The sequence below is a fragment of the Williamsia sp. MIQD14 genome (genome assembly GCF_051025635.1).
Taxonomy (GTDB): Bacteria; Actinomycetota; Actinomycetes; order Mycobacteriales; family Mycobacteriaceae; genus Williamsia_A.
The window spans coordinates 337,463-395,133 of the sequence record NZ_JBPFDG010000004.1 but is presented as its reverse complement, the minus strand read 5'-3'; the positions used below and the strand labels follow the sequence as shown (position 1 = coordinate 395,133).

The window sequence follows — 57,671 nt, the reverse complement described above, 5'->3', positions numbered from 1 at the left end:
TCGCCCGTCGATCCCGACGGGACCCCGAACCTCGGCTACAAGGTGCGCCCCAAGGGCGGGTACTTCCCCGTCGCGCCCTACGACCACTACGTCGACCTGCGTGACGAGATCTCAACCAACCTGACCAACTCGGGGTTCACCCTCGAGCGCGGCCACCACGAGGTCGGCACCGGCGGTCAGACCGAGATCAACTACAAGTTCAACACCCTGCTGCACGCAGCCGACGACGTGATGTTGTTCAAGTACATCTGCAAGAACACCGCGTGGGCCAACGGCAAGTCCGTCACCTTCATGCCCAAGCCCCTCTTCGGTGACAACGGCTCGGGCATGCACGCCCACCAGTCGCTGTGGAAGGACGGCAAGCCGCTGTTCCACGACGAGGCCGGCTACGCGGGCCTGTCGGACCTCGCGCGTCACTACATCGGCGGCATCCTGCACCACGCGCCGTCGCTGCTGGCGTTCACCAACCCGACGGTGAACTCCTACAAGCGTCTGGTCCCCGGCTACGAGGCCCCGATCAACCTGGTCTACAGCCAGCGCAACCGTTCAGCCTGCGTGCGTATCCCGATCACGGGCAACAACCCCAAGGCCAAGCGCCTGGAGTTCCGCTGCCCCGACAGCTCGGGCAACCCGTACCTGGCGTTCGCGGCCATGATGATGGCCGGGCTCGACGGCATCAAGAACAAGATCGAGCCGCACGAGCCGGTCGACAAGGACCTCTACGAGCTCCCGCCGGAGGAGGCCAAGGGCATCCCGCAGGCCCCGACGTCGCTCGCCGCGGTCATCGACCGCCTCGAGGAGGATCACGACTACCTCACCGCCGGTGGCGTGTTCACCGAGGACCTGATCGAGACCTGGATCAACCTCAAGCGTGAGAACGAGATCATGCCCGTGCAGATCCGTCCCCACCCGTACGAGTTCTCCCTGTACTACGACTGCTGAGTCGTCTCCGACGACGGACTGCTGAGCCACTCAGCGCGTTCGACCCCCCACCCGTCCTGCTCCCCAGCAGGGCGGGTGGAGTCGTCTGTGGGCCGCGAAGCGTCGATACTGTCCCCATGGCCGTCATCAATCCGCGCTTCCGCCGCAAGGAGCGTCCCGGACCGCAGTTGCCGCCCGGGCAGTACCTCACCACCGACTTCCCGGTGATGTCGCTGGCCGCGACCCCGGTGGTCCGCACCGAGCGCTGGGCGCTGTCCCTCACCGGGCCGAGCGGGGTCGGCCACCGGTGGACCTGGCCGGAGTTCACCGCCCTGCCACAGCAGGAGATCACCGTCGACATCCACTGCGTCACACGGTGGTCCAAGCTTCAGACCACCTGGAAGGGCGTGTCGATCGACACCCTGCTCGACGCGGCGGGGCTGCGTGACGGAGGGGTGGGCGAGGCGGGGACGCACGTCATGGCGAGCTGCTACGGCGGCTACACCACCAACATGCCGCTGGCCGACCTCGTCGAGGGCAGGGCGATGATCGCCCACACCTTCGACGGGAAGCCCCTGGCCCCCGAACACGGGGGGCCGGCCCGACTCGTGGTGCCGCATCTGTACTTCTGGAAGAGCGCGAAGTGGGTCCACGAGCTGCACCTGATGACGGCCGACGCGCCGGGCTTCTGGGAGGCCAACGGCTACAACATGTACGGCGACCCCTGGCGTGAGCAGCGCTATGCGTGACGAGCCGGTCCGATGACCACCTGGCAGGTGGCGACCGTCGTCGCGGCGGTGCGCGAGACCGACACCGCACGGTCGATCTGGCTGCACATCCCCGGTTTCCCGGGCGCCCGCGCCGGACAGCACATCGACATCAAACTGACCGCACCGGACGGCTATTCGACGTCGCGGTCGTACTCGCTGTCCGATGTCCGGGAGGGTGACACCGTCGCGGTCGGGGTCGAGGAGCTCGACGACGGCGAGGTGTCGCCGTTCCTCGTCCACGAGCTCGAGATCGGCGAGCAGGTCGAGATCGCCGGCCCCATCGGCCTGCAGTTCGTCTGGCCCCCGCTCGACACCGGCGCGGGCGCCGACAGAGGCACCGGCGCGGGCGCCGACACAGGTACCGGAGCCGGCGTCGACACCGACCCCTCCCGACCGGTGCAACTCGTGGCAGGAGGGTCGGGCATCACCCCGCTGATGGCGATGATCCGGCTGCGCGAGACCACCCGCCCGGAGGCGACGATGCGACTTCTGTACTCCGCGCGATCACCCGAGCAGGTGTTCTTCCGCGACGAGTTCGCCGCGCTGGCCGCCGCCGATCGACTGCACGTCGACTGGTTCTTCACCCGCGCCGCCGGTTCGGGCGCCACCCGCCCGGCCGGACGCGTCACCCGTGAGGAGTTCCTCGCGGCGATCCTGCCCGTCGCGGCACGACCGCTGATGTACCTGTGTGGTTCGAGCGAGTACGTCGACACCCTCGGCGAGTGGCTGCTCGACGCCGGATACCCGATCGACGACATCCGCATCGAACGGTTCCTCGCCGCCTGACACCGACCGGGCCCGCGAACCGGGGCCGGGTCAGTAGGGTCGGTCGCAGAGGGGTCGCGTCGACGACCCACCCGCTCGACGACAGGGAACAGGTGAGCCACCGTGAGCTTTGAGCAGGCAGCAGAACGCGCCGACACCGCGGCGGGGATCGCCGCGATCGCGAAGTCCCACCTCGACGGCGACCGCGGGCACGCGTTGCTCGCCGAGTCGGTCGAGACACTCGCCCAGGCGGTCGCCGCCCTGGCGCGCGCTCAGACCACCGACTGACGCCTCCGCGTCAGTTCACCGCCAGCCGCACCACCAGGGCCCGGTGGTCCGATCCCGACACCGAGACGGTGTGCAGTGATCGCGCGGTGAAACCGTGCGACACAACGTGATCGATGGCGATCAGCGGCGGGAACCAACGGTCGGCGGGATAGGTCATCGCCCACCGCGCCCCGGCCTGATCGGTGGCGTCGTGGAAACCGTTGTCGGCCAGGGCCCGGAGCTGCTGGTGATCCCAGGTCGAGTTGAGGTCGCCGCTGACGATCACGTGGTCGCCTCGGGTCGCGTGGACGGTCTCACGCAGGGTTCGCATCTCCCGCACCCATCGGTCGGGGGCGTACGGGAACGGCGGGATCGGGTGCACCGCGAACACCGTCGTCGCCGGTGCGCCGGGGAGATCGACGACCGCGCGGAGATTGTTCAGCGAGTAGCCGTCGAGGGCAACGGTGTCGCGCAACGGGTACCGACTCGCGATCGCCGTGCCCACCCCGCCGGTACCGGGCTGCGCGTACAGATACGGCAACGTCTCCCGTAGCCCGGTGGCCTGCAGTCGCGTGAGCGCCTGCGGTGTCAGTTCCTCGACGGTGAGCAGATCGGCACGTTCGCGCGCCACGATGTCGACGAGTTGTCCGACGTCGCCGGCTCCGAGCTTGATGTTGGACTGCACCACGACCACCTCACGGCCCGCCGGTGCGGTCGACGCGACCAGCAGCGGCACCTGCGTGGTGAGACCGGCGACCGCGAGCATCACCGTCAGTGCCACCGAGATCCATCGGCGCGCCAGACCCAGCAGCAGCACGGCCGGGACCGCTGCCAGCAGCAGCCACGGCACCGCCGACGCGAGAGCGGTGGACACGCGACCCCGTCCCGGATACCAGTGCAACCACAGCGCCGTCACCACGACCGCGGCGAGCGCCCAGCCCACGAGCACCGCGGCGATCGTCGCCACCCGCGCCAGTGGGCTGCGTGTGCGCGCCGCCGACCTCACCACCGGCGCGACCGCACAGGGTCAGGCACCGAACACCTTGAGGACCACGGCTTTCGCGCGGCGGGTGACGCGGAGGTAGTTGTCGAGGAACTCCGAGGCCTGGTCCTCCGGCCATCCCGCGGCGAACGCCACCGCGCGCAGCTGCTGCCCCGGCCCGGGCAGCTGGTCGACCGCCTTGCCCCGCACCAGGACCAGGGCGTTGCGGGCCTTGGTCGCCGTGAGCCAGGCTTCCTTGAGCAGCCCGACGTCTGTCTCGGAGAGGATCTCCGCCGACCCGATCGCGTCGAGGCACTGCAGGGTGGAGGTGTTGTGCAGTGACGACAGGCGGTGGCCGTGGCGGAGCTGGAGCAGCTGCACCGTCCACTCGACGTCGGCGAGGCCGCCGCGACCGAGCTTGGTGTGCGTCGCCGGATCGGCTCCGCGCGGCAACCGCTCGGCGTCGACCCGCGCCTTGATGCGACGGATCTCGCGCACCGCGTCGGCCGAGACACCCCCGTCGGGATAGCGGATGGCGTCGGCCATGTGCAGGAAGGCGACGCCGAGATCCTCGTCGCCGGCGACCTGATGGGCGCGCAGCAGCGCCTGGATCTCCCACGGCTGCGCCCACTGGGAGTAGTAGGCGCGGTAGGCCGCCAGCGTCCGCACCACGGGGCCGTTGCGGCCCTCCGGCCGTAGCCCGGTGTCGATCTCCAGCGGCGGATCGGCGCTGGGGGTGTTGAGCAGGGTGCGCACCCGGTCGGCGATGGTGTTGGCCCACCGCACCGCCGCCGCCTCGTCGACCTCCCCGTCCCCGTCGGGCCGGATCGGATCGCACACGAACAGCACGTCGGCGTCGGAGCCGTAGCCGAGTTCCTGACCGCCGAGTCGTCCCATCCCGATCACCGCGATCCGCGCCGGGGCGGCGACCCCGCGGGCGGTGGCGGATTCGGCGATCACGACCTTGAGTGCGGCGTTGAGCACCGCCGCCCACACACCCGACAGCGCCGCACACACCGCCGGGGTGTCGAGCATGCCGAGGATGTCGGCCGACGCCACCCGCACGAGCTCGGCCCGCCGATGTGATCGGGCGACGGCGATGGCACGTTTCGCGTCGGGCGCGCGGACCGCCGACGCGATCAGACCGTTGGCGACGTCGGCGATCGGCACCTCGCACAGCTTCGGACCCGACGCGGAGTCGGTGTAGAGCCGGATGACCTCGGGTGACCGCATGAGGAGCTCGGAGACGTACGCCGACGCCCCCAGGACGTGCATCAGTCTCTCGGCGACCAGACCGTCGTCACGCAGCAACCGCAGGAACCAGTCCTGGTCGGCGAGGCTCTCGCACAGTCGGCGGTAGTTCAGCAGCCCGGCGTCGGGATCGGGTGTGTTGCTGAGCCATTCGAGCAGGGTGGGGAGCAGCAGCTCCTGGATCTGCCCGCGGCGCCCGGCCGACGACAGCAGTGCACGCAGGTGACTGAGTGCGTGGTCGGGTTTGGCGTAGCCGAGCGCGGCGAGGCGCTTGGTCGCCGCGGCGTCGGACAGGCGCAGTTCGTCGGCGTCGATGCGGGTGACGGCGTCGAGCAGCGGCCGGTAGAACAGCTTCTCGTGCAGGCGACGCACTCGCAGCGACTGCCTGCGGATCTCGGCGCGCAACGACGCCGCCGCGTCGAGGTCGCCCTCGGGGCGGATGTGCGCGGCGCGCGCGAGGAACCGCATCGCCTCGCGGTCGTCGAACTCGGGCAGCAGGTGCGTGCGTTTGAGCTTCTGCAGCTGCAGTCGGTGCTCGAGCAGCCGCAGGAACTCATACGACGCGGTCAGGTTGGCACCGTCGTCACGGCCGACGTATCCCCCGGCGGTCAGTGCGGTGAGCGCGTCGACGGTCGACAGGACGCGCAGCGAGTCGTCGACGCGACCGTGGACGAGTTGCAGGAGCTGCACGGCGAACTCGACGTCGCGCAGGCTGCCGCTGCCCAGTTTCAGTTCGCGCGACCGCAGGTCGGCGGGGACCATCTTCTCCACCCGTCGGCGCATGGCCTGCACCTCGGGCACGAAGTCCTCGCGTTCGGAGGCCTCCCACACCATCGGCGACACCGCGTCGAGGTACTCCGCGCCCAAGGCCATGTCGCCGGTCATGGGCCGCGCCTTGAGCAGCGCCTGGAACTCCCAGGTCTTGGCCCACCGCTGGTAGTAGGCGACGTGTGAAGCGAGTGTCCGGGTGAGGGCGCCCGCCTTGCCCTCGGGCCGTAGGGCGGCGTCGACCTCGAAGAAGGCGAGTGTGCCGATCCGCATGACCTCGCCGGCGATACGCGCCGACATGCCGTCGGCGGGGTCGCTCACAAAGATGACGTCGACGTCGCTCACGTAATTCAGTTCGCGCGCACCGCATTTGCCCATCGCGATGATCGCCAGACGCACCGGCAGCGGTGCGTCACCGCACACCTCGCGGACCGCGACGGCAAGCGCTGCGGTCAGGGCGGCGTCGGCCAGGTCGGCGAGGAACCGACCGACCTGCGGGAACCACAGCACGGGTTCGTCCTCGACGGCGGGCGCGAGGTCACGGGCCGCCAACTGCAACAGGATGTTCCGGTAGGCGGTCCGCAACGAGACCACCGCGGCGGGACCGCTGACGCCTGCCCGGTACACGCGATCACCGTTGTCGAGGGCTCCGGGTTCGGGCAAAGCGTCGACGGCGCCGAGCATGGTGGCGAGCACCTCGTCGAACCCGGGCAGTCCGTCCTCGGTCGTCCCGTCGGGGTCGAGGAGGTGCCAGGTGTCGGGCTCGGCGACGAGATGATCGCCGAGGGCCTCCGACGCCCCCAGCACCGCGAACAGCCGTCCGCGGAAGGTGCGACGGGAGCGGATACGGTCGTCGACCTCGGTCCAGGCGTCACCCACCGCGGCACGCAATCGGATGAGGGCGCGGAGCGCGAGGTCGGGGTCGGGGGCGCGCGACAACGCCCACAACACATCGAGATCGGCGGGGGTGGTCCACCCGATGGTCGCGAGATCGCCGGGGGCGGAGTCGTCGATCAGTCCGAGACGCGCCGGCCCGGGCACCGCGGCACGGGAGGGGAGAGAACTCACGGAGACGACCGTAGTCGTCGCCACCTCCGTGCGGTGCACACGAGGCGCCCGCGGGTCGGTCCTACAGGGCCAGGTAGCTCTTCAGCTCGAACGGCGTGACCTGGCTGCGGTAGTTGTTCCACTCGGTCCACTTGTTGCGCAGGAAGTAGTCGAAGACGTGCTCGCCGAGTGCCTCGGCCAGCAGTTCCGAGGACTCCATCGCCTTCAGTGCGTCACCGAGGCTGCCCGGGAGCTCTTTGTAGCCCATGGTGCGACGCTCGGCGGAGGTCAACGCCCACACGTCGTCCTCGGCCTCGTCGGGCAGTTCGTACTGCTCGGCGATGCCCTTGAGACCGGCGGCCAGCAGCACCGCGAAGGTGAGGTACGGGTTGCACGCGGAGTCCGGGCTGCGGACCTCGATGCGTCGCGACGACGCCTTGTTCGGGGTGTACAGCGGCAGCCGGATGAGTGCCGAGCGGTTGGCGCCGCCCCAGCTCGCCGCCGTCGGCGCCTCGCCGCCGTGGATGAGTCGTTTGTAGCTGTTCACCCACTGGTTGGTGACCGCGCTGAGCTCGGAGGCGTGGTGCAGGATGCCGGCGATGAAGTGCTTGCCGGTCTGCGACAGCTGCATCGGGTCGTCGGGGTTGTGGAAGGCGTTGGTGTCGCCCTCGAACAGGCTCATGTGGGTGTGCATCGCCGAACCGGGATGCTCGCTGAACGGCTTGGGCATGAACGTCGCCCAGACGCCCTCGCCGATCGCCACCTCCTTGACGAGGTAGCGGAAGGTCATGACGTTGTCGGCCATCGACAGCGCGTCGGCGTAGCGCAGATCGATCTCCTGCTGGCCGGGCGCGCCCTCGTGGTGGGAGAACTCCACCGAGATGCCCATCGACTCCAGCGCGTCGATGGCGTGGCGCCGGAAGTTGGGGGCGCTGCCGTGCACGACCTGGTCGAAGTAGCCACCGGTGTCCGACGGGGTGGGGGGCGATCCGTCGGTCGGTGCGTCCTTCATGAGGAAGAACTCGATCTCGGGGTGCACGTAGCAGGTGAATCCCTGGTCGGCCGCCTTGTTGAGCTGCCGCCGCAGCACGTGGCGCGAATCGGCCCACGACGGCGTGCCGTCGGGCATGGCGATGTCGCAGAACATGCGCGCCGAGTGGTGTTTGCCGCCGCTGGTGGTCCACGGCAGGACCTGGAAGGTCGACGGGTCCGGCTTGGCGATGGTGTCGGCCTCCGACACCCGCGAGAACCCCTCGATCGACGATCCGTCGAAGCCGATGCCCTCGGCGAACGCGCCCTCGAGTTCGGCCGGCGCGATGGCCACCGACTTGAGATAGCCGAGGACGTCGGTGAACCACAGACGAACGAATCGGATGTCCCGTTCTTCGAGGGTACGAAGGACGAATTCCTTTTGGCGGTCCATGGTTCAGAGGCTAGAAGCGCGCTGTTAAATCTGTGTTACGGACGCGGATCGGGGCCGCTCAACTGGGGCTGAACTGCCGGTGTCTCAGCATGTGGCACCCACCGGCGGCAGCGTGAGATCGACGAGGTACTTCGTCAGCGGGTCGTCGAGGCACGCGTTGCCCTCGAACGACGCGGTGTGCTGGGTCCCCCGGAAGGTCATCAGACGTGCACCGAGCTGACCGGCCAGCGAGACACCCGCGGCGTACGGCGTGGCGGGGTCGTCGGTGGTCGACACCACGACCGTCGTCGGCAGGCCCGCCGCGGCGATCCGGTGCGGCTGTGAGGTGGGGGGTACGGGCCAGAACGCGCACTCGTCGGCCGAGCCACGGCCGGTCCCCCGACCGTCGTCGCGGAACGGCGCCGCCCTGCGCAGGTCGGTGTCGAGTCGGTCGAGCGTCGCGCGGTCGGTGATGGGTGGGCCGTCGACGCATCGGATCGCGGTGAAGGCGTCGGCGCTGTTGTCGTAGCGACCCGACCGGTCGCGGCCCTCGTACAGATCGGCCAGTCGCAGCAGGGTGTCGCCGCGCCCGCCGGCTAGTTCGGCGAGGCCGTCACGCAGGTACCGCCAGAGGTTCTTGCTATAGAGCGCCTGACCGGTACCGGTGAGGGCGTCGCCGTAGGTGAGGCCCCGCGGGTCGGTCGTGGGTGCCGGCCGGCCGATCAGGGGGCGGGTGAGTTCCTGGTATCGGGCGGTGGCCCGCGCCGGGTCGGTGCCCAGGGCGCAACCGCGTCGGGTGACGCAGTCGGCGGCGAAGCCGTCGAACGCGCGTTGGAACCCCGCGGTCTGTGCGACGACGTCGGCGACGGGGTCGGCCGACGGGTCCACGGCGCCGTCGTTGACCATCGCCCGCACGCGGGTCGGGAACCGCTCGGCGTAGTCGGCGCCGATGAGGGTGCCGTAGGAGTAGCCGAGGTAGTTGAGCTGCTCGTACCCCAGGGCACCGCGCAGCACGTCCATGTCGGCGATCACGTCCGCCGTGCCGACGTGGGCGAGGAAGTCCCCACCCATCTGCCGTGCACACGCCGAACCCACCGCGGCGTTGCGTTTCTCGACCGCGGCGATGCCTGCGGGGCTGGTGTCGACCCAGTCGCGGGCACGGACCGCATCGCGTTCGGCATCGGTGCGGCAACGGATCTGCGGCGTGGAACGCCCCACGCCGCGGGGGTCGAACCCGACGATGTCGAGCGTGCGGGAGACGTCGCGGTCGGCGAAATCGGACGCGGCCGACGCCATGAAGTCGACACCCGATCCCCCGGGGCCACCGGGGTTGGTGAGCAGGATCCCGGTCGCGCGGTCGGCGGCCTTGAGCCGGAACACCGCCAGCGACGCCGTGGCACCGGTCGGATCGGCGTAGTCGACGGGAACGGTGAGCCGACCGCACTGACTGCGCTGCTGCGGATATCCCCCGTCGGGCGCGAACTCCGCGCACGACCCCCACGCGATGCGCTGACCGTAGAACCGGCCCAGCGGTCCCCCGACCGGAGCCGCCGATGGGTCGGGGGCCACCGACGTCCCGGCACCGGCGGAGGTCGAACCCGTGACGGGCGCACCGAGATCGAATCGCTGGGTGTTCGTGCTCGCGCACCCGGCGAGCAGGAGCACCGCGGCGAGCACCGACCAGCGCAGGCCTCGACGGCGCCGACGGGACGATGCGACGGTCGAGGTCGGGAGGGGCATCGGCCCATCGTGGCACGGCGCCCGACCGAGCGACCTCCGCGTGGACGCCGCGGCACCGGTGTGAGACACGGCACACCGCTCAGACCTGGGACGTCGCGGTGCCGGGGTGCCACACTGGTGGCGTCCACATCCACCCGGGTACTCGCGCATCGCGAGACTCGAGGCACGAAAGAGACGATGATGTCCGACAGCTCTGTCTACGGCGCCCCCTCCACCGCGCCGACCTCTCCCCGCCGCGCGACCCGCGTCCACCACCTGGCCCAGATGAAGGCCGAGGGTGAGAAGTGGTCGATGCTCACCGCGTACGACTACTCCAGCGCCCGCATCTTCGATGCCGCGCAGATCCCCGTGCTGCTGGTCGGCGACTCCGCCGCCAACGTGGTCTACGGCTACGACACCACCATCCCGGTGTCGGTCGACGAGCTGCTGCCGCTGGTCCGCGGTGTGGTGCGCGGCGCCCCGCACGCCCTGGTCGTCGCCGACCTGCCGTTCGGCAGTTACGAGGGCGGCTCGGCGCAGGCGCTCACCTCGGCCATCCGCTTCTTCAAGGAGGGCGGTGCGCACGCGGTGAAGCTCGAGGGCGGTGAGCGCGTCGCCGATCAGATCGCCACGCTCAGCGCCGCGGGCATCCCGGTGATGGCCCACATCGGGTTCACGCCGCAGAGCGTCAACGGACTGGGCGGCTTCCGCGTCCAGGGCCGTGGCGACGCCGGTGATCAGCTCGTCGCCGACGCGATCGCCGTCGCCGAGGCCGGTGCGTTCGCCGTCGTGATGGAGATGGTCCCGGCCGACCTCGCCGGCCAGATCACCCGCAAGCTCACCATCCCCACCGTCGGCATCGGTGCCGGCAACGAGACCGATGCGCAGGTCCTCGTGTGGCAGGACATGGCCGGCTTCACCCACGGCAAGACCGCCAAGTTCGTGAAGCGCTACGCCGACATCGGCACCGATCTGCGCGTCGCGGCCGAGCAGTACGCCGACGAGGTGCGTCGCGGACAGTTCCCCGGTCCCGAGCACAGCTACTGATCCCCACCGCGCCCCGAACCTGATCGGGCGCGCGATCGCGACCCGATCGTCACCGTCGGTCGTGCCGCCACATCGGGCACACCCGGCATGATGGACCGATGCGCGACTTGTACCCGGCGATCGAGCCGTATCAGCAGGAGATGCTCGACGTCGGTGACGGGCAGCGGATCCACGTCGAGTGCAGTGGTGACCCCGAGGGCAAGCCGGTGGTGTTCGTCCACGGTGGTCCCGGCGGCGGGACGTCGCCCGACCAACGGCGGTTCTTCGATCCGCAGGCGTACCGCATCATCCTTTTCGACCAACGCGGATGCGGGCGGTCGACCCCGCACATCGCCGACGGCGCCGACCTGTCGGTCAACACCACGCCGCACCTGATCGCCGACATGGAGCGCATCCGCACCCATCTCGGCGTCGAACGCTGGCAGGTGTTCGGCGGGTCGTGGGGGTCCACATTGGGTCTCGCGTACGCCCAGTCGCATCCCGAGCGCGTGACGGAGTTGGTCCTGCGTGGCATCTTCCTGCTGCGCCGCAGCGAGATCGACTGGTACTACAACGGTGGTGCCGCGCACCTGTTCCCTGATCTGTGGGAGGGCTACCTCGCGCCGATCCCCGAGTCCGACCGCGACGGTGATCTCGTCGCGGCCTATCGACGGCTCCTCTCCTCCGACGACCCCGACGTGCGGTCGGCGGCCGCCACTGCGTGGACGAACTGGGAACAGAGCACCAGCCATCTGCTGCCGACCCCGGACGGCGACGACGTCGACACCCGTTTCGACCTCGCGTTCGCCTCGATCGAGAACCACTACTTCACCCACGGGGGCTTTCTCGACGACGGCCAGCTGCTCCGCGACATCGACCGCATCGCCCACATTCCCGGCGTGATCGTCCAGGGCCGATACGATGTCGTGTGTCCGATGCGCAGCGCGTGGGATCTGCACCGCGCGTGGCCGTCTGCCGATCTGCGCATCGTCGACGATGCCGGCCACGCCTCCTTCGAGGCCGGGATCAAACACCACCTCGTCGAGGCGACCGACCGCTTCGCACACACGCCCGACGCCACCGACACGACCGAGGACAAGGACGCCCGCACGCCATGACCGCGCACGAGCAGATCGAGATCGAGTTGAAGTTCGACGTCGCAGCCGGACGACCGATCCCAGACCTGACCGAGCTGCCCGGGGTCGCGTCGACGTCGGGACCGATCGAGGAGAACCTCGACGCCACCTACTTCGACACCGAGAACCTCGACCTCGCCGACAACCGGATCACGTTGCGCCGCCGCACCGGTGGCCACGACGAGGGGTGGCACCTCAAGCGGCCCGCGGGCGCGGGCGGGCGACGCGAGCGGCAGGTCCCGCTCGATCCCGACGACGCCGACCCGGCGACCGGGATCGCGCACGCCACGGTTCCCGGTGAGCTGCTCGAACCGGTGCGCGTGCACGTGCGCGGCCGAACGCTGTCGCCGGTGGCGGTGATCGGCACCCGACGTCAGATCACCGAGGCGCGCGACGACGACGACCGCCTGCTGGCGGTGTTGTGCGCCGATCTGGTGACCGCACGGTCGCTGCTTCCCGGCGGCACCGGCCAGACGTGGTCGGAGTGGGAGTTCGAACTCGTGGACGGCGACACCGACCTGCTCGGACCCGCCGAGGAGTTGCTGCGCGGGGCCGGCGCCACCACCGCCTCGAGCGCGTCGAAGCTCGCCCGCACCATTGGCGCGATGCCAGGTCACCGTTCGACGAAGCCGCTGCCGAAGAACCCGACCGCCCTCGAACTCGTGATCACGGAGTTGTCCCGTCACCGCGACCAACTCGTCGAGTGGGACCCGGCGGTGCGCGCCGACGTCGACGACGCCGTCCACCAGATGCGGGTGGCGACCCGCAGACTCCGCAGCGTGCTGCGCGCGTTCGACGCGGTCCTGAGCGGCGACGCACGTGACACCGTCGGCGACGAGCTCAAGGAGTTGGCCGCCGTGCTCGGTGTCGCCCGCGACGCCGAGGTGACCGCGCAGCGTTACGACGAACTCCTCGCCGACGAGAACGCCTCGGAGGGCCTGCGCGCCGCGCTGGTCGACGAGCAGAACCGCCGGTACCGGCGTGGCCTGCGGGTCGCCGTGACCGGCATGAACTCCGCCCGGTACTTCGCGTTGCTCGACGCCATCGACACCTACCTCGTCGATCCGGTCGCCGGCCCCGACGCCGATCGGCCCGCGAAGAAGGCCCTGCGCGACGCCGTCGATGCGAGCCGCCGGTCGGTGCGCAAGGCGCAACGCACGCTCGCGAAGCTCGACCGGGGTACCGAGGAGTGGACCGAGCAGATGCACACGGTCCGCAAGAAGGCGAAACGGCTGCGCTACATCGCCGAGGCGGGCGCGACGCTCGGCGTCTCGCGACACAAGCGGGTGGGTGCGACGGCCAAGAAGATCCAGTCGCTGCTGGGTGACGCCAACGACGCGACGTTGAGCCGTGAGCTGCTCGCGGAGGTCGCCGCGACGGTCGGATCGCCGACCGATGCCTTCGTCCTGGGGCGACTCGACGCCCGCGAGGAGGAACGCCACGCCGAGGCGCTGCGTCGCTACGACGCCATCGCCGACGACCTGTAGCGGGCGGCGCCCCGACGAGGGGGTGCGAACGAGTCGACCTGTAAGCCGGATCCTGTCCCGACCACGAGGGTCGGGGGCGATCATCCATCTGGACACACCGTCGCCGGGTGCCTCGAGCGGTCCACCCGCAGGCTCGGGCGAGCAGCCCTCGAACGCCTGCGCAGCCGCACCTCGCGGTGCGACCTTCGACCTTGCTCCGGGTGGGGTTTACCGAGCCGCCGTGGTCACCCACGGCGCTGGTGCGCTCTTACCGCACCGTTTCACCCTCACCGACCCCACGCCCGAGGGCGTGGGTGTCGGCGGTCTGTTCTCTGTGGCACTTTCCCGCGGGTCACCCCGGGTTGTCGTTAGCAACCACCCTGCTCTGTGGAGTCCGGACTTTCCTCGACCGCGGGCATGTCACCCTCGCGGATGACCGTTCCCGCAGACCGCGATCGCCCGGTCGGCTCGTTCGCCGGTTTATGATAGCCGCCGTTCGTCCCATGCCCGATCGTCGTCACGCCCACGGCGGGATCGGATCGGCGACGCGTCAGCAACTGGGGGGTTGGACCATGAACACAATCAGCACAGCCACAGCCGGGGCGACATCGGCGACGACGAGAGTCGTCTCGGTTCTCCTCGCCATGGTCGCGGTGGTCACCGTGGCCGCCCTCGCGCCGCCGGCCCAGGCGGCGCCCCCGACACCCGGCGTCACCACGACACCGCCGGACACCGCGGCTCCCGCCGCGCGGGTCGTCTCGGTGGTGATGACGGCTCCGCAGAGGGCCCGCCTGCGCGTGTTCTCTCCGTCGATGCGCAAGATCATCTCGGTGGACGTGCTCCTCCCCCGCGATCGGAGCACACCCCGCCCCTCGCTGTACCTGCTCGACGGCATCGACGCCGGCGTCCTCACCGGTTATCGCCAGAGCGGATGGACCGATCAGACCGACATCGTGCGGTTCATGGCCGACAAGTCGGTCAACGTCGTCCTGCCGATCGGCGGCACCGCGAGCTACTACACCGATTGGGATCGGACCGATCCCGTTCTGGGCGTGAACAAGTGGGACACGTTCCTCGCATCGGAACTGCCCCCGGTGATCGACCGGACCTTCCGGGGCAACGGGACCAACGCCATCGGCGGCGTCTCGATGGGCGCCACGGGCGCGATGATGCTCGCCGTCCGGCACCCGGGTCTCTACCGCGGTGTGGCCGCGTTCAGCGGGTGCCTCGATCTTCTCGACCCGACCGCTGCGGCCGCCACGCAGGGCAGCATCCTCACCCGCGGCGGGAACCCCGACAACATGTGGGGCACACCGGGCGACGCGCAGTGGCGGGCGCACGACCCGGCGTCACAGGTCGACGTCCTGCGTGACACCTCCCTCTATCTCGCCGTCGGCAACGGCCTGCCCGATTTCTCCCTCGGACTGGCCGGGCTGGCGTCGCCGGTGGGTGGGGCGCTCGAGAGCGGCGCACTGACGTGCACCAGGTTGTTCGCGAGCGCTGCCCGCCGAGCCGGGGTGGCGACCACGATCGACTATCGGACCGGACTGCACTCGTGGGGGTACTGGAATCAGGACCTGCACCGCGCCTGGCCGACGGTGGCCCGCGCCCTCGGGGTCCCGGTCGGCCGACGGTAGCGTCCGCGCCGACGACACCACCGGGGCGCTACCCTGACGCGGTGGCCCGCTACGTCGCTCTGCTCCGAGGCATCAACGTCGGTGGCGTGCGGGTCGGAATGTCCGATCTGCGTGACGAATTCGCGCAACTCGGGTTCACCGATGTCCGCACGGTGCTCGCGACGGGCAACGTCGTGTTCGACTCGGGAACCGACAGCGAACCGTCGCAGTTGCGTGCGCTGATCGAGCCGGCACTGGGCACCCGTTTCGGCTACGAGGCGTTCGTGTTCGTCCACACCGTCGATCGGGTCGCGGCGGCCACCGCGGCGTACCCGTTCGACGAGCGTGACGGTGTCCACGCGTACGTGGTGTTCGTCGCCGACGACGCGGTGCTCACCGAACTGCTCGGCGTGGATATCGACGGCGACGTCGAGTCCGTCGCCCGTGGGGACGGCGTCGTCTACTGGTCGGTACCGCAGAAGCAGACGCTCACGAGCCCCTTCGGAAAGGTTCTGGGCAACCCGAAGTACAAGGCGACGACCACGAACCGCAACCTGCGCACCCTCCGCAAGATCCTCGGCTGAGGGCCCGGGGACGGCAGAGATGATGGCAGCGGGCGCAGTGGCGCTCATGGTGCTGGCGCTCGCGTTCGCCGTCTGGCGTCCGCGGGGGCTTCCCGAGGCGACGGTCGCGGTGCCCGCGGCGGCGATCGCGATCGCCGTCGGCGCGGTGACCCTCGGTGAGGCGTTCGACGAGATCGAGCGACTCGCGACGACCGTCGCCACACTCGCTGCGCTGCTGGCCTTGTCGCATGCGTGCGAGGTGCTCGGGGTGTTCGGCTGGGTCTCGCGGCAGATCGGACGCGCCGGCGCGGGCAACGGCCGACGATTGTTCGCACTCGGGTTCGTCGGGGCCGCGGTCACGACGGCCGCACTCAATCTCGACGCGACCGTCGTCCTGCTCACGCCGGTGCTCATCGCGGTGACGCGAGGACTCGGCGTCCGGCCTCGACCGCTGTCGGTCGCGACGATCAGCCTGGCCAATGCGGCATCGTCGTTGATGCCCGTGTCGAATCTGACGAACCTGCTGGCGTTCTCGGCCACCGGCCTGAGTTTCGGACGCTTCACCGTCCTGATGGCGCTCCCCTGGCTCGCGGCCCTCGTGGTGCAGTACACGGTGCACCGCTGGTGGTTCCGGGCCGAGATCGCCGATGAACCCGACAACGATCCGGAGGATCCCGGCCCGGCACCGGTCGCCGCGCTGTGTGTCCTCGGGGCGACCCTCGTCGGGTTCGTCCTGTCGTCTCAGGTCGGTGTGGAGCCGGTGTGGTTCGCGACCGCGGGTGCGGTGGTGCTGACCGTGATCGCGATGGCGCGGAAGGCGTCCGGCGTGGTCGATGTGATCACGGCGATCAATCCGTTGTTCCTGCTGTTCGTGTTCGCCCTGGGCGTCCTGGTCGCCGCGATCGCCGACGGCGCCATCGGACGGTGGCTGGCGGGGATCGTGCCGAACGGGTCGAGCCTGCTCGCGTTGTTGGGCATCGCCGCGATCGGCGCGGTGGTCGCCAACGTCATCAACAACATCCCCGCCACGCTGCTGCTGCTCGCCGCGATGTCGGGCGCCCCGACCGTCGCGCTGTTGGCGATGCTCCTCGGTGTCAACATCGGCTCGAACCTGACCTACGTCGGCTCGCTCGCGAACCTGTTGTGGCGCCGCATCGTCAGCCGCGACGGTGTCGCCGTGTCGGCGGCGGGTTTCTCCGCCCTCGGCCTCGTCGCGGGCCCACCGTCGATCGTCGCCGCTGTCACGGCACTGTGGCTGGTCGCCTGAGGACTGAGTCTGTGGAACGCGGCAACCACAGATCACGCGGCGGGATACAACTCGACACCAGGCCAGGTGATGTCGAACCGCCGACTCACCGCAGGGACGGCGTCAGGTGGGTTCCGGTATCGCTGGAGGAGTTCATCGATCCGGTGGAGTTGATTGGCGCGGAGTGTCTCGGGTGGGTCGGTGTTGCGTCGCCAGCCGTAGCGGCCTTTGTCGGGGCCGTCGGTGATCTTCTGGGTGGTCCACTGGTGCGGTTCAGTGCCGACGGCCCGGTTGTGGGGGCCGCATGCGGGTGCCATGTGCGGCGAGTCGGTGAGGCCGCCGTCGGCCCAGTCGTTTTCGGCATGGTGCATTTCGGTGTGCGCGAACGGTGTTGGGCAGTCGTCTTTGCTGCAACCCTTGTACTTCGCGAAGGCCATCAACCGTTGCGACTGCGATGCCAGCCGACGAGACCGGCCGAAGAACAGCGGCTCGTCGGTGACGTCGCTGAACACGGCGAGGTGTGTCTGGGCGTTTGCGGCGAGCTTCACCACCTCCGAGATCGGGAGGTCGGCGCCGGTGACGGTACGGGCAATGCCGGCGTGCTCACGTAATTGAGCGTCGGTGATGGAGACGATGATCTGCGGCGGCAGTCCGCGATGCGACTGACCGAGCAGACCGCCGTTGACCGCGGCGTCGAGAAGAGCTTTCAGGGCATCGTGGTTGCGCTGGGACTGCGAGCGGCAATCACGATCGGCCGCCTCCCGCAACGCATCGCTGCTGATCTCTGCGCCGTCACCGCGCGGTGACTGGTCGTCGTCGGGGTTGTTCATCCCCGGCGCGGCCCACTTCGCCAGCACGACGTCGAAGAGTGCACGCGTGATCGGGTCGAGCGTCGCGGTGAGTGTCGACATCAACTGCGAGTCCTGGCAGCCGAGATTCAGTTTCCGGTTCCGGGCACGATCTCGATCGTCGGTGAGGGTGCCATCCGGATCGAGGTGAGCGAGGATCCGCACGCCCGCGGCGGCGATCTCTTTCGGCGTCAGTGTCGTGGCGAACTCGGCCAGGGTCTGCTCGGCGAAGGCGCGGTGCTCGGGCTCGACCGCGGTGGGGATCTTGGCCATGACGTCGAGTACGGCGTGCACGTGGTCGGGACCGATCGCGCCTGCGGCGAGTTCTCGGGCGGTGTTTGGGCAGACCGGCGGCAGTTTCTCGCCGGTCATCGCGTGCATCGGTTCGAGTGCCTGTACTTCTTTGAGACGTTTCTTCGGTTGCGTCACGCGCAGTTTCGTCTGCAGGAACTCGGTGGCGGTCACGCACCCGACGGCGCGGTGCGCGTCGCGGTCGGAGACCTCGAGAATCCTGCGGTTACCGATCGCCTCCATCCGCCGCGCGATCCGTTCGTGCCGGATCGCCAAGTCCGCGACCGTCTTCTCCTCGTAGCTGTCGGATGAGGCCTGGGCTAGCTCATCCAGGAGTTGCTCCAAGGCAGCGTATTTCGCCAAAAGATCGCTCACCGCTAGCCCCTCCCCAGGTGGTTCTGTACATCCAGTTTAGCACGGATGTTCGAGGTGCGGGAGGTTGATTTTGATGAATAGTGTTGAACGTGAGTGTATTTCGCTCGTCTGAATGCGTTCTACTGCCGCTGACGGTGCGGAAGCCGGTCGTCGAGTGTGCGTTGTCTCGTCGTCGGCTCACGCCAGCCGGTGAGCACACTCGACGAACGTTTCCACACAGTCAGCACAACCAGCACCACCCGACCGAACGTTTCCACACAGTCAGCACAACCACTCGCCCGACCGTTTCCACATACTCAGGACGGCTGGCACCTGGGTGCCGGCGTCAGGTGAGGTGATTCGTGTCGTTGACGAGGCGGACGGAACTGCCTCCGTCGGAGTAGAACTCGCTCACCGACAGTGACGCGAGATCGAGGTGAAGCTTGAACAGGATGGATGGGCCGACGTCGAGGGCGTGGCGCAGAACGGTCTTGATCGGCGTGACGTGACTGACCACGACGACGTTGCCGGGTCCGTGGTCGGCCACCACCTGATCGGTCGCGACCCGCACGCGCTCGGTCACGGCGTCGAAGCTCTCGCCACCGGGAGGGGCGACCGAGGTGTCGGACATCCACGCGCGGTGCAGTTCCGGATCACGCTGCATCGCCTCGAGAAACGTCAGACCTTCCCACTCGCCGAAGTCGGTCTCGGTGAAGCCGTCCACCTCGTGCACCGGCAGTCCGACGCGGCGGGCGACGGCGTCGGCCGTGGCGCGCGCACGCGACAACGGGCTTGACACGACGGCCGTGATCCCACCGCTCGCAGCGATCCGATGCGCGACCCGATCGGCCTGCTGCACACCGAGTGCCGTCAGTTCCGGGTTGCCACGACCGCTGTAGCGGCGGTCCACCGACAGCGCCGTCTGGCCGTGACGCACCAGCAGCAGACGGGTGGGCTCCCCCATCGCGCCGGTCCAGCCGGGGCCGGTCGCCGCCGCCGCGCTCTTCTCCTCCGGCGACGCCGACCCGGGGCCCATGGCGACCTGGCCGTCGGTCCGGCTGTCCATCGCCTCGTTCGCGAGCCGGTCGGCGTGGGAGTTCTCCGCACGGGGGATCCAGACGAAGTCGACGCTCGAGAACTCCGCGACCAGATCCCGCGCCTGCGCGGCGAGCGGGATCATGTCCGGGTGCTTCACCTTCCACCGCCCCGACATCTGTTCGACGACGAGCTTGGAATCCATCCGGACCCGCACCTCGCCGGCCCCGCAGTCCCGCGCGGCGCCGAGTCCCGCGATGAGCCCGCGGTATTCGGCGACGTTGTTGGTGGCGCGGCCGATGTACTCCTTGCGCTCGGCGAGCACGGTCTCGTGATCGGTGTCCCACACGACGGCCCCGTATCCGGCGACGCCGGGATTGCCGCGTGATCCGCCGTCGGCCTCGACGATCACCCGCACTGTCTCAGACCCCGGATTCGTGGGTGCGGACGATGATCGCCCCACACTCGTCACATCGGAGCACCTCGTCGGCGGGGGCCTGTCCGTAGCGGCTGAGGGTGCCGCGGTCGATCTCCATGCGGCAGGCCCCACACCGCGCCTGCCGGAGCAGTCCCGCGCCGATACGCCCCTGGGCCACCTGCTTGTCGTAGACGGCGAGCAGGGCGTCGTCGATCTGCCCACGCAGTTCGTCGCGACGGGTGCGCGCCGCATCGGCGGTCACGTCGATCTCCGACATCGCCGTCGCGGCGTCGCCCTCGGCCTTCGCGATCTCCTCCTCGGTGTGGGTCACCAGTGCCCCGCAGCGCAATTCCTCTGCGGCGGTGGCCTCCTGACGTTCCATCACCTCCAGCAACTCATCCTCGGCGACACCGCGGCGACGGTGCAGACCGGCGATCTCGTGCTCGATCTCCGTGAGCGCCTTACCGGTGAGGGTGCCGCCGTTGAGCAGTGCGGAATCCTTCGACAGGCGGGTGGCGAGCACGGCGATGTCGTTCTCGAGTCGCCGCACCTCGCGAGCCAGGTCCTCGGCCGCGATCTGGGCGGCGATGGTCTGATCGCGGTACTCACGCAGGGCCTCGGTCAGTTCGGCGACCCGCGCGGCCTCCGGCGAATGGGACCGCCGGTGGGTCGCCCTCGAGACCCCGGCGTCGACCTCGGCCAGGTCGAGGAGGGCTCTCTGATCGGCCGGATCTGCCTTCATGTCGCGAGGGTGTCCTGTTCTGTAGGGGTTCTGGCGACACTACCGGTCGGCGTCGGTCCGGCCCGTGACACCGCTGGTGGAGGCCGCGGCGTGCAGGGTGAACGGGTCGGTCGGACGGTCGAACCGCGAGATGACCAGTCCCGGGTCGTGGGAGCCGAGCACACCGGCGACCTGCGCACACCACGGGAACTCCGTCGCCCAGTGACCGGCGTCGACGAGGGCCGGGCCGCCGCCGCGCAGGTGCTCGTCGGCAGGATGGTGTCGCAGATCGGCAGTGACGTAGACGTCGGCGCCGGCCGCCGCCGCGGCGTCGATCAGCGAGTCACCGGCGCCGCCGCACACCGCGACCGTCGAGATCATCGCGTCGGGGTCGCCCGCCGTCCGCACGCCCCACGGTGCGGTCGTGAGCGAGGCCGCGACGTGATCGGTGAACGCGCGCAACGACATCGGCTCGGCCAGGGTGCCCACCCGCCCGAGTCCGACGTCGGACGGGGTGTCGGCGAGCTCGACGAGGTCGAAGGCGGGCTCCTCGTAGGGGTGCGCGGAGCGCAGTGCCGCGGCCACCGCATCGCGTAGGCCACGCGGCGCGACCATCTGCATGCGGTCCTCGGCGACGGCGGTGATCTCTTCGACGGCACCGATCGCCGGGGTCGCCGCGGCACCGGGAAGGAACTCGCCGGTCCCGGCGACGGTGAACCGGCAGCGGCTGTAGTCGCCGATGGCCCCGGCCCCCGCGGCGAACATCGCCTCGGCCACGGCATCGGTAGCGGCCTGCGGCACCATCACCACCCAGGAGTCCAGCGGCGGGCTCGGCAACGGCGACAGGGGGCGGGTGTCGGTGACGCCGAGCGCCTCGGCCAGGGCGTCGGACACCCCGGGACGAGCGATGTCGGCGTTGGTGTGCGCGGTGTAGAGGCCGCACCCCGACCGGATCAGGCGGTGGATCAACCGCCCCTTGGGGGTGTGCGCGCCGACGGTGTCGACGCCGCGGAGCAGCAGCGGATGGTGGGCCACGATCAGTTCGACGCCGGTCGCGATGGCCTCGTCGACGACCGCGTCGGTCACGTCGACACAGATCAGCACCGCGGTCACGGTGTCGCCGGGGTCACCGCACACGAGACCGACGCTGTCCCAGGACTCCGCGTGTCGGGGCGGGTATGTCTCGTCGAGCAGTGCGATCAGATCGCGCAGAGCAGCCACGTCAGTTCCCGTCGGTCATGTCGGTGCGGTGGGTGTCGTGCCGGTGGTGTCCGGCGTCGTCGGCTCGATACCAGGCCGCGATGAGTCCGGCGACGGCGTCGCGATCGCGGACCGCGAGCCGCAGGTGGTCGGGTCCGAGTCCGGCGAAATTGGCGCAGCTGCGGACCGCGAAACCGGCGCGCGCGAGGTGGTTCTTGCGGGCCGTGCCGTCGGCGACGCGCACGAGCAGGAACGACGCCGCCGGGGTGCCGCACACCGTGATGCCCGCCTCGGTCAGGGCTGCGCACATGTCCTCGCGGTCGGCCCGCACGACGCGGGCCTGCTCGCGCGCATGGGCCCTCCCCCGCTCCGACAGCGCGGCCTGTATCGCGGCGAGCTGCAGGGTGCCGACCGGCCAATGGGGGCGACCCGCGGTCAGTCGGGCGATCACATCGGCTGCGGCGCAGAGGTATCCGGCACGAAGGCCTGCGAGGGCGAACGTCTTGGTGATGCTGCGGATCACGATCACGTCGGGATGGGCCGCCTCGACGAGGGATTCCGGTTCGTCGATCTCCACCCCGTCGCGCACGGCGAGGGTCACGTCGGCGAAGGCCTCGTCGACCACCACGATCCGTCCCGGCCGCCGCAGCGACTCGATCGCCTGCCTCGTGTGCAGAACCGAGGTCGGGTTCGTCGGGTTGCCCACGATCACCAGGTCGGCATCGGCGGGCACATCGGCGGCGGCCACGTCCCACGGCTCCGGGCACACGACCCGGGTCACGTGCACGCCGGCCGAGCTCAGGACCCGTTCGGGTTCGGTGAAGGTGGGGGCGATGACCGCGGCGGTGCGGGGACGCAGTTGCGCGAGCAGCGCGAATCCCTCGGCGGCACCGGCGAGCGGCAGCACCTCCCGTCGATCGCGGTGGTGGGTCCGCGCGATCGCGTCGACGGCGGCGTCGTGGTCGTCGCGGAGGGGGTACGCGGCCAGATCGGGCAGCCGCGCGGCGAGCGCGTCGACCATCCAGCCCGGCGTCCGGCCGCGGACGTTGACGGCGAAATCGACCATGCCCGGCGCGACATCGTCGTCGCCGTGGCGGTCGAGTGCGGTGAGGTCCGTGCCCGGGGCGTTCGGGTGGTGCGTCGCCGACGGGATCACAGCTCACGACTCTACTTCGCGCCCCTGCGTGGCCCCGGCTGCGCTCGTCGGGTGAGAATGGGGGCGTGCCGGTTTCCACCGATCCCGCCGCGGCGACGACGACCCTGTTGTTCGACCTCGACGGCACCATCACCGATTCCTTCGATGGCATCGCCAACAGCTTTCGACACGCGCTGGCGACCATCGGCCATCCCGAACCCGATCCGACCCTCGTCGAGGGCATCGCGGGTCCGCCGATGCTCGACACACTGCGCACGCTGGGTCTCGACGACGACCGCGCCACCGCGGCAATGGACGCCTACCGGGCGCGCTACACCGACATCGGGTGGCTGGAGAACGCGGTGTTCCCCGAGATGGAGGCGATGCTCGGCGACCTGGCCACGTCCGGGCGTCGGATGGCCGTCGCCACCTCGAAGAACGAGACGACGGCCACACGCATCCTCGAGCACTTCGGTCTCGCCGGGCATTTCGCGGTCATCGCCGGCGCCAGCGACGACGGGACCCGCCGCACGAAGGGCGATGTGGTGGCGCACGCGCTGTCCGGGCTGGGTGTCACACCGACGACGACCGCCGACGGCGGGACACCCGATGTGGTGATCATCGGCGACCGTTCGCACGACATCCACGGCGCGGGCGCGTTCGGTATCCCCGCGGTCCTCGTCGGCTGGGGCTACGCGCTCGACGGCGAGGGCGCCGACGCACGCTGGCAGGTGTCCACGGTGGGCGAGCTGCGGGAGGTGCTCGGTGTCTGACCGCCTGCACGTCACCTTCGTCTGCACCGGCAACATCTGCCGGTCACCGATGGCCCAGAGCATCGTCACCCACGCCGTGGAGTCCGCGGGGTTGTCCGATCGGGTGCGCATCGACAGCTGTGGCACCGGTTCGTGGCATGTCGGTGAGCCCGCCGACGACCGCGCCCGCGCCGAACTGCGGCGCAACGGCTACTCCGATGATCACGCCGCGGCCGTCCTCGGCGCCCAGCACAGCACCGCCGACCTCCTCGTCGCGTTGGACCGCGGGCACCTCGATGCCCTGCGGCGCAAGCGGTTGGGTGACCGCGCCCGTCTGCTGCGCAGCTTCGATCCGCACGTCGACCCCGATCGCGCCGGAGGCGCGGACCTCGACGTGGCCGACCCGTACTACGGCGACCAGAGCGACTTCACACGCGTCCGTGAACAGATCGAGGCCGCCGTACCGGGCCTGCTCGACTGGATGCGCGAGCAGTTGGCCCGGTAGGGCGGTCGATCACTCCCCCGATCCGCCGGAGGAGAGCGCTCAGATGGTGACGGGCTCGATCAGCGAGTGCGCGAAGCGCATCTTCTCGAGCACCTTGGCCGGCAGCACGAACGGGTAGAGGTCCTGGTGGCCCATCGACCGGTTGATCTGGTTGAGCGACCACGACAGCGGCAGCCACCACTCGATGATGCGGTCGAAACCGACGTCGCCGGTGAGCGAACTGGCCAGCGTCGCGCCGGCCGGCGCCATCGCGAACGCCGCTGCGGTGTCGAGGGTGTCGCGGATGTGCAGATAGTGGGCGAAGGTCTCGGCCCAGTCCTCGGCCGGGTGCATGGTGGCGTAGGAGGAGACGTAGTCGGACTTCCAGTCCGAGGGCGGGCCGTCGTTGTAGTGGCGGTCCAGAGCGGCCTGGTAGTCGTCGTCGGGGTTGCCGAACAGCTCCTCAAAGCGCTGACGATGCTCGCCGTCGCCGACGAGGGCCATCTGGTAGTAGTGGCCGATCTCGTGGCGGAAGTGACCGATCAGCGTGCGGTAGGGCTCGTCCATCGAGACGCGGAGCTGCTCGCGGTGCACGTCGTCGCCCTCGGCGAGGTCGAGGGTGATGACCCCGTTCGCGTGGCCGGTGATCACGTTCTCCTGCGCGCTCGACAGCAGGTCGAAGGCAAGACCGGTGCTCGGGTCGTCGTCGCGGCCGACGATGGGCAGGTTCAGCTCGGTGAGCTCGAGAACGACCCGTCGCTTGGCCGCCTCGGCGTCGCCGAACTCGGCGATCGCCTCGGTGTCGCCGTCTCCGGGACGGGTGCGCGTGAGAACACACGACTCGCAGAGGCCGTCGTCGCCGGCGCCCTTCACCACGAGCCAGTTGCACTTGGCGACGACGTTGTTCGCGCAGCGGATCAGGGTGCTGCCGTCGATCTCGGTCTGACCGTTGTCGTCGAGGGTGACGATGGTGCGCGAGGGCAGATGGAAGCCCAGCGCGCTGGCGCACTTGAGGCAGAGGGTGTTCTCGAAGGAGAGTTGCTGTCCGCAGTTGCGGCAGGCGAAATCGCGCATGATGGGGGTGGGTCCGTTCGGTGAGGCACCTGCGCCCCTCGGGGCGCGATGATGCGGTTCGCCGGACCACGAGGCGACGCTCACGGCGGCGGCTTCGCGTGAGGGCCTGTCGGGCTCCGGCCGCCTCAGCGTAGTCGACTCATGCAGGTCCGCTCACCGATCGCGCCGCCCGCCGACCCCCGGGCCGAGGTTGTACCGTCGAGGTATGCGAGTGCTCCGCGCCTTCCTGCGTCCCGGCTGGGTGGTTCTCGCGCTCGTCGTCGTCGCGTTCGCGCTGGCCTGCTTCTGGGTCCTGGCGCCGTGGCAGCTCGGCAAGAACGGTCGCACCGAGCACCAGAACGATCTGATCAAGAGCGCCGTGTCGAAGGCCGCGGTCCCCATCGACACCGTCTACCCCGGTTCGGGTCCCGTGCCGACCGACACCGAGTGGCGCGAGGTGTCCGTGTCGGGCACCTACCTCCCCGAGGCGCAGGCGGTGGTGCGGCTGCGGTCGGTCGACGACAGCCCGGCGTTCGAGGTGCTCACCCCGTTCCGTACCTCCGACGGCCGGGTGTTCGTGGTCAACCGCGGTTACGTGCGGCCACAGCAGGGCACCGCGCTGCCCCCGGTGACCGCGGCGCCGTCCGGTACGACCACCATCGACGCCCGCATCCGCCAGCCCGAGGGCACCAGCCCGGGCAAGGGACCGCGCACCGAGTCCGGGGTGCTGCAGGTCTACACGATCGACCCGGCCGTGCTCGGCCGGACCGTCGGGTTGACCACGATGCCCGCGTACCTGCAGTTGTCGTCGGGGCAACCCGGCAGCCTCGCCGAGATCCCCATCCCCCAGCTCGATTCGGGCCCCTACCTGTCCTACGGCCTGCAGTGGATCGCGTTCGGCGTGATGGCACCGCTGGGTCTGCTGTATTTCGTGCGATCGGAGATCCGGCACCGACGCGCGGCCAACGCCGCCCGGGCCGAGACCGCCGAGCGTATCCGTACCGGCGCCGCCCCACCCGACGCCCTCGAGTCCGCCGCACTGGCCGAGTCGGCACTGTCCGAGCGCGCGGCACGGGCCCGGCAGCGACGTCGGGAACTCACGTCGGCCTCGTCGACGGGGATGGGACAGACCCGGGTGCGCGGCACCATCGGCGCCGGCCCCGACCAGGCCGAGGCGGGCGAGGACCGCGTCCGCGGCAAACTCGCCGACCGGTACGGCGACTAGGTCGTCGTCCTCCGGGGGCGTCGGGCCCCGCGCGCGGCTGCCGCCGTCGCCGCGAGGACCACCGCCAGTGTCTGCACCCGCCGCGAGAGCGTGATCGCGCGGCGCAGGTCGGCCACGTCCGGCGCCGGTCCGGTGCCCAGGCGTGGGCGTTCCTCGACCCGGTGGCGATACACCGTCGTGCCGCCCAGTCCGATGCCGAGGGCGCCGGCGAACGACGACTCCACGACACCGGCATTCGGGCTCGGGTGCGCCCGCGCGTCACGGCGCCACGCGGCCACCGCATCGCCGGGGCGGCCGCCGACCACGACCACGATCGCCCCGGCCAGGCGCGCGGGGATCAGGTTCGCGACGTCGTCGAGACGTGCTGCGGCCCAGCCGAACCGCTCGTACCGCGGCGTGCGGTGGCCGACCATGGCGTCGAGGGTGTTGATCATCCGATAGACCACGAGGCCACGCACCCCCGCGACGGCACCCCACACGAGAGGGGCGACGGTCGCGTCGGAGGTGTTCTCGGCCACCGATTCCACGGTGGCCCGGATGATCCCGGCGCGGTCGAGACTCTCGGGGTCACGCCCGCACAGGCTGGGGATCAGTTCGCGGGCCGCGGCGACGTCGTCGCGGTCGAGGGCGTCGGCGACCGCCGTCGCGACCCGGGTGAGTCCGGTGCCCCCCAGCACCGTCCACGTCGCGGCGGCCGTGGACGCCACCGCGCCCGGACCTGCGACACGGGACAGCGGTTCGGCAATAGTCAGGACCGACGCGAGGCAGCCACCGACGAACACGACTCCGGCCCAGCGGTTGTCGCGGTACACGACACCTTCGATGCGCCCGGCCACGGTGCCCATGCCGGCCACCGGATGACCACGCCGGGGATCGGCGAACACCGCATCGGCCCCGAACCCGAGCATCAGCCCCAGTGCACGGGCCGCGCGGCGGGCGGGCGGGGCGGTGGTCACCGGCACCACCCTGCCACGCGGCACCTGCTCCGGTGTCCGCCCGTAGGGTCGTGGGCGTGGCCGGACGACGACACCCGCGCAGGGCACCCGCCCGGACGGCGACGGGCGCCCCGGGCGCCGACGACGCGGCGGCCACCCCCGACGGCGTCGTCGACATCGACACCGGCACCGCGCGGATCACCGCCGACGACGACGGGACCGGCTGGCTGATCGAGGTCAACGGCGTGCAGAGTTCGCACATCGCCGACGATCCGCTGCGTCTGGAGTTCGAGTACATGCGCTGGATCGCGGCGCTCGTCGATGACCGCCACCACTCCGACGACCCCCTGCGGGTGCTGCATCTCGGGGCCGGCGCCTGCACGATGGCCCGCCGGATCGCCGCGGCGTACCCGCGGTCGCGGCACGTGGCCGTCGACATCGACGCCGCGCTGGCGACACTGGTGCGTGACCGATTCGATCTGCCCCGGGCACCGATACTGCGCCTGCGTGTCGGCGACGCGCGCGAGGTGACGACCGCTCTGCACACCGACAGTCGCGACATCGTCATCCGCGACGTGTTCGCCGGCGCGACGACTCCGGTCGACCTCACGACCGCCGAGTTCACCGAACAGGTGCACCGTGTGTTGCGCCCCGGCGGGCTCTACATCGCGAACTGCGCCGACACGCGAGATCTGGCCGGGGCCCGCGCCGAGATCGCCACGATCGCCGCACGATTCGCCCACGTCGCGCTCGTCGCCGATCCGGCGATGCTCAAGGGCAGGCGCTACGGGAACATCATCATCGCCGCGAGCGACGACGCGATCGACGTCTCGGCCGCGGTGGTCAAGGCACTGCTCGCAGGGGCCGTCCCGGCGTCGATGCGCGACGACGCCGACACCCGCCGATTCGCCGCCGGCGCAGGCGTCCTGCACGACGCGAACCGGGCCGAGGAGACGGGCGACGGATTCAGTCCGACGTCCCCAGCAACGCCTTCTTGACGACCTTGCCCATGGCGTTGCGGGGCAACGCGTCGACGAACCGCACCTCGCGGGGTCGTTTGTGCACCGACAACGCGGCGGCGACGTGGTCGATCAGCGTCGCGGCCGCCGCGGCATCGGTCGCGACGTCGGGGTGGGCCACGACGTAGGCGACGATCCGCTGGCCCAGGTCGTCGTCGAGCGGACCGACCACCGCCACCTCTGCCACCGACGGGTGCGTGAGCAACGACGCCTCGACCTCGCCCGCACCGACCCTGTACCCGCCGGACTTGATGAGATCGGTGGACAACCGGCCGACGATCCGATGCGTCCCGTCGGGCTCGATCGACGCCGCGTCACCGGTGGCGAACCAGCCGTCGGGGAGCCACGAGGCGGCGGTCGCCTCGGGTCGGTCGAGGTATCCCACCCCCAGCATCGGACCCTGCACGAGGAGCTCGCCGACCGCGTCGCCGTCCTGGGGCAACTCGTCGCCGGCCTCGTCTCGCAGACGGGTGCGGACCCCGGCCACCGGGGATCCGACCCACCCCGCCCTGCGCGGGCCGTCGGCCCGGGCGCTGAGCGTGATGAGCGTCTCGGTCATGCCGTAGCGCTCCACGGGTTCGTGCCCGGTGAGCTCGGCCACCGCGTCGAACACCGTCGGCGGGAGTGGCGCGCTGCCCGAGACCAGCAGTCGGGCGCCGGACAGGGCACGCGCGTGGTCGGGCTCGGCGACGATCCGCGACCACACGGTCGGGACACCGAAGTACATCGTGCCCGGGTGGGGGCCCTGCGCAGCGGCGGCGTAGGCGTCGGGCCGCGGTCGCACGGTGTGATGGAGTCGACTGCCCACCCGGAGCGGTCCGACCAGCCCGAGGATCAGTCCGTGCACGTGGAACAGCGGCAGCCCGTGCACGAGGGTGTCGTCGCGGGTCCAGGCCCAGGCGTCGGCGAGGGCGTCGATGCCCGCCGCGAGCGACCCGTGGGTGCTCACCACGCCCTTCGGCGCCCCGGTGGTGCCGGAGGTGTACATGATCATCGCCACGGTGCCGGCGGGCGGCTGCGGGTGCCGGTGCCACGACCGGGCGTAGAGCCGCACCGGCAGGTGGGGGCGGTCGCACGGATCGGTCGGTGCCGCACCCAGCCATGCCTGCGCGCCGGAGTCGTCGAGGACGTGGCGGCGTTCGGCGTCGCCGCTGTCGGGCGCGACCGGCACAACGGTCACACCGGCCAGCAGCGCGGCGACCACCGCGACCACGGTCTGCATCGACGGCACCGCCTCGACCGCGACGCGGCTCAACCCACCGAGGCGTTCGGAGGCCGACGTCGCCGCCCCGACGATGTCGGCGTGGGAGAACGTCTCGTCGCCCACGGTCACGAAGGCCGGGACGTCCGGTCGGTCGGCGACGAAACCCGGTGTCAGGAGAGGGAACAGCACCCCGCCACTGTCGCACACCGAGTTCTGTCGGTACCCCCACCTAGTCTCGGGCCACGAGCAACCACCGCGTCCCACCGTCGCCGGTGGCGTCGCACCAGCCCCGAGGAGCCGCCATGTCGTCGCCCACCACCGATGTCGACTTCGACGACGTGATCGACCGCGCCTGGGCGGGATTCGCGGCGGCGCTCACCGAGCGGTTGAGCGCCCCTCGTGACGATCAGGCGATCGACCTCAGCCGCGAGCACGTCACGTCCGGTTCGGCGAGCGATCTGCGCTTCCGCCGTCTGCCCACCGGGATGGTGTGCGCGATCGTGGCCGTCCCGGCCGGCGGACGTGCGGCGATCACGGTGCCGCCGGGCTGGTCGGACGCCGACGGCGGACACCTCGTCCGGATCGTCGACCACGACGCGATCGCCTCCCTCGTCGGTGAGGCCGTGGAACTGGCCCGTACGTTGCTCGCGCTGCCGCACCCGAGCTTCCTGCGTGACGATGCGTCGCTGCGGGCACGGGCGCAGTCCATGGCCGACCACCCCTCGGCAGGATTGTCGCGTGTGGTCGGTCGCGTGGTGCGCGACCGGCTCGCCGGTGTCGTCGGTATCGACGTGCACGACGCCGTCGAACTGACCTACCCCGAGGCGACCGCCCACCTGCAGGTGTGGGGCCCGCAACGCAGCGCGATGTTGTGGACCACCATCCGGGGCGCGGTCGATCCCGACGCCGTCGATCACGCCCGTGCGGTGGTCGGCACGTGGCCGGGTTTCGACCTCGTCGTCGACGGCTCCGTGGTCGATGTGGAGTTCGCCGTCGAGCTCGGCTCCGACCCGCGGACCGCGATCGGTGCGGCCATCGACCGGTGGCATGCCTTCATGACCGACGAACTGCCCTCCCTCACAGCCGCTCTCACCACACCGTCGGCCACCGACGACATCGCGATGCCGGCGGCGCTGCGTGTGGCGGTCGACCGGGGCCGCACCGGGACGCTTCCGGACGCCGCCGACGCCGCGGGGCTCTGCGGCACCGATCGTGGTGCCGCCGTCGACTCGATGGAGGTCTGCCGGACGCAGTCGCTGCAGTGGCTCCACCGTGCCGACACCGCCACCGCCTCGGGGGACACCGAGGGAGCCGGCGCGGCACTGCGCGCCTCGGAGGGGTGGGACGCGCTCTACGCCGTCTTCGCCGCCGCGGTGCGGATCATGGTGCGCGACGCCGCCTGAGCGGGCCCATCGCTACGGTGGGTTGATGCGAACGGTCGGGGTGGACCTCGCCGCCGAACCCGCGAAGACGGCGTGCGCGGTCGTCGAGTGGGCGGCGGGCCGCGCCGAGGTGACCGCGTTGCGCCTCGGGGCCGATGATGCCGTTCTCGTCGCGGCGGCCGACGGCGCCGACCGTGTCGGTGTCGACGCGCCCTTCGGCTGGCCCGACGCCTTCGTGGAGTTCGTGGTGGCCCATCATCACGGCGGGGCGCCCACCACCGGTCCGCTGAACACGCGCGCCGCGCGGGGGCCGCTCGTGCGCCGACACACCGACGAGGTGGTGCGGGTCGAGACCGGACTGATCCCGTTGAGCGTGTCCGCCGATCTGATCGCCCATGTGGCCCTGCGGTGTTCGAGTGTCCTGCGTGCACTCGATGTGTCCGACCGGGTGCACGGCACGGCCGCCGAGGTGTACCCGGCGGCCGCGTTGCGGACGTGGGGTCTGCGTTCGCGCGGCTACAAGGGATCGGCGAACACCGGTGTCCGCGCCACACTGCTCGCTGACCTCGCGGTCGCGGCGCCGTGGCTCGAGCTCGGCGACTTCGCGCCGCTCTGTCACGCCAGCGACGACGCCGTCGACGCGGTCGTCGCCGCGCTGCTGGCCCGCGCGGTGGCGCTTGGCGCCACGCTGCTCCCGTCGGCGGAGATGGCCGATGTCGCCGCGCGGGAGGGCTGGATCCACCTGCCGCGGATCGATCTGTCCGAGCTCGTCACGGGCTGACAGCGGCTCGCTCGGGTCAGCGGGTGGCGGGCAACCCGAACGTGCGGGTGGCGTCGACGTAGATCGACAACTGGGCATCGCGCAACGGCGGGACGACCGCCTCCAGCCAGCCGTCGACCTGCGACGAGACGCCGACGACCGGGAGGCCCGCGATGACGAAGTCGGTGACCGCGCGGCGGACGTGATTCGCGCTGCTGACCACGACGGCGTTGACGATCCCTCGCGGCTTGACCATCGCTGCGGTGAACAGCGCGTTCTGCACCGTCGACCCGGCCCGCGACTCGGTGATGATGCGCGAGGCCGGTATCCCCCGGGCCACGAGCCAGCTCCGCATGGCGGCGGCCTCGGTGATGCCGTTGTGCGGCGCTCCGCCGGTCACCACGATGGGCGAGAACGGCGCGATGATCGCCTGGCGCCAGACCGCGCCCATGCGCTGCTCGAGCTCGGGTCGCATCGCCCCGTTGTCGAGCAACCCGTATCCCAGCGCCACGATCGCCGTCTGGGGGCCGACCACGTTGGGCAACGGATTGGGCAGGGTCGCGACACCGGCACCGATGGCGCCGAACACACGGTTGACCCCCGCCGCCGTGGCCGGCGACACCGCGTTCAGGCGGCCCTGCGCTCCGGCTCTCAGCGGGAAGTCGTACACGTAGTCGGCCCAGATCGCCTGTAGCGCAAGCGCCTGGGCATCGTTGGGCGCGATCCGCAGCAGCGCGGCGATGTCACCGAGCCCGCCCGGGACATCGCGATGGGCGAACTTGGCCTGCGCGGAGTTGTAGAGCGACGTGGTCGGCGCGGCCGAGGCCACCGCGGGGACGAGCAGCGCCTGGCCCGCTCCGAGGCCCGCCGCGCACACCACCGCCACACCGAGCGTCATGGTCAGGTTCTGCAGACGCGTCCACACCCGCATGCTGTGTTCCTTTCGCTCCCCGAGTCGTCTGGATGCGACCCACGACCGATCGCGGGGACGACAGAGTGGGATCAGCCGTGAGGTTACTGGGGCTGATGTGGCCCATGAGCACAGAAGTGACACGGAACCATCACGGGTGCGCATCGACGCGGCGTGGCGTCGGCCGGTACACACAGTCGGACCCACGCAGCTGCCCATTGCGGACCGTTTCTGTCCGCAATGTCTGGGAGACTGGCCTGCATGGTCATCGAGTCCTCCGCGAGGCTGCTCCGCCTGCTCTCGCTGCTGCAGATGCGTCAGGACTGGTCGGGTTCCGACCTCGCGGACCGTCTCGACGTGACGACGCGAACCGTTCGTCGCGACGTCGACCGGCTCCGGGAACTCGGCTACCCCGTCGACGCGACGGTGGGCGTCGGTGGCGGCTACCGACTCGGCGCCGGTGCGCAGATGCCGCCGCTTCTCCTCGACGACTCCGAGGTACTCGCCGTCGCGGTCGGATTGCAGTCGGGGGCAACCGCTTCGGTCACCGGACTCGACGACGCCGCGGCACGTGCGGTGGCGAAGCTACGGCAGGTCATGCCGTCGCGTCTGCGCCATAGACTCGACGCGCTCCAGGTGGACACCGTGTCGTCGCGTCGACCCCGGTCATCGGTCGACGCGACCGTGTTGTCGGACCTCGCGGCGGTCTGCCACCGGACCGAGCGCCTGCGCTTCGACTACGCGGACCGTTCCGGGGTTCGTTCGCGACGGGAGGTGGAGCCGTATCGACTGGTGCGCAACGGTTCTCGATGGTACCTGCTCGCCTGGGATAGCGGTCGAGACGACTGGCGATCGTTTCGTGTCGACCGGGTGAGTCCGGTGATACCCACCGGTCCGCGGTTCACCCCGCGCCCACTCCCCGAGGGCGGGGCAGCGGCGTACGTGGCGGCGAGTCTCGGGGCGATCGCACGGGCCGCGGTCGCGCGGGTGCGGGTGCACGCCCCGGCGAGCGAGATCGCCCCGATGGTCTACGACGAGTGGGGCACCATCGAGGCCGGAGACGAGACCTCGTGCGAGATAAGGTTGTTCGGGTGGTCGATGGAGTCGATCGCGTGGTGGCTCCACCGTTTCGAGGCGGGGTTCACCGTGATCGAGCCCGCCGAGCTGCGCGACGAGTGTCGCGTGCTGGCGCAGCGGCACAGCGACATCGGCCGACGCTACCTCGATGCGGTGCGGACGGAGTGAGTCTCAGCGCCGATCGGACGAATCGTGCTGGGCCTTGGTCGAATCGGAGTCCGAGAACACCGGCATGTGCGCCGGTGCGTCACCGGTCGTAGCCGGGGCCTCGGAGACCGATGTGTGCGAGAAGAGTTCGGTGTAGTCCATTGGTGTCCTCACGGGCGTGCCCTCGTCGTGTCGACGTACCAGCGTGATCCGACGGGGCGTACAGGCGGCGATCGAAGGATTTCCATCGCCGACGCAATCGGTTCGTCGAGTGCTCCGGACGAACCGTTCTGTCACTCACGCTACACCCGCCCCGTCCGACGGGGACCGATTGAGCGCGATGCGCGGCCTGCGGCGCGCCCGCACCGAACGCAGCCGACCGCGGTGGTGCGCGCAGAGGGATTCGAACCCCCGACCGCTGGTGTGTAAGACCAGAGCTCTAACCACTGAGCTATGCGCGCTCGCGCGACCGCCCCGACAGGGCGACGACGCAGACGAATCTAGCGCGCGTGGCGGGCGAGTCGAAATCGACCGACCGGGCCGTTCAGGTCGCGACGGCCTCGAGAACGCGGGTCCAGAGGGCGTCGTCACGCGCCTCGCCCGGACCGACCATGTCGGCGAACGTGATGACACCGTCGAGACCGACGACGAAGGTGCCGCGGTTGGCGTACCCGGCGTGGGCGTTGAACACGCCGTAATCGCGGGCGGTCGCGCCGTGCGGCCAGAAATCGGACAGGATCGGGAACAGGAACCCCTGCGCCGCGGACCAGACCTTGTGGGTGGGCGGCGGACCGACCGACACCGCGACCACCGTGCTGAGGTCGTTGTCGAAGTCGGGCAGCCGATCGCGCAGGGCCCCCAGTTCACCCTCGCAGGTGCCGGTGAAAGCCAGCGGGAAGAAGACGATGACCACCTTCTTCACGCCCGCGTGGGCGCGCAGCGAGACCTTCTGGTTGTTCTGGTCCCGCAGCTCGAAATCCGGTGCGAGCGCACCGGGTTGCAGCGGTCCCACGGGGAGTTCGGCGTCGTCGACGATGCGGGACACGGGGTCGAGGAACGGTGTGGTGGGCGGGCTGGTCATGGACGCTTCGGGGTGCGCGCCTTGGGCTGCACCAGCCGTGAACCCGACCAGTCACCGAGGTTCATCGCGGAGGTCTGCGTCAGCCCGGCCGTGGGGGCGGCCTCGGCGATCTCGGCCGGGTCGACGTAGCCGTCGGTGCCGGTCTTGGGCGAGAACACCCACACGTAGCCGTCGTCGGCGAGAGGTCCGATCGCGTCCATCAGGGCGTCGACGAGGTCGCCGTCGTCCTCGCGCCACCAGAGCACGACGACGTCGATGACGTCGTCGGAGTCCTCGTCGAGCATCTCCGCCCCGACGACATCCTCGATGTCGGCGCGTAGTTCGTCGTCGGTGTCGTCATCCCACCCGAGCTCCTGCACCACCATTCCGGCGGTGAACCCGAGCTTCTCGGCGCGACTTCCGTGCGCGGCGGCAACCAACGCGAATGACCTCCTGTGACGTGTCATGACCGTGTGTTCCACCCGGTCGGTTCGACCCGACAACGGTGTACCGGTTCGACTTCTTCTAGAGAACAGTCTGCATGGCGAAGTTGCAAGCCGAGTAGTGGTCGGCGCGGCGCGTCCCGACGAGGTGCTGCGCCGGGGTGTCGGTGTGGGGTTCAGCCGCCGGGTGTCGGGGCCGACGGCTCGGCGGCGACGGGCCCGCCACCGGAAACGGGTCCACACGCCGACAACACCGTGTCGCGGGCGCGCTCCCACGCGGTCGAGGTGGCGTTGAGCGCGTCGCGCTGCCTGCCCGCCACGACACGGGCCAGGTCGGTACTGCGTGCGGCGAACCCGCCGGCGGTGGAGCGGACCTGTTCCGACGTGGTGCCGGTCACCGCGCCGTTCACCGCCGATCCCGCACGGTTGAGGGCGTCGACCGCCGCGCCGTCGGTCCGCGCGAGGTCGTCGAACGACTGCGTGGAGTTCAGCCGCGCCACGAACGCGTTGTAGGCGCGCGAGGCCGACATCGCCGCCGAGGTGACCGCGGCGCAGGTCGCGTAATCGGCGGCGGATTGCGCATCGGCGCTCGCGCGCGCTGCCGCCGAGGACCGGGTGGCGAGATACTCCGAGACCTGCACCGGATCGACACGACCGGACCCGTCGACCGTCGTCGCGCAGGCCGCGAGCACGACGCACAGGGCGCCCGTCGCGACCGCGCCGACGGCGCGTGCGCGGACCGAGCCGCACCCCCGGAGTCGATTCACACAGGAGATAGTGCCCCAGCGCTCACCGCGGTCACAACACCGCCGTCGCGCCGGTCCCACCTCCCACGATCGGTGTCCGTACCGGCGAGGTGCGCCACACCTTCACCAATCCTGGGTCACATACGGCACGATTGGTGACGTACCTCCCACTCGGGCGCACCCATGCCCGCACCGAGGCCACACCGGCTGCGAAACACACACCATCCCGCCGGACCACCGCACGCCCCGGCCGTCACTCCCCTGCGCCGGACGACTTGAGGAGACACTCACCAGTGACCGAGAAAACCACCCAGGACGCACCGAAGACGACCGGCAGCGATCGGGTGCGTGTCATCCGCGAGGGCGTCGCCTCGTACCTTCCCGACATCGACCCGCAGGAGACCGACGAGTGGCTCGCGTCGTTCGACGGCCTGCTCGACCACGCGGGTCCGGGCCGCGCGCGCTATCTGATGCTGCGCCTGCTCGAGCGCGCCAGCGAGCGGCGCGTGTCGATCCCCGCGCTCACCTCCACCGACTACGTGAACACCATCCCCACCGAGAGCGAACCCTGGTTCCCCGGTGACGAGGAGGTCGAGCGACGCTTCCGCGCCTTCATCCGCTGGAACGCCGCGATCATGGTGCACCGCGCCCAGCGACCCGGCGTCGGTGTCGGCGGGCACATCTCCACCTACGCGTCGTCGGCCGCTCTGTACGAGGTCGGCTTCAACCACTTCTTCCGCGGCCAGGACCACTCCGGCGGCGGCGACCAGATCTTCATCCAGGGCCACGCCTCGCCCGGCATCTACGCCCGTGCCTACCTCGAGGGGCGTATCGACGAACACCGCATGGACGGTTTCCGTCAGGAACACAGCCACGCCGGCGAGGGCGGCGGCCTGCCGTCGTACCCGCACCCGCGGCTGATGCCCGACTTCTGGCAGTTCCCGACCGTGTCGATGGGCCTGGGCCCGATGAACGCGATCTACCAGGCGCGGTTCAACCACTATCTGCACGACCGCGGCATCTCCGACACCTCCGAGCAACACGTGTGGGCGTTCCTCGGCGACGGCGAGATGGACGAGCCGGAGTCGCGCGGTCTCGCACACGTCGCGGCCACCGAGGGTCTCGACAACCTGACGTTCGTCGTCAACTGCAACCTGCAGCGGCTCGACGGACCGGTGCGCGGCAACGGCAAGATCATCCAGGAGCTCGAGTCGTTCTTCCGCGGCGCCGGATGGAACGTCATCAAGGTCGTCTGGGGTCGCGAGTGGGACGCGCTGCTGCACGCCGACCGCGACGGTGCGCTGGTGAACCTGATGAACACCACTCCCGACGGCGACTTCCAGGGTTTCAAGGCCAACGACGGTGCGTTCGTCCGTGAGCACTTCTTCGGGCGCGACCCGCGCACCAAGGAACTGGTCAAGGACATCAGCGACGCCGACATCTGGAAGCTCAAGCGTGGCGGTCACGACTACCGGAAGGTGCACGCCGCCTACGCCTCGGCGATGGCCCACAAGGGGCAGCCGACGGTGATCCTGGCCCACACCATCAAGGGCTACACACTGGGCAAGCACTTCGAGGGCCGCAACGCGACGCACCAGATGAAGAAGCTGACCCTCGACGACCTCAAGGACTTCCGCGACAGCTGCCGCATCCCGATCACGGACTCCCAGCTCGAGAAGGACCCGTACCTGCCGCCGTACTACCACCCCGGTGCCGACGCCCCGGAGATCCAGTACATGCTCGATCGCCGCAAGACCCTCGGCGGCTTCCTTCCCGTGCGACGCACCCGGAGCAAGGCACTCAAGCCCGCGACCGACGGCGTCATCAAGGCCATGGCCAAGGGCTCGGGCAAGCAACAGGTCGCCTCGACCATGGCGCTGGTCCGCATCTTCAAGGAGCTGATGCGCGACAAGGAGGTCGGCAAGCGCGTGGTGCCGATCATCCCCGACGAGGCCCGCACCTTTGGCATGGACTCGTGGTTCCCGTCGCTGAAGATCTACAACCGCAACGGCCAGCTCTACACCTCGGTCGACGCCGATCTCATGCTCGCCTACAAGGAGAGCGAGGTCGGGCAGATCCTGCACGAGGGCATCAACGAGGCCGGCTCGACGGCGTCGTTCACCGCGGTCGGGACCTCGTACGCGACACACAACGAGCCGATGATCCCGCTCTACATCTTCTACTCGATGTTCGGCTTCCAACGGACCGGCGACGGCCTGTGGGCGGCGGCCGATCAGATGGCGCGCGGCTTCGTGATCGGTGCGACCGCGGGCCGGACGACGCTGACCGGCGAGGGCCTGCAGCACGCCGACGGACACTCGTTGGTCCTGGCCTCGACCAACCCCGCGGTGGTGGCCTACGACCCGGCCTACGCCTACGAGATGGCGCACATCGTCGTCGACGGTCTGGGACGGATGTTCGGCGACGACCCGGAGAACATCTACTACTACATCACCGTCTACAACGAGCCGATCTCGCAGCCGGCGCAGCCCGAGGACCTCGACGTCACCGGCGTCCTCAAGGGCATCTACAAGTGCCACGCCGCGCCCGAGAAGAAGCAGTACCCGGCGAACATCCTGGTCTCGGGCGTCACGATGACCGACGCTGTCCGCGCGCAGGAACTGCTCGCCGAGGACTGGGACGTCTCCGCAGACATCTGGTCGGTGACCTCGTGGGGCGAGCTGACCCGCGACGGTGTCGCCTACGAGAAGGCGGCGCTGCGCGATCCGGACGGCGATCACGAGCAGCCGTTCGTCACCTCGGCGCTGTCGTCGGCCCAGGGTCCGTTCGTCGCGGTCAGCGATTTCATGCGCGGGCTGCCCGAACTGATCCGCGCGTGGGTGCCGGGCACGTACCTCACCCTGGGCACCGACGGTTTCGGTTTCTCCGACACCCGTCCGGCGGCACGACGCTTCTTCAACGTCGACGCCGAGTCGATCGCGGTGGGCGTGTTGGCGGGGCTGGCCCGCGACGGTCACCTCGAGACCTCGGTCGTGGCGGAGGCAGCGCAGCGGTACGACATCACCGACGTGCTCGCGGCACCCGAGCAGACCAGTGATCCGGGCGTGGCGTGAGTCGGTGCCACGTGACCACGGGGCGCACTAGTGTGAACCGGTGACCGAGACCCCCCACGCACCCGAACAGAGTCCGGGTGACCTGTTCAGCGAGCGGGGGGCTCGGGTACCGGCGCCGGCCGACGTGCACGACGCGTTGCCCGACACCCTCCTCAAGCGGGTGAAGCAGTACAGCGGTCGGCTGGCGACAGAGGCCGTGCACTCCATGCAGGATCAGTTGCCCTATTTCGCCGAGTTCGAGGCCGGGCAGCGCGCCAGCGTGCAGTTGGTCGTACAGACCGCGGTGGTCAACTTCGTGGAGTGGTTGCAGGATCCCGACGGCAACCTCAAGTTCACCGTGCAGGCGTTCCAGGTGGTTCCGCAGGACCTCACCCGGCGTATCAGCCTGTTGCAGTCGGTGGAGATGGTGCGCGTCGCCATGGAGTTCTTCGAGAAGTGGCTGCCGCTGCTCGCGCGCAACGACGCGCAGCTGCGGGCCCTGACCGAGTCGGTCCTGCGCTACGGCCGCGAGATCGGGTTCGCGGCGGCCGCCATCTACGCCTCGGCGGCCGAGTCCCGTGGCGCCTGGGACTCCCGCGTCGAGGCACTCGTCGTCGATGCCGTCGTCCGGGGCGACACCGGACCCACCCTGCTGTCGCGTGCCGCCGCCCTGAACTGGGATTCCGATGCCACGGCCACCGTGGTGGTCGGCTACCCGCCACCGGAACAGAACGTGTCGGTGCCGCTCGCGATCCACAACAGCGCGCGACGGCACGACCGGTCGGCGTTGTCGGTGGTGCAGGGCACCCTGCTCGTGGCCATCGTCAGCGGCGAGATGGACTCGGCGGACGAGTTCGTGACGACGCTGCTGACGCATTTCGCCGACGCACCCGTGGTGATCGGTCACACCACGCCGTCGCTGGGCGCCGCCCACAGCAGCGCGGTGGAGGCGTTGGCCGGGATGGAGGCCGTCGCGGGCTGGCCCGGGGCCCCGCGGCCGGTACACAGCTGGGAACTCCTGCCCGAGCGCGCGCTGCTCGGCGACCGGGCCGCGGTGCGGACCCTGAATGACTTCCTGGTGACGCCGTTGGCCAAGGGCGGCGACACACTCACCAACACCCTCGATGCGTATCTCGATTCGGGCGGATCGGTCGAATCGTGCGCCCGGGAACTGTTCGTGCATCCGAATACTGTCAGATATCGACTAAAACGGATCGCCGAGGTGACCGGTCGGGACCCGACCAACCCGCGCGATGCCTACGTGTTGCGGGTCGCATCGACGGTCGGGCGTCTGGCCCAAGTGCATCAAGGAACCCTCTCATGAGCCCCATGAGTAACGTGCGTCACAATTTTGTGTGTATTTTCCCACCGACGACGAGATGACCCTGTAGCGGATCACGAATCTCGAACCGGTGACGAAGTGGATACGTCCGCACAGTCGTTTGTAGGAACCGCACAAAAGCCGGCGACAAGGTTCGGTGCCCTCCACACCAGCATCGGGAGCCCGGAGGGTGTTCTCTGATCAGGTGCTCTCATTGCTTGCGCCCGGACAGGGCTCCCAGACTCCCGGAATGCTCGAGCCGTGGCTCGAACTTCCCGGTGCGGCCGATCAGGTCGCGACGTGGTCCAAGCTGACCGGGCTGCCCCTCGAGCGGCTCGGCACCACCGCGACCGCCGAGGAGATCACCGACACTGCCGTCACCCAGCCCCTCGTCGTCGTCTCGGCACTGCTGGCGTTCGACGAGCTCGGCAAGCGTCATCGGATCCCCTCCGACGTCGTCGTCGCCGGCCACTCGGTCGGTGAGCTGGCCGCCGCCGCCATCACCGGCGTGATCACCCGCGACGAGGCCGTGTCGCTCGCGGCGATCCGCGGCGCCGAGATGGCCAAGGCGTGTGCCGAGGTGCCCACCACCATGGCCGCGGTTCTCGGCGGGGACGAGGAGCAGGTGCTCGCCCGTCTCGCCGAACTCGACCTGGTGCCCGCCAACCGCAACGCCGTCGGCCAGATCGTCGCCGCCGGCACCGTGGAGGCGATCGACACGCTGATCGCCGACCCGCCGGAGAAGGCGCGAACCCGTAAGCTGTCCGTGGCCGGAGCGTTCCACACGCACTACATGGCGTCGGCCCAGGACGCGGTCGCCGCGGCGGCCGCAGCCATCACCCCGCAGGATCCCACCGCTGTGCTCCTGTCCAACTTCGACGGCAAGCCCGTCACCTCCGGTGTCGAGGCGCTCGCGCGGCTCGTGTCGCAGGTGACCAACCCCGTGCGATGGGATCTCTGCTCGGCGACGATGCGCGAGCTCGGCGTCGACTCGCTCATCGAACTGCCGCCCGCCGGGGCGCTCACCGGGATCGCCAAGCGCGAACTGAAGGGCACGCCCACGCGCGCCCTGAAGACGCCCGACGACCTCGAGGGCATCACAGAACTTGGATAGTTGCTCCCGCACACGCGGGAGTACCCGGAAAGGCGCCGCAGGCGCCCGTCCAGACGGTGGCCAGGTCACCGTTCCGGAACATGTTCAGGACGAACACGACAAGAAGGGAGCCACCCCGTGGCGACTCAGGAAGAACTCATTGCCGGCATCGCGGAGATCATCGAAGAGGTCACCGGTATTGAGCCCTCCGAGGTCACGCTCGACAAGTCCTTCGTCGACGACCTCGACATCGACTCGCTGTCGATGGTCGAGATCGCGGTGCAGACCGAGGACAAGTACGGAGTGAAGATCCCCGATGAGGATCTGGCCGGACTGCGCACCGTCGGTGACGCGGTGGGCTACATCCAGAAGCTCGAGGCCGAGAACCCCGAGGCCGCTGCCGCCATCGCAGCGCAGGTGGAAGCCAACAAGAAGGCTGAGTGACGTAATTGACCTCCACTCTTCGTGAATTCTCCACGGCAGCCGGGAACTTCCCCAGCGTCGTGGTGACCTCCATGGTCGCCACCACGTCGGTCGGTGAAGATCTCGACTCCACGTGGAAGGGTCTTCTGGCCGGCGAGTCCGGTATCAAGACCCTCACAGACGACTTCCTGACCAAGTACGAGCTCCCGGTTCGTATCGGCGGGAAGTTGGTCAAGGACCCGACCGAAGAGGTGTCCCGCGTCGAGGCCCGTCGCATGAGCTATGTCGAGCGCATGGCCCACGTGATGAGCAAGCGCCTTTGGGAGCAGGCCGGCGAGCCCGATGTCGACAAGGACCGCCTCGCGGTCGTTCTCGGCACCGGCCTCGGCGGCGGCGATGCGCTCATCGCCGCACACGACGCGATGACGCTGACCGGCAACTACCGCAAGGTGTCGCCGTTGGCCGTCCCGATGACCATGCCGAACGGACCCGCCGCGGTCATCGGTCTGAACATCGGGGCCCGCGCGGGCGTCATCACCCCGGTCTCGGCGTGCTCGTCGGGCTCGGAGGCGATCGCCCACGCGTGGCGCCACATCGTCCTCGGTGACGCGGACATGGTCGTCACCGGTGGTGTCGAGGGCTTCATCGACGCCGTGCCGATCGCCAGCTTCGCGATGATGCGGGCGATGAGCACGCGCAACGACGACCCCGCCGCGGCGTCCCGTCCGTTCGACAAGGATCGTGACGGTTTCGTCTTCGGCGAGGCCGCCGCACTGCTGGTCCTCGAACGCGAGGACCACGCCCGGGCCCGCGGCGCGCACATCCACGCGCGTCTGCTCGGTCAGGGCATCACCTCCGACGGGTATCACCTCGTCGCACCCCATCCCGAGGGACTGGGTGCGGCACGCGCGATGGCGCGTGCACTGGAGACCGCAGGTCTGCAGCGCACCGACATCACGCACGTCAACGCCCACGCGACGTCGACGTCGATCGGCGACACCGCCGAGGCGTTGGCGATCAACTCGGCAATCGGCGAGCACGCTGCGGTGTACGCACCGAAGTCCGCGCTCGGGCACTCCATCGGCGCGGTGGGTGCATTGGAATCGGTCCTGACCGTCAAGGCGATCGAGGACGGGGTCATCCCGCCCACGCTGAACCTCGACAACATGGATTCGGAGTGCAACCTCGACGTCGTCGCCGGTGAGCCGCGCTATGGGCACATCGACTACGCCATCAACAACTCGTTCGGATTCGGTGGGCACAACGTGGCGCTCGCCTTTGGGCGTTACTGACACCCGTCACCAAACACACAGTTGCGTGTGGTGAGTGACTCGCCGGAACTGTTAGGAGAATCGATGACAACCATGGCTCCGATCACCTCGCACGAGGACTCGGCTGATCCTCGTGACCCGCTGCTGCGACTGACGAACTTCTTCGACGAGGGTTCGATGTCGCTGCTGCACTCCCGCGACAAGTCGGGCGTGCAGGCGGCCGTCGGTCGCGTCAACGGCGTGCGCACCATCTCGTACTGCACCGACGGCACCGTCATGGGCGGCGCCATGGGTGTGGTCGGCTGTGCGCACATCGTCAACGCCATCGACACCGCGATCGCCGAACAGGCCCCCATCGTGGGGATCTGGCACTCGGGGGGCGCACGCCTCGCCGAGGGCGTCGAGGCGTTGCACGCCGTCGGCAAGGTGTTCGAGGCCATGGTGCGTGCCTCGGGGTACGTCCCGCAGATCTCCGTGGTGGTCGGTTTCGCCGCGGGTGGCGCGGCGTACGGCCCGGCGCTCACCGACATCGTGATCATGGCGCCGGCCGGCCGGGTGTTCGTCACCGGTCCCGACGTCGTCCGCAGTGTCACCGGTGAGCAGGTCGACATGGAGTCGCTCGGCGGCCCGCTGACGCACGGCAAGAAGTCGGGCGTCAGCCACATCACCGCCGACTCCGAGCCCGACGCCCTGTGGCGCGCCCGTCGCCTGGTCGCGACGTTCAGCCAGCAGGGACACTTCAGCAGGCAGCGCGCCGAGGCCGGCGACACCGACCTCAAAGCGCTTCTGCCGGAGTCGAACCGGCGTGCGTACGACGTGCACCCGGTCGTCGCGGGTCTGCTCGACACCGACCTCGCCGCCGATGGCGAGACCGAGATCTCCAGCTTCGAGGAGATCCAGGCGAAGTTCGCGCCGAACATCGTCGTCGGTTTCGGTCGACTGTCGGGACGCAGCGTCGGCGTCGTCGCCAACAACCCGCTGCGCATGGGCGGGTGCCTCAACTCGCTCAGCGCCGAGAAGGCGGCCCGGTTCGTGCGTCTGTGCGATGCCTTCGGGATCCCGCTGATCGTCCTCACCGACGTCCCGGGGTACCTGCCCGGCGTCGGCCAGGAGTGGGACGGCGTCGTGCGCCGTGGCGCCAAGCTGCTGCACGCGTTCGCCGAGTGCACCGTCCCCCGCGTCACGTTGGTGACCCGCAAGATCTACGGCGGCGCCTACATCGCGATGAACTCCCGCGCGCTGGGGGCGACCGCGGTGTTCGCGTGGCCGGGCTCCGAGGTCGCGGTCATGGGCGCCAAGGCGGCCGTCGGCATCCTGCACAAGAAGGCGCTCGCGGCTGCGGCCGACGACGAGCGTGAGGCACTGCACGATCGCCTCGCGGTGGAGCACGAGGCCATCGCGGGCGGTGTGGGTCGTGCGCAGTCGATCGGTGTCGTCGACGAGATCATCGATCCGGCGAAGACACGCAGCATGATCGCCGAGGCGCTGGCCTCGGCACCGGCTCGACGCGGACGCCACAAGAACATCCCGTTGTGAGCGGCGTGATCTGACACCTCAGACGACGAAGGCCCCGGACCGTCTGGTCCGGGGCCTTCGTCGTGGTGCTCGTCGATCGGGGTGGGGTCAGCCCACGCGCTGGTGCAGCCAGGTCACCTCGGCGCCGGCACCACCCATGCGGAACTCCTCGAGGGCCGAGTCCCAGGCGGTACCCAGGGCGGCGTCGAGGCGTCCGGCGAGTCCGATGCCGTCGGCCTGGGCGTCGAGCATGGCGCGCAACTGCATCTCACCGATCATCACGTCCCCGTTGGCGCTCATCGACCCCCGCCACAGACCGAGGCCGGGGACATGACAGAAACGTTCGCCGTCGACGCCGTCGCTGGCGTTCTCGGTGACCTCGAAGCGCAGGGGCGACCACTCACGCAGGGCGTTGGCCAACCGCGCGCCGGTACCGACGGGACCGGTCCAGTCGACGGTCGCCCGTTGCAGACCCGGCGCCGCGTCCTGCGCCGACCATTTCAGGTTCGCGCGGGCGTCGAGGGTCGACGACAGAGCCCACTCCACATGCGGGCACAACGCGGTCGGCGACGAGTGGATGTAGACCACGCCCGTCGTCCGGTCCGCGAACTGTTCGAGAGTGCGCACTGTTCCAACCTCCGGGATGTCGACGAGGAGCGTCTTCCCCAACGACCTTGCGACATCCGGCGTTAGCACACTGTGCACCGCAATTGTGCCTCATGTGACCCGTGTTGCGCCAGTGCACAGTGTTATCGATCGTGAATCGCCGCGACCACGTCGTCGTTGAAGTCCGACCACAGCGGCTTGGCCCACGCCCCGAAGTCGCGATCGGTGAGCACCACGCACGCGGCATCGATCGTGGGATCGACCCACAGGAACGTGCCGGACTGCCCGAAGTGGCCGAAAGTCGCGGGCGAGTTCGACGCCCCGGTCCAGTGCGGCGACTTCTCGGCGCGGATCTCCATCCCCAGGCCCCAGTCGTTGGGGCGATGCCTCCCGTACCCGGGCACGAAGCCGTCGAGGCCCGGGAACTGCACCGATGTCGCCTCGGCGTGGGTCGCCTCGGCGAGCAGTCGCGGCGCGAGGAGCTCGGCGGCGAACACGGCGAGGTCGTCGACGGAGGATTCGGCGCCGTGTCCGGCCGGTCCGCTCAGCACCGTCGACCCCAGTCCGAGCGGAGCATAGACCGCCTCGTGCAGGTAGTCGGCGAAGCCGATGCCGGTCGCTGCGGCGACCTCGTCGGCGAGCGCGGCGAAGCCGGCGTTGGAGTAGATCCGCTTCTCCCCCACGCCCGCCTCGACCGCGGCCGTGTCGCCGTCGGCGGCGTCGAAGGCGAGACCGGAGGCGTGGGCGAGCAGATGCGCGACCGTCGATCCGGGTGGGCCCGCGGGCCGGTCGAGGGTGACGGCCTCCTCCTCGACGGCGATCAGCACCGCGTAGGCGCTGAGCAGTTTGGTGACCGACGCGAGGCGATACGCCCGCCCGGTGTCGCCGTGGCGCGCGATGACCTCGCCGCCGACCACCACCGCCGCCGACACCGAGTCCACCGGCCATCGGTCGAGCTGATCGAGTACGGGCTGATCGAGTTCGGGCACCCGATCATGGTGTCAGATGAACACCGTCGGGATCAGTGATCCTCCTCGGTGAAGCGGATGACGCCGCGGATGTTCTTGCCGTCGAGCATGTCCTGGTAGCCCTCGTTGATCTGCTCGAGGCGGTACTGCCGGGTCACCATGTCGTCGAGGTTAAGCTTGCCGCTCTTGTAGAGCGACAGCAGCATCGGGATGTCGAGCTTCGGGCTCGAGCCGCCGAAGATGGTGCCCTGCAGGTTCTTCTGGAGCAGGGTGAGCATGGCGAGGTTGAGCGTCACGTCGGTCTCCATCATCGACCCCATGCCGGTGAGCACGCAGGTCCCCGCCTTGGCGGTGATGCCCATCCACAGGTCGACGTCGGAGCCGTGCACCTCGCCGACGGTGACGATGACCTTGCGGGCCATGGCGCCCTCGGTGACCTCGGCGATGGTCATCGCCGCTTCCTCCACGCTGGCGAAGGCGTGGGTGGCACCGAACTTCATGGCCTGCTCGCGTTTCCACTCGACGGGGTCGATGGCGAACACGTTGCGCGCACCGGCGAGCACCGCACCCTGCAGGGCGGAGATGCCCACGCCGCCGCATCCGACGATCGCGACGTCCTCGCCCACCTGCACCTTGGCGCTGTGGGTCGCCGATCCGAAGCCGGTCGGCACGCCACAGCCGACGAGGCAGGCCACCTCGAAGGGGATCGACGGATCGATCTTCACCACCGAGGTCTCGTGCACCACCATGTACGGCGAGAACGTCCCCAACAGCGTCATCGGGTAGACGTTCTCCCCCTCCGCGGTGTGTACGCGGAAAGTGTTGTCCGACACGGCTTCACCCTGCAGGAGCATCGCGCCGAAGTCGCAGAGGTTGCTCAGTCCGGAGCGGCAGGACGGACATTTGCCGCACGACGGGATGAACGACAGCACGACGTGGTCGCCGACGGCGAAGTCGGTGACACCCTCGCCGACCGCCTCGATGACGCCGGCGCCCTCGTGTCCGCCGAGGACGGGGAACCCGGCCATGGGGATGCCGCCGGTCACCAGGTGATGATCGGAGTGGCACATCCCGGCCGCCTCCATCCGGATGCGCACCTCGCTCGCGCGGGGCTCCCCGATCTCGATCTCCTCGATCGCCCACTTCTCGTTGAAGTTCCTGAGCAGTGCACCTTTGGTCTTCACGAACAACCTCCACATCGTCGCCGGGGTGATGACCCGGCGTGTCCTAGCGGTGACACTAGTCACTCGGACCCGGAAATGGAACGTGTTCTACTTCCGCGGTCGCGGAGTTGTCGCGCAGCGCACGGACACGCCGTCCGTGACGGCCGTCGGGGGCCGCCGGTAGTGTCGCGATCGATCTCGTCGCGGGCCGAGTCTGGAGTGGATGATGGCGCCCCTGATCGAGCGATTCCCCTCGCACTGCCCGTTGGGCCACCGGTTGGGCGGGCGCCGAATGCTGGTCGGCTGGGACAACCGCAGTGATCCACCGCAACGTATCTGGATCTGTGGTCGCTGCGACATCGTCATGCACAGTGCGGATTACCCGTGGCCGTCGGCAGACTGATCTGTGCGTCGTCACATGCGGTGACCGCCACGTCGACCGCCCCGACAGCCATCGGGCACACGCACCTGCCCGCCCGGGTGTCCGGCTCACGGACCTGTGACGAAAGCGTGATGAACAGGGCATAGTTGTCGGCGTGCACACGGACCCCGAGACGCCGCGCGGCCGCGCGGAGGGCCGCGATCGGGTGCCGCCCGCCGGGACCCCACGCCCGCCGTCACACCCGTCCGCCGAGCCGGACGGGCACCCCGACTCCGCGATCGACGGGTCCCGGCGACGCCGGATGCAGTCCATCGCCGACCTCGATGCCGATCCGCGGACCGAGGTCGTCGTCGGGCGGGGTCGCGGATCCACCACCGCCGGCGTGCTGCGTCGGTTCGACGCGCGCTCGGCCGCGGTGCTGCTGAGCACCAGTGGATCACTCCCCCTGCCGGTCCTGGGCTTCCTGCAACCGGAGTTCATCCGTGACGGCGGCCTGCCCTGGCTCGTGACCGTGTGGATGTTCACACTGCTGGTCTTCGCCACGACGCTGGTGGTCGGCCGGCTCAGCGACCGACTGTTCGCCACCTTCGGTTTCGTCGGCATGGTCGGGATCGCGGTGGCCGCCTACGTGGTCACCGAACCCGCCGCGTCGGGCGTCATCATCACCCTCCTCGCCGCCATCCCGGCGATCGCGGCGATGTCGTCGTCGCGCCGTGTCGTCGTGTCGTTCGCGGTGTTCGCCGTCGCGCTCGCGATCGGTCTGGCGTTCATCGACGTCACCTCCGTCGTCGGGATCATCGTGCGGTGTGGCGCCGGCGTGGCGAACGTGATGGTCCCGGTGTTCATCGTCGCCGCGCTGCGCAACTCCCTCGAGGTCACGATGGAGCGGTACGCCGTCCTCGGCGACACCGATCCGCTCACGGGTCTGCTCAACCGGCGCGGATTCCTCGCCCGCAGTGGAGATCTGCTGACCTCGGTCGCCGCGGCGGGTGATCAGGTCGGGTTCCTGCTCATCGACGTCGACCACTTCAAGGCGATCAACGACCGCCTCGGGCACGCGGTCGGCGACAGCGTTCTGGTCGACACGGTCGCCGCGATCACCTCCGCCGCCCCCCGCAGCAGCCTCATCGGCCGGTTCGGCGGCGAGGAGTTCGTGGTGCTGTGCGGCACCACCGGTCAGGCGGCGCTGTCGGCCACGGCCGAGCGGATCCGCGAGGCGGTCGCCGCGGGGTCGACGGTCACCGTGAGCATCGGTGCCGTGGCGGCGCCTCTGTCGAGCACCCGATCGGGTCGACCGAACATCTCACACGTGATCGACCACCTCACCCATCTCGCCGATCGGTGGGTCTACGTCGCCAAGAGCGCGGGCCGCGACCGCGTGGTGTGCCTGTCGTCGTCACCGATCCACTTCGTCGACGGCGACCCCGCCGGCGCATTCGCCCCCGTCCGCCGCATGGCGTGACCGATCGGGCAGCCTGACCCCGCGTGCGCGGGGACGACCTCGGCAGACGTGCGGGTTCTCAGTACGCGCCGTCGCGGGAGACGACGGCCTTCGCGGTGCGCCACAGGATGAGGATGTCCTGCATGATCGACCAGTTCTCCACGTAGGACAGGTCGAGGCGCACCGACTCCTCCCACGAGAGGTCCGAGCGGCCCGAGACCTGCCACAGACCGGTGATCCCGGGTCGCACGAGCATGCGGCGCGTGACCACGTGGTCGTAGGTCTCGACCTCCTCGCGCAGCGGCGGGCGCGGTCCGACGAGGCTCATGGAGCCGCCCATCACGTTGAACAGCTGGGGTAGTTCGTCGAGGCTGTACTTGCGCAGGAACTTGCCGACACGGGTGACGCGCGGATCGTCGGCCATCTTGAACAGGACACCGTTGCCCTGACTCTGGCTCGCCAACATCTGACGTTGCGCGTCGGCACCGACGACCATCGACCGGAACTTCCACATCGGGAACGGTTCGTTGCCGAGCCCGACGCGTTCGCCCCGGTAGAAGACCGGCCCCGGCGAGCTCACCTTGATGGCGATCGCGCAGGCCAGCATGACCGGCGACAGCAGGATCAGCAGGACCGCGGTGGCACTGCGGTCGAAGGCCGACTTCAGGAAGCGGTTGGCGCCCTCGTAGGCGGGCTTGTCGATGTGCAGCAGCGGCAGTCCGGCGACGGGCCGCACCATCATGCGCGGGCCGGCGACGTCGGTGACACCGGGCGACACCAGCATCTCGACGTCCATGTCGTCGAGATCCCATGACAGTTCCCGCATCGCGGAGTGCCCGAGGACCTCGGCGGAGGTGACCGCGACGGTGGTGGCGCCCGAGAGGGCGACGGCGCTGCGGGCGTCGGAGAAGTCCCCGAACACCGGGATGAGCCGTCCGCACGACTCGATGATCTCGGGATCGGTCGGCTTCTCGACCGGCACGCACAGGCCGACGACCTCGAACCCGAGCTCGGGGCTGGCCTCGAGCCGGTCGATCAGCGGTCGGGCCGAGCGGACCCCACCCATGATGAGCACGCGCTCGAGGTATTTCCGGGATCGGCGCATACTCACGAGGTAGCGACGCATGCTCCAGCGGCTCAGCAACAACAGACCCGTACCGAGCGGGAACGCGATGGCCAGGAACCCGCGCGCGACGCTCAGGGCCATCAGCTGGTCGACGATCGCGAACACGCCGAAGGTGGTCACCGAGGACGTGAGCACCCGGCTGTACTCGTTCGGGCCGCTGCCCAACACGCGACGGTCCGAACTCTGCGTGATGCGCAGCATCCCGAACCACCACACGACGATGGCGCCCGCGACGAAGATGGCGGGCCAGCTGAAGCGACCGAGGGTGTGGGTGAGGTGGTAGCCGAAGCGCACGATGAGGGCGGTCGCGACGGCGACGGTGATGACGACGAGGTCGACGATGCGGGCGCGGGCGGCGTACTTGTACATCCAGTGCTGCGAGCGCGGCTGGACGAAGCGGGCGTCGGTGGCGGGAACGGTGGAGCGCGCGTGCGGGCGGAACGGTAACGAGGTCACGACACTCCTTTCGGGATCCACGGCGAGCCGGTGTTCGGCGAACTGCGACGAACTGGTTTGTCAGCCTAACTGGTTTCCCCGCGTCGTGAGCGTGCATGCACGAGGTCTTGACGGCTACATCTGATTCTGGGTGACCGGCGTTACGTACAGGCGTCCATCAGGGGCGCCGCCAGGTGAACTGCGGTCACCGATCGACGGCTCGGATCGGTTGTTCGGCCGCGGCGCCCGCCATCGCGACGAGCAGGTCACGCACCTGCGGGGTGGGCACGTCCCGCAGCCGGGGCGAGGAGTTGATCAGGCCGAACACTGCATGCGCCCTGGTCAGCGCCTCGTCTCGCGGGATCGCGAGGTGCTCGACGAGGACGTCGGCCCAGATGTCGACGTAGTCGCGTTGCAGGCGACGCACCAGGCGTCGGGCGTCGGTGTCGAGTGACGACAGGTCGCGGAACTGGACCTCGATGAGATCGGGTTCGGACACCGCGAAATCGACGTGGCGCCCGATCAGGGCGCGCAGCACCTCGGCGGTCCCCGACGCGGTGCGCGCGGCCCGTCCGCCGTCGAGCAGTCGACGCGACACGTCGATCAGCAACTGCGCGAGCAGGTCGTGTTTGCCCTCGAAGTGTCGATACATCGCCGGCCCGCTGATCCCGACCTCGGCGCCGATGTCCTCCAACCGGACCGCCGCATATCCACGGCGGGCCATGAGATGCGCTGCGGCAGTAAGAATCTCGGCACGCCGCGCCGCCTTGGCGACATCGCGTGCGGTCGGCTCGGGCCGGCCTCCCCCGACTGCCGCCGACACGGCCGTCAGCAGTCCTGCTCGGAGGTCGCGCCGACGAACCGCGACTGCAACCACGGCAGCGCGTTGTCGAGGTTGATGTCGCCGTGCCCCTTACCCGCCTGCTCGCTGATGGTGAGGCGGTCGCCGAGCCCGCAGGCCTTCGCGACCGCGGCTTTCGTCCAGGCCTTGTCGATGTAGGTGTCGGCGTCGCCGTAGAGCACATACATCGGCGCGGTCACCGCCCGGCGCGGCAACGCGTACGACCGCAGGAGATCGGTGAGACGCGCGGCCGCCTCGTCGGTGCGGGGGGCGAGGTCGAAGGGCCCGAGTTCGTCCACGGCGGCGTCACGCCTGCCCACCAACGAACCGGAGCACGCCGAGAGCACGTCCCAGTTGGTGACCGCACTGCCGCTGCGGTAGTCGTCGCGGACGATGTCGGGGTGGGAACGGGCGGCCGCCTCGACGAACCACTGCAGGGCCGGCGCCTGGTCACGGGTGAGTGTCCCCGCACGGGCCTTCGCCACGAGTCCCACGACGTCGGCGGCGGGGACCCCGGCGACGACACCGACGAGGTCGAGTTCGGGGGCGTAGGTGCCCGCGTCCTCGTCGGCGGCCCAGATCGCGCCGCCGCCCTGCGAGGAACCGAACCCGCCCCACCGGGGGGAGATGTCGTCGAACACCGCGCGCAGGGCACGCACCGAGTCGATGACGTTGCGGCCCGCGGTGCCGGAGTCGAGGTACGGGTGGACGCCGGCTGCGCCGAGGCCCTGGTAGTCGGCGATGGCGACGGCGTACTTCGCCCCGAGCAGGCCCTGCGCGAGACCGATGAGTCCGCGGAGGTCGGGCGACGTCGACGGACCGCACTCGGTGTTGATGCCGAGGGTCCCGTGCGCCACCGCGACGACGGGCCATCCACCCGCGGGCGCCTCACCACCGGGTTTGAAGACGGTGCCGCTGACGCGGGTGCGCCTGCCCGACGAGTCGGTGGACACGTACTGCACGACCGACCCCTTGACCTTCCCGAGTTTCATCAGCAGCGGGAGGTCGTCCATGGGCTTCGCCGACAGCACCGAGCCGGGTGTGTCGCCGCCTCGGGCGGGGTTGTCGGTGCCGTCGGGGTTCGAGACGCCGACGACGAGCACGACCACCACGGCCACGACGAGCGCCACAATGATCGCGATGCTCCATGTGACCGGTCGGGTGAGCCCTGCGGGCCTCCTCACACCGGGTCCACGGTCACCGAGCCACGACCCGGCCTGCGCAGGGTCGCGAACTGGCACCGGACCACGGTGGTGTTGCCGTCGCGGAACTCATCGGTCATCGGAAGTCCGAACTGCGGTCGCCATGCGTCCAGCATCTCACCCGACAGCGGGTGAGCGCCCGTCTGCGGTGACCAGAAGTACTCGGTGCTCACCAGATCGTCGACCGGTTGCCGCCCGTCGATCATCGGACCGGTCGGGGTCGACCCCGCCTTGTCCATCGCGGCGACCACCGCGGTCGGCGAGGCGAAGCACCGGTCCATCCAGCAGGTGACCGCTCCCCCGGTGAACTCCTGTCGGATCTGTTGCGTCCCGCGCGGTGAGGCCTGCCGGTACCACGGGGTGACCGCACCGCCGATGGGGAACTGCGCTCGCGCGGACGCGCCCAGCACCCGCTGGTACACGACGTCGTCGTTGAGATCGGAGGCGATGAGACTCTTCAGCGAGGTGTAGAGCGGTTTGGCCGAGAAGTCGACCCGCATGATGCCGAAGGTGTCCTCACGGTCGGCGGAGTCGTCTTTCCGATCGCGCAGTTCCTGCACCAGGATCGGGCCGGCGAACGACAGCTGCGACCACTCACGGATCGACTCGGTGATGATGGCCGCCTGCGTCGCGGCGTCGGAGATCGGTGTGCCCGATGTCGGGAACCCCACCTCGGTGGCCCAGATCTTCTTGTCGCCGTCGCCGTACGCCTGCATGACCGAGTACATCCCGGCCACCATCCGCATGGCCCCGTCCGGGTCGAGGGGGTCGGTGGAGTAGGAGGTCGGGTAGGAGTACGGGTGCACCGACAGAGCATCCATGTACCCCGCCGCCCCGGCGGCGTACATCTTCTCGACGAACGTGCGGCCGTTCATAGTGGTGGAGGTGTCGACGGCGGTGGCGACCGAACCACCGAGGACGGTGATACGCGGGTCGGCCGCCTTGATCTGCCGATAGGCCGCCTTGAGCATCGACGTGTAGAACACCGGGTCGGGTCTCGGGCGGAAGAAGTAGCCGCCGTTGGGTTCGTTCCAGATCTCCAGCGTGGAGACGCGACCCGAGTAGTGCTCGGCGACGTCGCCCGCAAAGCGTCCGAATTCGGTGGCCGACGCCGGGCGGCGGGTGAACTGCGAGGATCCGCCGGCCTGCCAGCGGGGCGTGTAGTCGACGACGCCGACGATCTCGATGCCGTGGGCCCTCGCGGCGTCGACGACCCGGTCGACCGGCGCCCAGTTGAAGACACCCTCGACGGGTTCGATGAAGGGCCAGGCGAGGTCGAGACGCAGGGTGCGGACGCCGAGGTCGTTCATGGCCGAGAGCGATCGCTCGAGAACGGTGTCGTCCTCCACGATCAGCATGCTGCCGCCGTTCACCCCGATGGGGACCAGCTGCGGTGCGGCGGCCACGGGGGTGGGCCGGGTCGAGGCGGTCGACGTGGCGGTGTCGCCGGCGGGGTCGGTACCGCATGCGGTCGTGAGCACGGCGAGGACGACGAGGGCAACTGCCATCGTCGATGCGGTGGACGTGCCGCGAACCAGTCGAAGTATCCGTTGGAGTTCGTTAATGAAGTTGACTGTAGCGAAACAGCGCTACCTGATACGCAACTTGCGGGCGTATTTGAGCCCGGGCTCCTCGACGAAGCGGTAGGTCACGGCGGCACACGCCACCGACAGGACACCGACGATGGCGAGATTTCCGAGCATCCCGCCCACGCTGTCGCCCGCGAGCAGACCCCATCGGCCCAGCGCGATGAGCAGGGGGAAGTGCCACAGATAGATGCCGAGCGAGATCTTCCCCAGATATTCGAACGGCCTGAAATCGAGGATGTCGGCCATCCGCGAGCGGCGCCCCTCGGCCAGCGGCAACACAATGATCAGGATGAACAGGCCGGCCGCGAGCCCGGTCGCGGTCACCTGGAAGTTCGACTTGAGCGCGAGCAGGGCCAGCATCGCGAGCGTCGACACGACCAGCCCGGCGACCGACCAGCGCCGCAGCCTCGTGCCGAGCCGCGAACCCTCGGGGCCGACCTCGACCGCGACGAAGAGGACCGCCGCGGCCATGCCGAACGCGAAGGCGTCGCTGCCGCCGAGGAAGCTGCGCAACACGACCGCCGACCAGTTGGCGCCGAAGTTCTGCTCGGCGATGTCGGTGATCCCGGCGCGATGGGCGAGGTGGTAGGCGAACACCTTGCCCGCGACGCCGATGACGACGAACAGGATCGGCGGGATCAGCCCGATCACCACGGGGTTCCACCGCATGCGACGACGCAGCGCGAACATCAGCGCACCGACGATCGGGAGGGCGAAGTAGAAGGCGTACTCCAGCGTCAGCGACCACGACGGGTTCACGCCGGTCTGGATGAGGCTCGGGAAGTACGTCTGGACCAGGAAGAGGTTGGCGATGAACGTCCACGGGTCGGTGATCATCCCGGTACCCGCCTGCGAACCGATGACCAGCGACTTCTCGGCGTTGGTCAAGTAGGCGGCCTGCAGGGCGAAGTTCGCGATCAGGAAGATCACGAGGTAGACGGGGAAGATGCGCAGCAGGCGGTGGATGACGAACTGTCGAACGTCGGGCTGTTTCGGGGCGCCGAGGAACAGGGCGCGCACGAACGGCAGGAACAGCAGGAACCCCGAGAGCCCGAAGAAGAAGATCAGCGACTGACCCAGCAGGCCGATCTTGCTGGCCACCGTCGTGTCGGGTGAGTAGTGCGCGGCCACGTGGACCACGAGGACGGCGATACAGGCGAGGCCACGCGGTCCGTCGAGACCCTTGATGCGACCGCGGCGACGCGGTGCCACCGTCGCCGTGACGGGAGCACCCGAGATGGCGGAGGCCGGTATCACCGGGATGTGTCCCGAGGGCCGGTGCGGGGTGTCGGCGGTCACGCGGTCGACCCCGCCCCACGCCCCACGGCGGCGGATCGTGCACAGGTCGACGAACTGGCGGCCCCGGTCTCGAGCTGCGCTGAGGTGTTCACCGTCACCGTCCGTTTCGTGGTCTGCGGCCGACCGCACACTGATGCGCGATGGCGTGCTGGCGTCACGGAACGGCACAGTCGTGCCGATGGATCACCGTGACGAGGTCACGAGAGTGATGGTAGAAGCCGTAGCACGGTTTCGCAGGCCCCCCGGCCACCCCCTGCGGGAGTCGACGTACCCGACCCCCACGCGGTCACCATAACCGGACCCGGACACCGTCACCACTCGGACGAACCGCCCGCCTCAGGTCAGGCGGCCACAGTCGTTCACGACGGCCCGATTGTTGAACCGGTTCTGCAGCCAGCTCGTCGCGATCGATATGTCGACGTCGGCGTGGCCGCGATCGGGCTGCAGCACCGACTGGATGGTGTCGCCGAGTCGGCACGCCCGCGCGACGGCGTCGGTGGTCCACTGCGGCGTCACCAACTGGTCGCGGCCGCCGTAGAGCACAAGGATCGGGGCCGCAGCCCGCCGGACCGGCAGGCTGCGCCGCGCGAGGAGGTCGGTGAGCGCATTCGTCGCCGCGGTCGACGACGGCGTGAGGTCGTCGGGACTGATCTCCTTGATGACCGCGGCGCGCCGCTCGGTGAACGCAGGGCTGCACTGCGACAACAGATCCCAGTTCGATTCGACGACGCCTCGACGGTACGAGTCCAGGTCCAGGTCGGGGTTCTCGTGCTTGAGCACCAGCAGCATCCACTGCATGAGGCCGCGCTGGTCCTCGGTGAGCCTGCGCTGTGCGGCGGCCTGCGCCAGCGGCGCGATGTCGAGCGGCGGGGAGGCGGCCGCGGTGCCGAGCAGGTCCAGATCGGGGGCGTAGGTGCCGGCGAGCTCGTTGGCCGCGAACACGGCCTGCCCGCCCTGCGAGGTGCCCAGGGCCGCCCACCGGTTGGACACCGACGGGGACAGGCGACGCGCCGCGCGCACCGAGTCGATGACGTTCATGCCCTCGGTCGCCGCATCGAGATAAGGGTGTGTCGGTTCGGTCACACCGGGAGCCCCGAGGCCCTGGTAATCGCTCACGGTGACCGCGAAGCCCTCGCTCACGAGGCCACTGGCGATGATCGAGATCCCCAGCAGGGTCGGGTCGAGGGTCGGCCCGCACTCCCCGAGCACACCGGTGGTGCCGTGGCCGAGCGCGATGACCGGCCACCCCCCGGTCGGCGGTGTCCCCGACGGGATGAAGATCGCGCTCGAGACCTCGGTGCGGGAGTCGTCGATGCCGGAGGTCGAGCGGTAGACGACGCGGGCGGCGATCGACGACGCCGCGCTGACACGCCGGTCGAGGAGCGGCATCTCGTTGGCGCTGACGATCGAGCCGACGCCGGTGTCGCGGGTGTCGACGGCCAGCGGCGCACCGATGGTCGACTGGGCGGGATCGGAGTCGGCGCTGTCGGAATCCGAACCACAGGCCGCGGTCGTGGACAGCACCGCTGCGACACAACCGATCACGGCGAGCGCGCGGACACGCCCGCCCACCGGTCCGCGCGATCGGTGGATGTCGCGCTTCGTCACGGGTCTCCGCATCGTCATGTTTTCCTCAGTCCTCGGACATCACGCAGTACGTGCAGGGCGTCGCGGCCGTCGCCGACCCGGTTGCCGATCATGTTGGCGCCGATCAGCGCGATCGCCGCGACGCCGAACCCGATGGCGCCGCCGAGTCCGATCGCCTGCGTCAGGCTGGTCTCGGTGGAGGCGCCCGCCGG

Annotated in this window: 51 protein-coding genes, 1 tRNA gene and 1 other RNA gene (2 of these 53 running past the window's edge); 24 read left to right on the top strand and 29 right to left on the bottom strand. The window is 69.7% G+C overall.

The features are described 5' to 3' along the window. The 4 genes from glnA (ACQ7HM_RS16460) to ACQ7HM_RS16445 form a co-directional block, all read left to right on the top strand. Positions 1 to 942, top strand: partial view of a type I glutamate--ammonia ligase gene (glnA, locus tag ACQ7HM_RS16460; protein ID WP_055790003.1) — the 3' portion only. Its footprint begins 492 nt before the window's first position; the window shows 942 of its 1,434 coding nt (coding positions 493–1,434); its start codon lies off the left edge, out of view; it ends in the stop codon at positions 940 to 942. Positions 943 to 1,058: 116 nt separating this feature from the next. After that, complete coding sequence (locus ACQ7HM_RS16455) at positions 1,059 to 1,670, top strand: sulfite oxidase-like oxidoreductase (protein ID WP_434217303.1); 612 nt, start codon at positions 1,059 to 1,061, stop codon at positions 1,668 to 1,670. A gap of 12 nt (positions 1,671 to 1,682) precedes the next feature. Beyond that, positions 1,683 to 2,477: an FAD-binding oxidoreductase gene (locus tag ACQ7HM_RS16450; RefSeq protein WP_434217302.1), complete on the top strand. Its 795-nt coding sequence runs from the start codon at positions 1,683 to 1,685 to the stop codon at positions 2,475 to 2,477. A 102-nt stretch (positions 2,478 to 2,579) separates the two neighbouring features. Continuing rightward, on the top strand, positions 2,580 to 2,744 hold the full coding sequence (locus tag ACQ7HM_RS16445; RefSeq protein ID WP_160298525.1) for a hypothetical protein: 165 nt from the start codon (positions 2,580 to 2,582) through the stop codon (positions 2,742 to 2,744). A 10-nt stretch (positions 2,745 to 2,754) separates the two neighbouring features. On the opposite strand, the gene ACQ7HM_RS16440 is transcribed toward ACQ7HM_RS16445, so the two are convergent. The 4 genes from ACQ7HM_RS16440 to ACQ7HM_RS16425 all read right to left on the bottom strand — a co-directional run bounded on the left by ACQ7HM_RS16440 (position 2,755) and on the right by ACQ7HM_RS16425 (position 9,913). Then, positions 2,755 to 3,690: an endonuclease/exonuclease/phosphatase family protein gene (locus ACQ7HM_RS16440; RefSeq protein WP_434217301.1), complete on the bottom strand. Its 936-nt coding sequence runs from the start codon at positions 3,688 to 3,690 to the stop codon at positions 2,755 to 2,757. A gap of 60 nt (positions 3,691 to 3,750) precedes the next feature. Continuing rightward, complete coding sequence (locus ACQ7HM_RS16435; protein WP_434217300.1) at positions 3,751 to 6,792, bottom strand: bifunctional [glutamine synthetase] adenylyltransferase/[glutamine synthetase]-adenylyl-L-tyrosine phosphorylase; 3,042 nt, start codon at positions 6,790 to 6,792, stop codon at positions 3,751 to 3,753. Positions 6,793 to 6,853: 61 nt separating this feature from the next. Further along, a complete protein-coding gene (glnA, locus tag ACQ7HM_RS16430) occupies positions 6,854 to 8,194 on the bottom strand; it encodes a type I glutamate--ammonia ligase (RefSeq protein ID WP_045823127.1) in 1,341 nt (446 codons plus the stop codon). Between the two features lie 84 nt (positions 8,195 to 8,278). Further along, positions 8,279 to 9,913 carry an alpha/beta hydrolase gene (locus ACQ7HM_RS16425; protein WP_434217299.1) on the bottom strand — a complete coding sequence of 545 codons (1,635 nt, stop codon included), beginning with the start codon at positions 9,911 to 9,913 and terminating at the stop codon, positions 8,279 to 8,281. Between the two features lie 180 nt (positions 9,914 to 10,093). Between ACQ7HM_RS16425 and panB the strand changes: the two genes are divergently transcribed. The 3 genes from panB (at position 10,094) to ACQ7HM_RS16410 (ending at position 13,541) form a co-directional block, all read left to right on the top strand. After that, the gene (gene panB / locus ACQ7HM_RS16420) at positions 10,094 to 10,939 is read left to right on the top strand and encodes a 3-methyl-2-oxobutanoate hydroxymethyltransferase (RefSeq protein WP_434217298.1); all 846 of its coding nucleotides are present in this window, start codon (positions 10,094 to 10,096) and stop codon (positions 10,937 to 10,939) included. A 98-nt stretch (positions 10,940 to 11,037) separates the two neighbouring features. Continuing rightward, on the top strand, positions 11,038 to 12,036 hold the full coding sequence (pip, locus tag ACQ7HM_RS16415; protein WP_434217297.1) for a prolyl aminopeptidase: 999 nt from the start codon (positions 11,038 to 11,040) through the stop codon (positions 12,034 to 12,036). Beyond that, positions 12,033 to 13,541 carry a CHAD domain-containing protein gene (locus tag ACQ7HM_RS16410; protein WP_434217296.1) on the top strand — a complete coding sequence of 503 codons (1,509 nt, stop codon included), beginning with the start codon at positions 12,033 to 12,035 and terminating at the stop codon, positions 13,539 to 13,541. Before pip ends, ACQ7HM_RS16410 begins: the two co-directional genes overlap by 4 nt. 25 nt (positions 13,542 to 13,566) lie before the next feature. Here the strand turns inward: ACQ7HM_RS16410 and rnpB are convergent. After that, an RNA gene (rnpB, locus tag ACQ7HM_RS16405) (RNase P RNA component class A) lies at positions 13,567 to 13,991 on the bottom strand. Between the two features lie 173 nt (positions 13,992 to 14,164). On the opposite strand from rnpB, the gene ACQ7HM_RS16400 reads away from it, so the two are divergent. The 3 genes from ACQ7HM_RS16400 to ACQ7HM_RS16390 are packed head-to-tail and all read left to right on the top strand — an operon-like array spanning position 14,165 to position 16,966. Next, positions 14,165 to 15,157 carry an alpha/beta hydrolase gene (locus tag ACQ7HM_RS16400; protein WP_434217501.1) on the top strand — a complete coding sequence of 331 codons (993 nt, stop codon included), beginning with the start codon at positions 14,165 to 14,167 and terminating at the stop codon, positions 15,155 to 15,157. A gap of 41 nt (positions 15,158 to 15,198) precedes the next feature. Beyond that, on the top strand, positions 15,199 to 15,720 hold the full coding sequence (locus ACQ7HM_RS16395; RefSeq protein WP_434217295.1) for a DUF1697 domain-containing protein: 522 nt from the start codon (positions 15,199 to 15,201) through the stop codon (positions 15,718 to 15,720). Positions 15,721 to 15,739: 19 nt separating this feature from the next. After that, positions 15,740 to 16,966 carry an SLC13 family permease gene (locus tag ACQ7HM_RS16390; protein ID WP_434217294.1) on the top strand — a complete coding sequence of 409 codons (1,227 nt, stop codon included), beginning with the start codon at positions 15,740 to 15,742 and terminating at the stop codon, positions 16,964 to 16,966. A 32-nt stretch (positions 16,967 to 16,998) separates the two neighbouring features. Here ACQ7HM_RS16390 and ACQ7HM_RS16385 read toward each other — a convergent pair whose 3' ends face one another. The 5 genes from ACQ7HM_RS16385 to cobC all read right to left on the bottom strand — a co-directional run bounded on the left by ACQ7HM_RS16385 (position 16,999) and on the right by cobC (position 22,968). Then, on the bottom strand, positions 16,999 to 18,459 hold the full coding sequence (locus ACQ7HM_RS16385; protein ID WP_434217293.1) for a DUF222 domain-containing protein: 1,461 nt from the start codon (positions 18,457 to 18,459) through the stop codon (positions 16,999 to 17,001). A gap of 325 nt (positions 18,460 to 18,784) precedes the next feature. Beyond that, the gene (locus tag ACQ7HM_RS16380; RefSeq protein ID WP_434217292.1) at positions 18,785 to 19,891 is read right to left on the bottom strand and encodes a bifunctional RNase H/acid phosphatase; all 1,107 of its coding nucleotides are present in this window, start codon (positions 19,889 to 19,891) and stop codon (positions 18,785 to 18,787) included. A 4-nt stretch (positions 19,892 to 19,895) separates the two neighbouring features. Then, positions 19,896 to 20,633 (bottom strand): zinc ribbon domain-containing protein, encoded by a 738-nt coding sequence (locus ACQ7HM_RS16375; RefSeq protein WP_434217291.1) that lies wholly within the window; start codon positions 20,631 to 20,633, stop codon positions 19,896 to 19,898. A gap of 39 nt (positions 20,634 to 20,672) precedes the next feature. Further along, on the bottom strand, positions 20,673 to 21,833 hold the full coding sequence (locus tag ACQ7HM_RS16370) for a Nif3-like dinuclear metal center hexameric protein (RefSeq protein WP_434217290.1): 1,161 nt from the start codon (positions 21,831 to 21,833) through the stop codon (positions 20,673 to 20,675). A 1-nt stretch (position 21,834) separates the two neighbouring features. Then, positions 21,835 to 22,968, bottom strand: a complete 1,134-nt coding sequence (gene cobC, locus ACQ7HM_RS16365) for an Rv2231c family pyridoxal phosphate-dependent protein CobC (RefSeq protein WP_434217289.1) — start codon at positions 22,966 to 22,968, stop codon at positions 21,835 to 21,837. Between the two features lie 65 nt (positions 22,969 to 23,033). Between cobC and ACQ7HM_RS16360 the strand changes: the two genes are divergently transcribed. Further along, the gene (locus tag ACQ7HM_RS16360) at positions 23,034 to 23,720 is read left to right on the top strand and encodes an HAD hydrolase-like protein (protein WP_434217288.1); all 687 of its coding nucleotides are present in this window, start codon (positions 23,034 to 23,036) and stop codon (positions 23,718 to 23,720) included. Then, positions 23,713 to 24,204, top strand: coding sequence for a low molecular weight protein-tyrosine-phosphatase (locus ACQ7HM_RS16355; RefSeq protein WP_434217287.1), 492 nt, complete (start codon positions 23,713 to 23,715; stop codon positions 24,202 to 24,204). Before ACQ7HM_RS16360 ends, ACQ7HM_RS16355 begins: the two co-directional genes overlap by 8 nt. Before the next feature lie 39 nt (positions 24,205 to 24,243). Here ACQ7HM_RS16355 and ACQ7HM_RS16350 read toward each other — a convergent pair whose 3' ends face one another. Further along, on the bottom strand, positions 24,244 to 25,257 hold the full coding sequence (locus tag ACQ7HM_RS16350; protein ID WP_434217286.1) for a zinc-binding metallopeptidase family protein: 1,014 nt from the start codon (positions 25,255 to 25,257) through the stop codon (positions 24,244 to 24,246). A 205-nt stretch (positions 25,258 to 25,462) separates the two neighbouring features. Between ACQ7HM_RS16350 and ACQ7HM_RS16345 the strand changes: the two genes are divergently transcribed. Then, positions 25,463 to 26,461: an SURF1 family cytochrome oxidase biogenesis protein gene (locus tag ACQ7HM_RS16345; protein WP_434217285.1), complete on the top strand. Its 999-nt coding sequence runs from the start codon at positions 25,463 to 25,465 to the stop codon at positions 26,459 to 26,461. Here ACQ7HM_RS16345 and ACQ7HM_RS16340 read toward each other — a convergent pair. Then, positions 26,458 to 27,417 (bottom strand): cobalamin biosynthesis protein, encoded by a 960-nt coding sequence (locus ACQ7HM_RS16340; protein WP_434217284.1) that lies wholly within the window; start codon positions 27,415 to 27,417, stop codon positions 26,458 to 26,460. The two genes, ACQ7HM_RS16345 and ACQ7HM_RS16340, sit on opposite strands and share 4 nt — an antisense overlap. A 56-nt stretch (positions 27,418 to 27,473) precedes the next feature. Here ACQ7HM_RS16340 and ACQ7HM_RS16335 point away from each other — a divergent pair, with 56 nt between their 5' ends. Further along, positions 27,474 to 28,394 carry a spermidine synthase gene (locus tag ACQ7HM_RS16335; protein ID WP_434217283.1) on the top strand — a complete coding sequence of 307 codons (921 nt, stop codon included), beginning with the start codon at positions 27,474 to 27,476 and terminating at the stop codon, positions 28,392 to 28,394. Here ACQ7HM_RS16335 and ACQ7HM_RS16330 read toward each other — a convergent pair. Continuing rightward, positions 28,363 to 29,808, bottom strand: coding sequence for an acyl-CoA synthetase (locus tag ACQ7HM_RS16330; protein ID WP_434217282.1), 1,446 nt, complete (start codon positions 29,806 to 29,808; stop codon positions 28,363 to 28,365). The genes ACQ7HM_RS16335 and ACQ7HM_RS16330 overlap by 32 nt on opposite strands. A gap of 113 nt (positions 29,809 to 29,921) precedes the next feature. Between ACQ7HM_RS16330 and ACQ7HM_RS16325 the strand changes: the two genes are divergently transcribed. Continuing rightward, positions 29,922 to 31,022, top strand: coding sequence for a hypothetical protein (locus tag ACQ7HM_RS16325; RefSeq protein WP_434217281.1), 1,101 nt, complete (start codon positions 29,922 to 29,924; stop codon positions 31,020 to 31,022). A gap of 25 nt (positions 31,023 to 31,047) precedes the next feature. Then, entirely contained in the window at positions 31,048 to 31,782 is a 735-nt protein-coding gene (locus tag ACQ7HM_RS16320) for a DUF429 domain-containing protein (RefSeq protein ID WP_434217280.1), read from the top strand. 16 nt (positions 31,783 to 31,798) lie between these two features. Here ACQ7HM_RS16320 and ACQ7HM_RS16315 read toward each other — a convergent pair whose 3' ends face one another. Continuing rightward, positions 31,799 to 32,692: a YdcF family protein gene (locus tag ACQ7HM_RS16315; RefSeq protein WP_434217279.1), complete on the bottom strand. Its 894-nt coding sequence runs from the start codon at positions 32,690 to 32,692 to the stop codon at positions 31,799 to 31,801. Between the two features lie 240 nt (positions 32,693 to 32,932). Between ACQ7HM_RS16315 and ACQ7HM_RS16310 the strand changes: the two genes are divergently transcribed. Beyond that, on the top strand, positions 32,933 to 33,916 hold the full coding sequence (locus tag ACQ7HM_RS16310) for a helix-turn-helix transcriptional regulator (protein WP_434217278.1): 984 nt from the start codon (positions 32,933 to 32,935) through the stop codon (positions 33,914 to 33,916). Between the two features lie 3 nt (positions 33,917 to 33,919). Here the strand turns inward: ACQ7HM_RS16310 and ACQ7HM_RS16305 are convergent, their stop codons facing one another. The 5 genes from ACQ7HM_RS16305 to ACQ7HM_RS16285 form a co-directional block, all read right to left on the bottom strand. Beyond that, positions 33,920 to 34,057, bottom strand: a complete 138-nt coding sequence (locus ACQ7HM_RS16305; RefSeq protein WP_328858279.1) for a hypothetical protein — start codon at positions 34,055 to 34,057, stop codon at positions 33,920 to 33,922. Between the two features lie 223 nt (positions 34,058 to 34,280). Continuing rightward, positions 34,281 to 34,356, bottom strand: a tRNA-Val gene (locus tag ACQ7HM_RS16300). A gap of 83 nt (positions 34,357 to 34,439) precedes the next feature. Continuing rightward, positions 34,440 to 34,976: a peroxiredoxin gene (locus tag ACQ7HM_RS16295; RefSeq protein ID WP_434217277.1), complete on the bottom strand. Its 537-nt coding sequence runs from the start codon at positions 34,974 to 34,976 to the stop codon at positions 34,440 to 34,442. Continuing rightward, on the bottom strand, positions 34,973 to 35,395 hold the full coding sequence (locus ACQ7HM_RS16290; protein WP_045823321.1) for a DUF3052 domain-containing protein: 423 nt from the start codon (positions 35,393 to 35,395) through the stop codon (positions 34,973 to 34,975). The genes ACQ7HM_RS16295 and ACQ7HM_RS16290 overlap by 4 nt, the downstream gene beginning before the upstream one ends. A 179-nt stretch (positions 35,396 to 35,574) precedes the next feature. Next, a complete protein-coding gene (locus ACQ7HM_RS16285) occupies positions 35,575 to 36,165 on the bottom strand; it encodes a hypothetical protein (protein WP_434217276.1) in 591 nt (196 codons plus the stop codon). 272 nt (positions 36,166 to 36,437) lie between these two features. Here ACQ7HM_RS16285 and aceE point away from each other — a divergent pair, with 272 nt between their 5' ends. The 6 genes from aceE (at position 36,438) to ACQ7HM_RS16255 (ending at position 44,841) form a co-directional block, all read left to right on the top strand. Beyond that, complete coding sequence (gene aceE, locus ACQ7HM_RS16280; RefSeq protein ID WP_434217275.1) at positions 36,438 to 39,218, top strand: pyruvate dehydrogenase (acetyl-transferring), homodimeric type; 2,781 nt, start codon at positions 36,438 to 36,440, stop codon at positions 39,216 to 39,218. Between the two features lie 40 nt (positions 39,219 to 39,258). Further along, positions 39,259 to 40,521 (top strand): PucR family transcriptional regulator, encoded by a 1,263-nt coding sequence (locus tag ACQ7HM_RS16275; RefSeq protein ID WP_434217274.1) that lies wholly within the window; start codon positions 39,259 to 39,261, stop codon positions 40,519 to 40,521. Positions 40,522 to 40,723: 202 nt separating this feature from the next. After that, a complete protein-coding gene (locus ACQ7HM_RS16270) occupies positions 40,724 to 41,632 on the top strand; it encodes an ACP S-malonyltransferase (RefSeq protein WP_434217273.1) in 909 nt (302 codons plus the stop codon). 117 nt (positions 41,633 to 41,749) lie between these two features. Further along, the gene (gene acpM, locus ACQ7HM_RS16265; RefSeq protein WP_235456734.1) at positions 41,750 to 42,055 is read left to right on the top strand and encodes a meromycolate extension acyl carrier protein AcpM; all 306 of its coding nucleotides are present in this window, start codon (positions 41,750 to 41,752) and stop codon (positions 42,053 to 42,055) included. A gap of 5 nt (positions 42,056 to 42,060) precedes the next feature. Further along, positions 42,061 to 43,326 carry a KasA/KasB family beta-ketoacyl-ACP synthase gene (locus tag ACQ7HM_RS16260; protein WP_434217272.1) on the top strand — a complete coding sequence of 422 codons (1,266 nt, stop codon included), beginning with the start codon at positions 42,061 to 42,063 and terminating at the stop codon, positions 43,324 to 43,326. Positions 43,327 to 43,389: 63 nt separating this feature from the next. Beyond that, positions 43,390 to 44,841 carry an acyl-CoA carboxylase subunit beta gene (locus ACQ7HM_RS16255; protein WP_045823322.1) on the top strand — a complete coding sequence of 484 codons (1,452 nt, stop codon included), beginning with the start codon at positions 43,390 to 43,392 and terminating at the stop codon, positions 44,839 to 44,841. Positions 44,842 to 44,928: 87 nt separating this feature from the next. Here ACQ7HM_RS16255 and ACQ7HM_RS16250 read toward each other — a convergent pair whose 3' ends face one another. From ACQ7HM_RS16250 to ACQ7HM_RS16240, 3 genes are all read right to left on the bottom strand, one after another. Continuing rightward, entirely contained in the window at positions 44,929 to 45,447 is a 519-nt protein-coding gene (locus ACQ7HM_RS16250; protein WP_434217271.1) for a DUF3145 domain-containing protein, read from the bottom strand. Between the two features lie 122 nt (positions 45,448 to 45,569). Next, positions 45,570 to 46,415, bottom strand: a complete 846-nt coding sequence (locus ACQ7HM_RS16245; protein WP_434217270.1) for a serine hydrolase domain-containing protein — start codon at positions 46,413 to 46,415, stop codon at positions 45,570 to 45,572. A 32-nt stretch (positions 46,416 to 46,447) separates the two neighbouring features. After that, entirely contained in the window at positions 46,448 to 47,578 is a 1,131-nt protein-coding gene (locus ACQ7HM_RS16240) for an NDMA-dependent alcohol dehydrogenase (protein WP_434217269.1), read from the bottom strand. 515 nt (positions 47,579 to 48,093) lie between these two features. On the opposite strand from ACQ7HM_RS16240, the gene ACQ7HM_RS16235 reads away from it, so the two are divergent. Continuing rightward, the gene (locus ACQ7HM_RS16235) at positions 48,094 to 49,401 is read left to right on the top strand and encodes a diguanylate cyclase (protein WP_434217268.1); all 1,308 of its coding nucleotides are present in this window, start codon (positions 48,094 to 48,096) and stop codon (positions 49,399 to 49,401) included. A 58-nt stretch (positions 49,402 to 49,459) separates the two neighbouring features. Here the strand turns inward: ACQ7HM_RS16235 and ACQ7HM_RS16230 are convergent, their stop codons facing one another. The 7 genes from ACQ7HM_RS16230 to ACQ7HM_RS16200 all read right to left on the bottom strand — a co-directional run. Continuing rightward, a complete protein-coding gene (locus ACQ7HM_RS16230; protein WP_434217267.1) occupies positions 49,460 to 50,962 on the bottom strand; it encodes a sugar transferase in 1,503 nt (500 codons plus the stop codon). A 184-nt stretch (positions 50,963 to 51,146) separates the two neighbouring features. After that, the gene (locus ACQ7HM_RS16225; RefSeq protein WP_434217266.1) at positions 51,147 to 51,764 is read right to left on the bottom strand and encodes a TetR/AcrR family transcriptional regulator; all 618 of its coding nucleotides are present in this window, start codon (positions 51,762 to 51,764) and stop codon (positions 51,147 to 51,149) included. A 5-nt stretch (positions 51,765 to 51,769) separates the two neighbouring features. Further along, positions 51,770 to 52,966 (bottom strand): lipase family protein, encoded by a 1,197-nt coding sequence (locus ACQ7HM_RS16220; protein ID WP_434217265.1) that lies wholly within the window; start codon positions 52,964 to 52,966, stop codon positions 51,770 to 51,772. Continuing rightward, positions 52,963 to 54,492 carry a GH39 family glycosyl hydrolase gene (locus ACQ7HM_RS16215; protein WP_434217264.1) on the bottom strand — a complete coding sequence of 510 codons (1,530 nt, stop codon included), beginning with the start codon at positions 54,490 to 54,492 and terminating at the stop codon, positions 52,963 to 52,965. Before ACQ7HM_RS16215 ends, ACQ7HM_RS16220 begins: the two co-directional genes overlap by 4 nt. Before the next feature lie 81 nt (positions 54,493 to 54,573). After that, complete coding sequence (locus ACQ7HM_RS16210) at positions 54,574 to 55,872, bottom strand: acyltransferase family protein (RefSeq protein ID WP_434217263.1); 1,299 nt, start codon at positions 55,870 to 55,872, stop codon at positions 54,574 to 54,576. A 336-nt stretch (positions 55,873 to 56,208) separates the two neighbouring features. Continuing rightward, positions 56,209 to 57,480, bottom strand: a complete 1,272-nt coding sequence (locus ACQ7HM_RS16205) for an alpha/beta hydrolase (protein WP_434217262.1) — start codon at positions 57,478 to 57,480, stop codon at positions 56,209 to 56,211. 14 nt (positions 57,481 to 57,494) lie between these two features. Beyond that, a protein-coding gene (locus ACQ7HM_RS16200) for a YveK family protein (RefSeq protein ID WP_434217261.1) crosses the window boundary here: on the bottom strand, positions 57,495 to 57,671 show its 3' portion. The gene runs 519 nt beyond the window's last position; only the last 177 of its 696 coding nucleotides appear in the window; the start codon falls outside the window, past its right edge; its stop codon occupies positions 57,495 to 57,497.

Coding starts and splice junctions, on each gene's coding strand:
- ACQ7HM_RS16455 (WP_434217303.1), top strand. CDS start 1,059: ATGGCCGTCATCAATCCGCGCTTCCGCCGCAAGGAGCGTCCCGGACCG.
- ACQ7HM_RS16450 (WP_434217302.1), top strand. CDS start 1,683: ATGACCACCTGGCAGGTGGCGACCGTCGTCGCGGCGGTGCGCGAGACC.
- glnA (WP_045823127.1), bottom strand. CDS start 8,194: ATGGACCGCCAAAAGGAATTCGTCCTTCGTACCCTCGAAGAACGGGAC.
- ACQ7HM_RS16425 (WP_434217299.1), bottom strand. CDS start 9,913: ATGCCCCTCCCGACCTCGACCGTCGCATCGTCCCGTCGGCGCCGTCGA.
- panB (WP_434217298.1), top strand. CDS start 10,094: ATGTCCGACAGCTCTGTCTACGGCGCCCCCTCCACCGCGCCGACCTCT.
- pip (WP_434217297.1), top strand. CDS start 11,038: ATGCGCGACTTGTACCCGGCGATCGAGCCGTATCAGCAGGAGATGCTC.
- ACQ7HM_RS16410 (WP_434217296.1), top strand. CDS start 12,033: ATGACCGCGCACGAGCAGATCGAGATCGAGTTGAAGTTCGACGTCGCA.
- ACQ7HM_RS16400 (WP_434217501.1), top strand. CDS start 14,165: ATGGTCGCGGTGGTCACCGTGGCCGCCCTCGCGCCGCCGGCCCAGGCG.
- ACQ7HM_RS16390 (WP_434217294.1), top strand. CDS start 15,740: ATGATGGCAGCGGGCGCAGTGGCGCTCATGGTGCTGGCGCTCGCGTTC.
- ACQ7HM_RS16375 (WP_434217291.1), bottom strand. CDS start 20,633: ATGAAGGCAGATCCGGCCGATCAGAGAGCCCTCCTCGACCTGGCCGAG.
- ACQ7HM_RS16350 (WP_434217286.1), bottom strand. CDS start 25,257: ATGCGCGATTTCGCCTGCCGCAACTGCGGACAGCAACTCTCCTTCGAG.
- ACQ7HM_RS16345 (WP_434217285.1), top strand. CDS start 25,463: ATGCGAGTGCTCCGCGCCTTCCTGCGTCCCGGCTGGGTGGTTCTCGCG.
- ACQ7HM_RS16325 (WP_434217281.1), top strand. CDS start 29,922: ATGTCGTCGCCCACCACCGATGTCGACTTCGACGACGTGATCGACCGC.
- ACQ7HM_RS16320 (WP_434217280.1), top strand. CDS start 31,048: ATGCGAACGGTCGGGGTGGACCTCGCCGCCGAACCCGCGAAGACGGCG.
- ACQ7HM_RS16315 (WP_434217279.1), bottom strand. CDS start 32,692: ATGCGGGTGTGGACGCGTCTGCAGAACCTGACCATGACGCTCGGTGTG.
- ACQ7HM_RS16310 (WP_434217278.1), top strand. CDS start 32,933: ATGGTCATCGAGTCCTCCGCGAGGCTGCTCCGCCTGCTCTCGCTGCTG.
- ACQ7HM_RS16305 (WP_328858279.1), bottom strand. CDS start 34,057: ATGGACTACACCGAACTCTTCTCGCACACATCGGTCTCCGAGGCCCCG.
- ACQ7HM_RS16295 (WP_434217277.1), bottom strand. CDS start 34,976: ATGACCAGCCCGCCCACCACACCGTTCCTCGACCCCGTGTCCCGCATC.
- ACQ7HM_RS16255 (WP_045823322.1), top strand. CDS start 43,390: ATGACAACCATGGCTCCGATCACCTCGCACGAGGACTCGGCTGATCCT.
- ACQ7HM_RS16215 (WP_434217264.1), bottom strand. CDS start 54,492: ATGGCAGTTGCCCTCGTCGTCCTCGCCGTGCTCACGACCGCATGCGGT.